General features: G+C 71.8%; 42 protein-coding genes. 10 read left to right on the plus strand and 32 right to left on the minus strand.

Going from position 1 to position 46,653, the window contains the following annotated elements; genetic code table 11:
* The first annotated feature begins 411 nt into the window (after positions 1-411).
* Entirely contained in the window at positions 412-1,188 is a 777-nt protein-coding gene (locus tag CA983_RS05395) for an SDR family oxidoreductase (protein WP_086599733.1), read from the plus strand.
* 14 nt (positions 1,189-1,202) lie between these two features.
* Here the strand turns inward: CA983_RS05395 and CA983_RS05400 are convergent, their stop codons facing one another.
* Positions 1,203-2,492: an ROK family transcriptional regulator gene (locus CA983_RS05400; protein WP_086599734.1), complete on the minus strand. Its 1,290-nt coding sequence runs from the start codon at positions 2,490-2,492 to the stop codon at positions 1,203-1,205.
* A 189-nt stretch (positions 2,493-2,681) separates the two neighbouring features.
* Between CA983_RS05400 and CA983_RS05405 the strand changes: the two genes are divergently transcribed.
* Both CA983_RS05405 and CA983_RS05410 read left to right on the plus strand, forming a co-directional pair.
* The gene (locus tag CA983_RS05405; RefSeq protein WP_086599735.1) at positions 2,682-3,887 is read left to right on the plus strand and encodes an MFS transporter; all 1,206 of its coding nucleotides are present in this window, start codon (positions 2,682-2,684) and stop codon (positions 3,885-3,887) included.
* A 102-nt stretch (positions 3,888-3,989) separates the two neighbouring features.
* Positions 3,990-5,369, plus strand: coding sequence for a uracil-xanthine permease family protein (locus CA983_RS05410; protein ID WP_086599736.1), 1,380 nt, complete (start codon positions 3,990-3,992; stop codon positions 5,367-5,369).
* Here CA983_RS05410 and CA983_RS05415 read toward each other — a convergent pair.
* A complete protein-coding gene (locus CA983_RS05415; protein ID WP_086599737.1) occupies positions 5,348-6,481 on the minus strand; it encodes a glycoside hydrolase family 6 protein in 1,134 nt (377 codons plus the stop codon). The genes CA983_RS05410 and CA983_RS05415 overlap by 22 nt on opposite strands.
* 175 nt (positions 6,482-6,656) lie before the next feature.
* On the opposite strand from CA983_RS05415, the gene CA983_RS05420 reads away from it, so the two are divergent.
* Complete coding sequence (locus tag CA983_RS05420; RefSeq protein ID WP_086599738.1) at positions 6,657-7,355, plus strand: DUF5995 family protein; 699 nt, start codon at positions 6,657-6,659, stop codon at positions 7,353-7,355.
* Positions 7,356-7,428: 73 nt separating this feature from the next.
* Positions 7,429-8,358: a hypothetical protein gene (locus CA983_RS05425; RefSeq protein WP_143645451.1), complete on the plus strand. Its 930-nt coding sequence runs from the start codon at positions 7,429-7,431 to the stop codon at positions 8,356-8,358.
* A gap of 33 nt (positions 8,359-8,391) precedes the next feature.
* Here CA983_RS05425 and CA983_RS05430 read toward each other — a convergent pair whose 3' ends face one another.
* Together CA983_RS05430 and CA983_RS05435 are read right to left on the minus strand one after the other, a co-directional pair.
* Positions 8,392-10,089, minus strand: a complete 1,698-nt coding sequence (locus CA983_RS05430) for a flavin monoamine oxidase family protein (RefSeq protein ID WP_086599740.1) — start codon at positions 10,087-10,089, stop codon at positions 8,392-8,394.
* A gap of 47 nt (positions 10,090-10,136) precedes the next feature.
* The gene (locus CA983_RS05435) at positions 10,137-10,925 is read right to left on the minus strand and encodes a carbon-nitrogen hydrolase family protein (protein ID WP_086599741.1); all 789 of its coding nucleotides are present in this window, start codon (positions 10,923-10,925) and stop codon (positions 10,137-10,139) included.
* A 307-nt stretch (positions 10,926-11,232) separates the two neighbouring features.
* Here CA983_RS05435 and CA983_RS05440 point away from each other — a divergent pair, with 307 nt between their 5' ends.
* Positions 11,233-11,766, plus strand: coding sequence for a Repetin (locus CA983_RS05440; protein ID WP_086599742.1), 534 nt, complete (start codon positions 11,233-11,235; stop codon positions 11,764-11,766).
* On the opposite strand, the gene CA983_RS05445 is transcribed toward CA983_RS05440, so the two are convergent.
* Entirely contained in the window at positions 11,735-12,931 is a 1,197-nt protein-coding gene (locus CA983_RS05445) for an MFS transporter (protein ID WP_086599743.1), read from the minus strand. The genes CA983_RS05440 and CA983_RS05445 overlap by 32 nt on opposite strands.
* Before the next feature lie 294 nt (positions 12,932-13,225).
* Between CA983_RS05445 and CA983_RS05450 the strand changes: the two genes are divergently transcribed.
* Positions 13,226-13,711 carry a hypothetical protein gene (locus tag CA983_RS05450; RefSeq protein WP_086599744.1) on the plus strand — a complete coding sequence of 162 codons (486 nt, stop codon included), beginning with the start codon at positions 13,226-13,228 and terminating at the stop codon, positions 13,709-13,711.
* Positions 13,712-13,872: 161 nt separating this feature from the next.
* On the opposite strand, the gene CA983_RS05455 is transcribed toward CA983_RS05450, so the two are convergent.
* The 7 genes from CA983_RS05455 to rpe form a co-directional block, all read right to left on the minus strand.
* On the minus strand, positions 13,873-14,325 hold the full coding sequence (locus tag CA983_RS05455) for an Lrp/AsnC family transcriptional regulator (protein ID WP_010046396.1): 453 nt from the start codon (positions 14,323-14,325) through the stop codon (positions 13,873-13,875).
* Positions 14,326-14,335: 10 nt separating this feature from the next.
* Positions 14,336-15,802: an amino acid permease gene (locus CA983_RS05460; protein ID WP_086599745.1), complete on the minus strand. Its 1,467-nt coding sequence runs from the start codon at positions 15,800-15,802 to the stop codon at positions 14,336-14,338.
* 167 nt (positions 15,803-15,969) lie between these two features.
* Positions 15,970-16,536: a GNAT family N-acetyltransferase gene (locus CA983_RS05465; protein WP_086599746.1), complete on the minus strand. Its 567-nt coding sequence runs from the start codon at positions 16,534-16,536 to the stop codon at positions 15,970-15,972.
* A 78-nt stretch (positions 16,537-16,614) separates the two neighbouring features.
* Entirely contained in the window at positions 16,615-18,057 is a 1,443-nt protein-coding gene (locus tag CA983_RS05470) for a GuaB1 family IMP dehydrogenase-related protein (protein ID WP_167407333.1), read from the minus strand.
* A 159-nt stretch (positions 18,058-18,216) separates the two neighbouring features.
* Positions 18,217-18,534, minus strand: a complete 318-nt coding sequence (locus CA983_RS05475; RefSeq protein ID WP_086599767.1) for a barstar family protein — start codon at positions 18,532-18,534, stop codon at positions 18,217-18,219.
* Positions 18,535-18,558: 24 nt separating this feature from the next.
* The gene (locus CA983_RS05480) at positions 18,559-19,602 is read right to left on the minus strand and encodes a sugar-binding transcriptional regulator (protein WP_086599748.1); all 1,044 of its coding nucleotides are present in this window, start codon (positions 19,600-19,602) and stop codon (positions 18,559-18,561) included.
* Positions 19,603-19,680: 78 nt separating this feature from the next.
* Complete coding sequence (gene rpe / locus CA983_RS05485) at positions 19,681-20,367, minus strand: ribulose-phosphate 3-epimerase (RefSeq protein ID WP_037769158.1); 687 nt, start codon at positions 20,365-20,367, stop codon at positions 19,681-19,683.
* Positions 20,368-20,381: 14 nt separating this feature from the next.
* Here rpe and CA983_RS05490 point away from each other — a divergent pair, with 14 nt between their 5' ends.
* Entirely contained in the window at positions 20,382-22,574 is a 2,193-nt protein-coding gene (locus tag CA983_RS05490; RefSeq protein WP_086599749.1) for an MMPL family transporter, read from the plus strand.
* On the opposite strand, the gene CA983_RS05495 is transcribed toward CA983_RS05490, so the two are convergent.
* Both CA983_RS05495 and fmt read right to left on the minus strand, forming a co-directional pair.
* A complete protein-coding gene (locus CA983_RS05495; RefSeq protein WP_086599750.1) occupies positions 22,555-23,982 on the minus strand; it encodes an RsmB/NOP family class I SAM-dependent RNA methyltransferase in 1,428 nt (475 codons plus the stop codon). The genes CA983_RS05490 and CA983_RS05495 overlap by 20 nt on opposite strands.
* Before the next feature lie 78 nt (positions 23,983-24,060).
* Complete coding sequence (gene fmt, locus CA983_RS05500; protein WP_086599751.1) at positions 24,061-24,993, minus strand: methionyl-tRNA formyltransferase; 933 nt, start codon at positions 24,991-24,993, stop codon at positions 24,061-24,063.
* Positions 24,994-25,311: 318 nt separating this feature from the next.
* Between fmt and CA983_RS05505 the strand changes: the two genes are divergently transcribed.
* Positions 25,312-25,857: a hypothetical protein gene (locus tag CA983_RS05505; RefSeq protein WP_086599752.1), complete on the plus strand. Its 546-nt coding sequence runs from the start codon at positions 25,312-25,314 to the stop codon at positions 25,855-25,857.
* A 146-nt stretch (positions 25,858-26,003) separates the two neighbouring features.
* On the opposite strand, the gene CA983_RS05510 is transcribed toward CA983_RS05505, so the two are convergent.
* The 14 genes from CA983_RS05510 to pyrR form a co-directional block, all read right to left on the minus strand.
* A complete protein-coding gene (locus tag CA983_RS05510) occupies positions 26,004-28,151 on the minus strand; it encodes a primosomal protein N' (RefSeq protein WP_086599753.1) in 2,148 nt (715 codons plus the stop codon).
* A gap of 171 nt (positions 28,152-28,322) precedes the next feature.
* Positions 28,323-29,531, minus strand: coding sequence for a methionine adenosyltransferase (gene metK, locus CA983_RS05515; protein WP_086599754.1), 1,209 nt, complete (start codon positions 29,529-29,531; stop codon positions 28,323-28,325).
* Positions 29,532-29,769: 238 nt separating this feature from the next.
* Entirely contained in the window at positions 29,770-30,972 is a 1,203-nt protein-coding gene (gene coaBC / locus CA983_RS05520) for a bifunctional phosphopantothenoylcysteine decarboxylase/phosphopantothenate--cysteine ligase CoaBC (RefSeq protein ID WP_107500201.1), read from the minus strand.
* Positions 30,973-31,086: 114 nt separating this feature from the next.
* Positions 31,087-31,359: a DNA-directed RNA polymerase subunit omega gene (gene rpoZ / locus CA983_RS05525; RefSeq protein WP_003988945.1), complete on the minus strand. Its 273-nt coding sequence runs from the start codon at positions 31,357-31,359 to the stop codon at positions 31,087-31,089.
* Between the two features lie 71 nt (positions 31,360-31,430).
* Entirely contained in the window at positions 31,431-32,024 is a 594-nt protein-coding gene (gene gmk, locus CA983_RS05530; RefSeq protein WP_086599756.1) for a guanylate kinase, read from the minus strand.
* Between the two features lie 58 nt (positions 32,025-32,082).
* Positions 32,083-32,406 (minus strand): integration host factor, encoded by a 324-nt coding sequence (locus CA983_RS05535; protein ID WP_003977346.1) that lies wholly within the window; start codon positions 32,404-32,406, stop codon positions 32,083-32,085.
* A 277-nt stretch (positions 32,407-32,683) separates the two neighbouring features.
* Positions 32,684-33,529, minus strand: a complete 846-nt coding sequence (gene pyrF, locus CA983_RS05540) for an orotidine-5'-phosphate decarboxylase (RefSeq protein WP_086599757.1) — start codon at positions 33,527-33,529, stop codon at positions 32,684-32,686.
* Positions 33,526-34,632 carry a quinone-dependent dihydroorotate dehydrogenase gene (locus CA983_RS05545; protein WP_086599758.1) on the minus strand — a complete coding sequence of 369 codons (1,107 nt, stop codon included), beginning with the start codon at positions 34,630-34,632 and terminating at the stop codon, positions 33,526-33,528. The genes pyrF and CA983_RS05545 overlap by 4 nt, the downstream gene beginning before the upstream one ends.
* Positions 34,633-34,703: 71 nt before the next feature.
* Positions 34,704-38,012: a carbamoyl-phosphate synthase large subunit gene (carB, locus tag CA983_RS05550; protein ID WP_086599759.1), complete on the minus strand. Its 3,309-nt coding sequence runs from the start codon at positions 38,010-38,012 to the stop codon at positions 34,704-34,706.
* Entirely contained in the window at positions 38,005-39,147 is a 1,143-nt protein-coding gene (carA, locus tag CA983_RS05555; protein ID WP_086599760.1) for a glutamine-hydrolyzing carbamoyl-phosphate synthase small subunit, read from the minus strand. The genes carB and carA overlap by 8 nt, the downstream gene beginning before the upstream one ends.
* On the minus strand, positions 39,144-39,713 hold the full coding sequence (locus CA983_RS05560; protein ID WP_086599761.1) for a PH-like domain-containing protein: 570 nt from the start codon (positions 39,711-39,713) through the stop codon (positions 39,144-39,146). Before CA983_RS05560 ends, carA begins: the two co-directional genes overlap by 4 nt.
* Positions 39,710-40,996 carry a dihydroorotase gene (locus CA983_RS05565; RefSeq protein ID WP_086599762.1) on the minus strand — a complete coding sequence of 429 codons (1,287 nt, stop codon included), beginning with the start codon at positions 40,994-40,996 and terminating at the stop codon, positions 39,710-39,712. The genes CA983_RS05560 and CA983_RS05565 overlap by 4 nt, the downstream gene beginning before the upstream one ends.
* A gap of 5 nt (positions 40,997-41,001) precedes the next feature.
* The gene (locus tag CA983_RS05570) at positions 41,002-41,979 is read right to left on the minus strand and encodes an aspartate carbamoyltransferase catalytic subunit (protein ID WP_086599763.1); all 978 of its coding nucleotides are present in this window, start codon (positions 41,977-41,979) and stop codon (positions 41,002-41,004) included.
* A 102-nt stretch (positions 41,980-42,081) separates the two neighbouring features.
* Positions 42,082-42,648, minus strand: a complete 567-nt coding sequence (gene pyrR, locus CA983_RS05575; protein WP_086599764.1) for a bifunctional pyr operon transcriptional regulator/uracil phosphoribosyltransferase PyrR — start codon at positions 42,646-42,648, stop codon at positions 42,082-42,084.
* A 266-nt stretch (positions 42,649-42,914) separates the two neighbouring features.
* On the opposite strand from pyrR, the gene bldD reads away from it, so the two are divergent.
* Positions 42,915-43,418 (plus strand): transcriptional regulator BldD, encoded by a 504-nt coding sequence (gene bldD / locus CA983_RS05580; RefSeq protein ID WP_018570201.1) that lies wholly within the window; start codon positions 42,915-42,917, stop codon positions 43,416-43,418.
* Between the two features lie 161 nt (positions 43,419-43,579).
* Here the strand turns inward: bldD and nusB are convergent, their stop codons facing one another.
* The 4 genes from nusB to CA983_RS05600 form a co-directional block, all read right to left on the minus strand.
* On the minus strand, positions 43,580-44,014 hold the full coding sequence (nusB, locus tag CA983_RS05585; RefSeq protein ID WP_086599765.1) for a transcription antitermination factor NusB: 435 nt from the start codon (positions 44,012-44,014) through the stop codon (positions 43,580-43,582).
* A 2-nt stretch (positions 44,015-44,016) separates the two neighbouring features.
* Positions 44,017-44,583: an elongation factor P gene (efp, locus tag CA983_RS05590; RefSeq protein ID WP_010046444.1), complete on the minus strand. Its 567-nt coding sequence runs from the start codon at positions 44,581-44,583 to the stop codon at positions 44,017-44,019.
* A 49-nt stretch (positions 44,584-44,632) separates the two neighbouring features.
* On the minus strand, positions 44,633-45,742 hold the full coding sequence (locus tag CA983_RS05595; RefSeq protein ID WP_086599766.1) for an aminopeptidase P family protein: 1,110 nt from the start codon (positions 45,740-45,742) through the stop codon (positions 44,633-44,635).
* A 244-nt stretch (positions 45,743-45,986) separates the two neighbouring features.
* On the minus strand, positions 45,987-46,653 hold a 667-nt coding region (locus tag CA983_RS05600), incomplete at its 5' end, for an AAA family ATPase (protein ID WP_244206653.1).

The following is a 46,653-nucleotide window of genomic DNA, read 5'->3' on the forward strand; positions in this document are numbered from 1 at the left end:
GCGCCGGTCGCGCCGGGCGCGGGTCGCAGGCCGCGGGGCGTGGTCGCGGGTCGCCGAGTGCAAATCGCCGGGCGCGGTCGCTGGGGTATGGGCCGTGGTTACCCCGGAAAGGCTGGCATTCGCGCGCGTCAGCTCGCCCGGCCGTAGGGCCGCCGGGTCGCGTCGCGGGATCGCCGGCGGGGCGCGGGATGCTGGGCGGGGGACGCCGGCGTGTCGGGTGTGAGGCGGGCCGCCGAGCACGGGACGCGAGGGCTAGGCGCGGATCGCCAAGCGCGGGACGCGGGGGCTAGGCGCGGACGGCGGACCGCGGATCGCCGGGCGCGTCTGTCACATCCGGCAGGGGCTGTTCGGTCTCAGTTGCAGAGGGGCGCTCCGTCCGGGAGCGTCCGGCGTCCGAAGGGGCTGAACAGCATGACCACGATCCTGGTGACCGGCGGCACCGGAACGCTCGGCCGGCTCGTCGCCGAGCGGCTGCGCGCGGACGGGCACGAGGTGCGGGTGCTCAGCCGGCACGCCCAGCCGTACGCGGTCGACCTGCGGGAGGGCGGTGCCGCGCTGGACGCGGCCGTCGCCGGTGTGGACACGATCGTGCACTGCGCGTCGTCGCCGAAGGGCGATGAGCAGGCCGCGGCGAACCTGGTCGGCGCGGCGCGCGGGGCCGGTGTGCGGCACCTCGTCTACATCTCCATCGTCGGTGTCGACCGGGTGCCGTTCCGCTACTACAAGAGCAAGCTCGCGGTGGAGAAGCTGGTCGAGGAGTCGGGACTCGACTGGACCGTGCTGCGGGCGACGCAGTTCCACGACCTGCTCGTCACGCTGCTCCAGGGGCTGTCGAAGCTGCCGGTCCTGTTCCTGCCGGCCGGTGTCCGGGACCAGCCGGTCGAGGTGGCCGAGGTCGCCGACCGGCTGGCCGGACTGGCGGTGGGGGCACCGGCGGGGCGGGTCGAGGACATGGGCGGGCCGGAGGTGCGGACGCTCGAGTCCCTGGCCCGCGCGTATCTGAAGGCGACCGGCCGGCGCCGGGGGGTCGTGAACGTGCCGCTGTGGGGCGCGGCGTACCGGGGTTTCCGGAGCGGTGGTCACCTGACGCCGCAGCGGGCGACCGGCACAGGCACGTTCGAGGAGTACCTGGCGCGGCGGTACAGGGGCGAGCAGGCGCGGGCGGGCAGCGGGCGGTCCCGGACGTGACACCCGGGTCCGGGCTACCACCGCTGTACGGGCCGCTCCCCCGGAGCGAAGAGTTCCTCCTGGGCGCGGTCGCGGGCCGTGAGGAGGGCGCCGCGTAGGACCGCGCTGCCGCCGAGTGCGGTCGTCCGTACCTCCGTGGGCAGCGGGGTCATCCGGGCGATGCGGTCCTGCACGCGGGCGGCGAGTTCGTCGCCGCCCGCTTGGCCGACCTCACCGCCGAGCACCACGCAACCGGGGTCCAGGATCGCGACGACCGCGGCGACACCGACGGCGAGACGATCGGCGAGGGCGTCGAGGAAACGGGCAGCGAGGAAACGGGCAGCGGGGACGGCCGTGGGGACCGCCGTGGGGGACTCGGACACCCCGGAACCCGTCTCCAACGCCCGCACGTCGCGCACCGCCGACCGCACCACACCGACCGCCGACCGTACGACCCCCACCGCCGGCGGTTCCTGCCCCGACTCCGCCGGAACCCCGCACCGCGCCGCGAGGTCCACGACCGCCGCCGACGCGGCCAGGGAGTGGAAGCCGCCCTCGCAGTCCGTCGAGGAGGGCAGCGCCGCCGTGCCCGGGACCGGGAGGAAGCCGATCTCGCCGGTGCCGCCGGAGGCACCGCGCCGCAGCTCGCCGTCGAGGACCACCGCCGCGCCCGTGCCGTGGCCCAGCCACAGCAGGACGAAGGTGTCCCGGTCCCGCGCCACCCCGTCGCGCTGCTCCGCCAGCGCCGCGAGGTTGGTCTCGTTCTCCACGCTGACCCGGGCCTCGGGCAGCCGCTCCTGGAGGGCTGCGACGAGCCGGCGGTGCCACTGCGGCAGCCCGGAGGAGTCGCGGAGTTCGCCGCTGGCCGGGTCGATCAGGCCGGGCGCCCCGATCCCGACGGTGTGCAGCCGGTCGGCGCCTGCCTCCTTCACCACGCGCTCGACCAGCGCGACCGCCTGCTCCACGGCGGGGCCCGTGCCCGTGTCGTCGGCGATGGGCGCCGACGCCTCGGCCAGCACCCGTCCCACCAGGTCGGCGACGGTCACGGCGACGCCCTCGGTGCGTATGTCCAGCGCGGCGAGGTGCGCCCGGTCGGCGACGATGCCGTACACCTTGGCGTTGGGTCCGCGCCGCTGCTCCCCCGCCTCGCCGACCACCGCGATCAGCCCGGCGGCGGTGAGGCGTTCGACGAGGTCGGCGACGGTCGGCCGGGACAGACCGGTCAGCTGCTTCAACTGCCCTGCCGTCAGCGGGCCCTCCTGCTGGAGCAGACGCAGGGCGAGCCGGTCGTTGATGGCCCGGGCGGTGCTCGGGGATGCGGGCATGCCGGGATCCTTCCAGATCTGTGGGGCCGCACGGCCGTGTACTCCGGCCAGCCGGTAATCCCCTTATCTATCAGGCAGGGTTCCTGATAGTTTACGCGCGCCCACACCCGCCGACACGCGCCGACGCACTCCCGTGGACGTGGACACGCGACGCGAGCGGGGAAGACCAGGAGAGGACGGGGCCGGAGAATGAGCAACGTGGTCTACGAACAGCGCGAGGTGAAACGGTCGCGGTACGCCGTGGCCGCCGTGTTCGCCGTGCACGGCGCCGTGACCGGCTCGTTCGCCACCCGCGTGCCGTGGATCCAGGACCACGCGGGCGTCAGCGCCGGACAGTTGGGGATCGCGCTCGCCTTCCCCGCGCTCGGCGCGTCCATCGCGATGCCGCTCGCCGGCAGCATCAGCCACCGCTTCGGTGCCCGCAACGCGCTGCGCGGACTGATCGCCCTGTGGACGCTCTCGCTGGTCCTGCCCTCCCTCGCGCCGAACCTGCTCACGCTCTGCCTGGCCCTGTTCACCTACGGCGCCACGGCGGGCATGGCGGACGTGGCGATGAACGCGCTGGGCGTCGAGGTCGAGAACCGCCTCAGCCGGTCGATCATGTCCGGGCTGCACGGCATGTGGAGCGCGGGCGCCCTGGTCGGCTCGGCGGCCGGCACGCTCGCCGCGCACCTCGGCTCGGACGCCCGGTTGCACCACGTCCTGGCCGCCGCGGTCCTCACCGTCGCCGGCGTGCTGTCCTGCCAGTGGGTGCTCGACCTCCAGCCCGCCGAGGACGAGGATCCGCCGCCGAGGTTCGCCCTGCCGCCCCGGTCGGCGCTGCTCATCGGCGCGATCGGGTTCTGCGCGGTGTTCGCCGAGGGCGCGAGCCTGGACTGGTCGGCGGTCTATCTGCGCGAACAGCTTCAGACCTCGGCCGGTCTCGCGGCGGCGTGCACGACGGGCTTCACCCTCACCATGGCCATCGCCCGGATCGCCGGCGACCGGATCGTGGACCGCTTCGGCGCCGTGCGGACCGTGCGCGCGAGCGGTGTGCTCGCCGTCCTCGGCGGGCTGCTGATCGTCGTGGCGGAGCAGCCGGCGGTGGCGATGGCCGGGTTCGCGCTGATGGGGCTGGGCATCGCCGTCGTCGTACCGCTGTGCTTCGCGGCGGCGGGCCGCAGCGGCGCCAACCCGAGCCTGGCCATCGCGGGCGTCGCGACCATCACGTACACCTCGGGCCTGATCGCGCCGAGCGCGATCGGCATGCTGGCGCAGGCGACCAGCCTGATGGTGTCGTTCGCTCTGGTGACGCTGCTGTCCGGCGGACTGGTGGCGTTCGCGCGCGTGCTGCGCCCAGGCGACCGGGCGAAGACCAGCCTGCCGGACGCGGCGGTCCCCGACCCGCGGCCCTGAACGGACGCCCGGCCGGCCCGGGCGGCCCCGGTCACCAGCGCTTCCGACGCACCTCGACAATGGTCCGGACACTCGCACGCACGACGAAAGCGAAACCGCACCATGGATCTCGGCGTCCGCTGGAAACTGCACGGCGACGGACGTACCCCGGCGCCCGGCGCCGTGGTCCGCCCCGACGAGCGGCTCTCCTGGCCCCGCACGGCCGGGCTGGGTGCCCAGCACGTGGTGGCCATGTTCGGGGCGTCCTTCGTGGCCCCGGTCCTGATGGGCCTGGACCCCAACCTCGCGATCATGATGTCGGGCGTCGCGACCGTCGTGTTCCTGCTCGCCACCCGTGGCCGCGTCCCGAGTTATCTGGGCTGCTCGCTGTCCTTCGTCGGCGTGGCGGCGGTCATCCGTGCCCAGGGCGGCAGCAGCGCCACCGTCACCGGTGCGGTCTTCGTCGTCGGCGCCGCGCTGTTCCTGGTGGGGCTCGCCGTGCGGCGGTTCGGGGCGCGGATCATCCACGCCGCGATGCCGCCGATCGTGACCGGCGCGGTGGTGATGCTGATCGGCTTCAACCTGGCGCCGGTGACGGCCTCGACGTACTGGCCGCAGGACCAGTGGACGGCCCTGCTCGTGATGCTGTTCACCGGGCTGGCGGTCGTCTGTCTGCGCGGCTTCTGGTCCCGGATCGCGATCTTCCTGGGGCTGGTCTTCGGGTACGGCGTCTCCTGGGTCTTCGACCTGGTCTTCGGCAAGATCCACTCGGTGGACGCCAGCGGCAAGCTCACCGACCACTGGCGGCTCGACCTCTCCGGCGTGGGCCAGGCCGACTGGATCGGGCTGCCGACCCTGCACGGCCCGTCGTTCGAGTGGTCGGCGATCCTGGTCGCCCTGCCGGTCGTCATCGCCCTGGTCGCGGAGAACGCCGGGCACGTCAAGGCGGTCGGCGAGATGACCGGCGACCCGCTGGACGACAAGCTCGGTACGGCGATCGCCGCGGACGGCGTGGGTTCGATGCTGTCCACCGCGGTCGGCGGCCCGCCCAACACCACGTACTCCGAGAACATCGGCGTGATGGCCGCGACCCGCGTCTACTCGACGGCCGCCTACTGGGCCGCCGCCGGCTTCGCCCTGCTCTTCGGCCTCTGCCCGAAGTTCGGCGCGGTCGTCGCGGCGATCCCGGGCGGGGTGCTCGGCGGCATCACCGTCATCCTGTACGGCATGATCGGCCTGCTCGGCGCCCAGATCTGGATCAACGCCGAGGTGGATCTGCGCAACCCGCTGAACCTGGTCCCGGCGGCGGCCGGCATCATCATCGGCGTCGGCAACGTCTCCATGCAGATCACGGACACCTTCTCGCTGAGCGGCATCGCGCTCGGCACGCTCGTCGTCATCACCGGCTACCACGCGCTGCGGGCCTTCGCCCCGCCCCACCTGAAGACGCAGCAGCCGCTGCTGGACGAGGGCACCAGCTCCTACGACGAGGCCAGGTCGTAGGCGTACGACGCCGTGAACGTCCCCGGCTTGCCCTTGCAGCCGTCCGACTCCCCCGGCAGCTTGATCCACAGGTAGGCGTCGATCCGGTCCTCGCCCGTGCTCAGGGTCGGTGCCCGGCCGAGCTTGCGGCCCGCCGGATCGCACCAGGTGCCGTCGGGCGGGGCACCGTTGCCGTTGCGGCTGGTGTCGATGACGGCGCCCAGGCTCGCCGGGCCGCCGAGCGCGTCCAGGACCCGCCGGTCGTAGGCCACCTCGTCGGCCGTGGTGTGGAAGTTGGAGACGTTGCTGAAGATCCCGTCGGAGGAGGCGGGCGAGGCGGCACCGGCCTGCCGCAGCCACGCCGCCTGATTGCCGGGCGCGTTCCAGCCCGAGTGCCCCGCGTCGAAGTACACGCGTGCCCGGGGGTTGGCGGCCTTCAGGACGCGTCCGGCCCGGGCCAGCGAGGCGAAGCGGTCCGCCCGCTCACCGGCGGACAGGCACTCGGCCTGGGCGACCGAGTCCGGCTCCAGGACGACGATGACCTCGCCGGAGCCCAGCCCGTCGGCGAACCGGTCGATCCATGCGTCGTACGCGTCCAGGTCGGGCGCCCCGCCCTGGGAGTGACCGCCGCAGTCCCGGCCGGGGATCGCGTAGGGCACGAGGACGGGCACCCGGCCCTGTGCGGCACCGCCCGAGGTCACCGCGGCGACCCGGGCGGTGAGCGTGTCCGGGGAGTGGTCGGCGAACCAGACGGCGGCCGGCTGGTCGGCGATGCGGGAGGCGATGACCGCGTGGCGGGGGTCGCCGGAGTTGGCCCGGACCCAGTCGAGCACCTGCGAGTCGGGGTGGCGGTAGAGCCGGGGGCTCACGGGGGTGGTCCGCTCCTGCTTCTTCCGGGTTCTCGACGGCGACGGCGTGGGGCTCGGCGTCCCGGGCGCGGAGGTGGCGGGAGTGGGAGAAGCGGACTCGGTGGCCGACGGGGACTCCGACGGCACCGCGGGCAGCGGCGCCAGGAGGGGCGACGCGGACGTCTCGGGGCGCCTGGCCTGGTCCGGGCCGCGCCGGTCGTCGAAGGCGGACAGCACCCCTGCGACCGCACCGGCCGCAACCACGACCGAGGCCGCCACGACCATCGCGCCACGCCGGACGGCGCGCCTGCGCTCGGCCCTGCGGGCGGCCAGGCGCTGGGCACGCGAGCCTGACACGGTGCCGGTCCCCCTCCCCCTGCGGCGGGCGGCGTTCCCCCGTTTCGGGGAAGCGCCGGGCCTGCCGGTACTTCCGCCAGCCTAGAGCTGGGACTCTGCCCGCATGCCGCGATGCGAACAAGTCCCCCCAGCCGTGGACACTCCGGTCGACGGAGTCATCTCCCGTATGCGCGCCCTCGACGCGACCCTGCACCCCCGGGACGGGGTGGCCGTCTTCAACCGCGTCTACCTGGCCGTGACGGAAGCGGTGGACCGGTACGTCGACATCGGGCGGTTCGCGGACCCGCACTCCGCGATCACGCTGGACGTACGGTTCGCGCAGCGGTACCTGGACGCCGTCGAGGCGGTGGCCGGCGAGCGGGTCCCGCCGGCCTGCTGGCGGCCGCTGTTCCAGTTCCGCCGCCATCCCGGGGTACGCCCGCTGCAGTTCGCGCTCGCGGGCATCAACGCGCACATCGGGCACGATCTCGCGCTGGCCGTCGTGGACACCTGCCGTACGCTCGACTGCGCACCCGCCGACCTGGAGGACGAGTTCGACGCGGTGGGCGATCTCCTCGTCTCGCTGGAGGAGCGCATCCGCGAAGATCTGATGCCGGGCCCCGACCTCCTCCAGATCGCCGACCCGCTGACCCATCTGCTCGGCGCGTGGAGCCTGGAGCGCGCCCGGGACGCCACCTGGACGGCGGCCCGGGCCCTGTGGGCGCTGCGCGGAATCCCCGACGTGGCCGAGGAGTTCACCGACCGCCTGGACACGGCGGTGGGTTTCGCGGGGCGCATGCTGCTCACACCGTTGCAGAGGTGATCCAACTCGGTTGCCCGGGCGTCGACTTCGGGCGTGGGCCTGGTGACAGGATCGTTCACTACGCTGTGCGCGCATGGTCGGATTACGCGCGTGGGCGACTCGTCGGCGGAGCTCGGTGCTCCTGGTCCTCGATGCCCTGGGCGGCGTTTCCTGGGTCGCGCTCGGGCTCCTGCTCGCCTTGGTCTGGGGAAGCTTCGTCGGGTTCGTCACGCGAAGCGAGGACGAGGACCGGCCCGATGGTGCTGCGGTGTCACCGGCGCCCCCGTCCGACCGGTCGTCCTATGTCGAGGAGATCGAGCGGGAGCGTCGCCGGCTCTTCGACGTCACGGTCGTCCACACGAACCCGCGAGCCCTGGGGCTCGTGGCGGATGCGCCGCCGCGCCGGTTCCGGGTCGAGATTCCGGGCGCCCGGATCCCGTCCGCCCCCGGCGAGTCCCGAACGGTCGTCAGCGCGGGTACGCAGATAGGCGTGAAGCTGCACTGCACCGGTGCCGGTGTGCGGTGCACGCCACTGTCGTCGGAACGACAGAACGTCCTGACCCGCAAGGACGTCGCTGTCTGGCTGTGGGAAGTGCAGGCCGAGCGTGCGGGCACGTTCAGCCTCGCGCTCACCATGACCTCCTACCTCCGCGACACCGACACGGTGCTGGTGGAGAAGCCGCCCCTGGTCTGGCTCGTGGACGCGGGGGCGCCGCCCGAGGACGACAACTGGCTCTCCTGGGCCAGAGACCTGTGGCGGCAGGTGACCGAGGCGATCACCGGCCTGGGCGGACTCGCCGTGTCCGTGAGCGCCATCGCCGCCGTGGTCGCGATGGTCGTCCGCCGCCGGCTTCCGGCCGGTGGCCCGGAGGACGAGGATGCCACCGAGTCCGTACGCGATGCCGCCCCGGGCCCGCGGCCACGACCGGTGCGACGGGTCCGGTCACGTCTCGGACAGGCCGGCGCGGCGAGGAACCTCCGGTACGCCAGGCGGATCAGGGCTCGCGCCGGGCCCAGGCCGTGACGGCCCGGCCCGTCGGAGGGCCCGGCGTCCCGGTCAGTCCTCCGGCAGTTCCACGGGCGCGATCTCGTCGTAGACGTCGCCCGGCCCCGGGTTGGCCGGGTCGGTCGTGCCGCCGAAGTGGTGCATGACGCCCCAGACCGCGTTGAGGGCGGTCTGGATCGCGCCCTCGGCCCAGCCGGCCGTCCAGGAGATGTCGTCGCCGGCGAGGAAGATGCCGCGCTTGTCCTCGGGCAGCCGGTCCTGCATGAAGTGCGTGAACAGGCGCCGCTGGTAGCGGTAGTGGCCGGGCAGGTTGGCCTTGAACGCGCCCATGAAGTAGGGCTCGTTCTCCCAGGAGACGGTCACCGGGTTGCCGATGATGTGCTTGCGGATGTCGACCTTGGGATAGATCTCGCCGAGCGACTTCAGCATGACCTCCATCCGCTCGTTCGCGGACAGCGGCAGCCACTTGAGGCTGTCGTCGCACCAGGTGTAGGAGAGGCAGATGACGGCGGGCTGGTCCGGGCCGTTGTCGAGGAGGTAGGTCCCGCGCGTCATACGGTCGGTGAGCGTCATCGACATGACGTCCCGCCCGGTCTCCTCGTCCTTGTCCAGCCAGAACGGGCGGTCGACCGGCACGAAGAGCTTGGAGCTCTCCATGTAGTGGGTGCGCTCGATGGCCGTCCAGTGGTCGATCGGGAAGAGCGAGTCGTCGCAGTCGATCTTCGACAGCAGCATCCAGGACTGTGCGGTGAAGATCGCCGCCGGGTAGGTGCGGATGTCGCCGCGCGCGTCGGTCACCGTGATGCGGTTGCCGGCGGTGCGGTGCAGGCGGGTGACGGCCGGGCGGGGCTCACGGTTCTCGTGGAGGCTCGCGAGCGAGGTCCCGTAGGCCCAGTGGACGATCTTCTCCGGCTCGCGCTCCCAGAGGCGGAGCGGCAGTTGCTGGGAGCCGCCGACGATGCCGCGGTGGTGGTCGTCGGCCTCGGTGTAGACGACGCGCAGGATCTCCAGGATGGAGTTCGGGAAGTCGGTGTCCCAGCCGCCCGTGCCGAAGCCGACCTGGCCGAAGATCTCGCGGTGCCGGAAGGACTTGAACGCCTCGGAATCGCAGAGGAAGCCGTAGAAGGTCTGGTTGTCGAGCTTCTCGACGAGCCGGGACCAGATCTCGCGGATGCGCGGCACGTCCCGCTCGCGCAGGGCGCGGTTCATGTCGGAGAAGTCGGCGCCCTCCTCCAGGCACCGGTTCCAGGCCTCGGCGACGTCCCGGTAGACCTGGGGCAGGTCGGCGATCGTCTCGGCGTAGTGCGACTCGCCCTTGAGGTCGACGACGGTCGACGGGGTCGCCTCCGCCAGGGGGTTGGGGAAGGGCCGCGTCTCAAGGCCGACCAGGTCGATGTAGTGCTGGAGGGCGGTGGAGGACGGCGGGAAGCGCATCGCGCCCATCTCGGCGGTGAGGGAGTCGTCGCACCCCTCGAAGCCCACCGTCCGCAGCCGCCCGCCGATCCGGTCGGCCTCGTACACGACCGGCTTGAGGCCCATCTTCATCAGCTCGTACGCGGCGACGATGCCGGACAGGCCGCCGCCGATGACCGCGACCTCCGTGCCGTGCTCGGTCGCGGGTATCTGACCGAGACCCGCCGGATGGGCGAGGAAGTCGTCGTACGCGTACGGGAAGTCCGGGCCGAACATGGTGATCGGCGGCTGCTGCGCGTCTGCGTGCTCGACGGCGTTGGGCACGGTGGACGTCATGGGGTACGGACTCCTTGCAGAAGAAACAGACAGGTGCCGGGGGGAGGTCAGACGAGCGGCCCGTACAGGCCCGGGCGCCGGTCCCGCAGATACGGGTTGGCCTCGCGGGACGCGGCGAGGAAGGCGGGGTCGACGTCGGCGAGGACGAGCTCCTCGGCGCGCCCGGCCCGGGTACGGGCGACCCCGTCGGGCCCGGCGAGCGTGGACAGCCCCACGAACTCGAACTCGCCCTCCCGGCCGACCCGGTTGACGTACGCGACGTACATCTGGTTCTCGAAGGCACGCACCGGGATCATCGACTCGGCGACGAACTGGAACGGGTGCATCTGCGCCGTCGGGACGACCAGCAGGTCGGTGCCGGCGAGGGCGTGGGCGCGGACGTTCTCCGGGAACTCGACGTCGTAGCAGATCAGGATCCCGACGCGCAGACCGTCGAACTCCGCCTGGACGACCGGCTGGTCCCCGGCCGTGAAGTGGTCGCGCTCGAAGCAGCCGAAGAGGTGGGTCTTGCGGTAGTTGGCGAGACGGGTGCCGTCGGCGGAGATCAGCTGGGCGGAGTTGAACACGGCCTCGCCGGCCCGCTCGGGGTAGCCGTAGGCGATCGCGAGGCCGTGCCTGGTCGCGGTCTCGGCGACGGCGTCCGCGCAGTCGCCGTCGGCGGGCTCGGCGAGCCGGCCGATGTCGTCGCCGATCGCGTACCCGGTCAGGAACATCTCCGGCGCGGCCAGCAGCGCGGCGCCCGCGGCGGCGGCCCGGCCCGCGGCCTCGTCGAGGACCTTGAGGTTCTCGACGGTGGAGCCGGGTCGGCCGGAGCTCTGGAGCAGGGCGGTGCGCATGCGTGTTCCTCACCGGTACGCGGGGGTTTCGGGGGGCCTGATAGACGGTACGGTCGGCGGCTCCGGCCGGACAAGGAGCAGCCGTTGCGCGTCCGTGAGCGGATCATTGCGTTCGCCGCCCGGTCCGCGGCGATTCGTTGCGGGGCCTTGAGTCGTACGTCCGGTCCGCCCGTGGGCGCAGGCCCGGGCGGGATTCCCCGCCGGGCGGCGGAGGCGGGTCCCGTCCCCGGCGCGATGTGACGCGGGCGCCGCGCCGGGACAGTGGTGAGCGTCCAGTTGACGTACGTCACCTGCGGAAAGGACCGCCATGAACCGCCGTACGAGGACCGCCTTACTCGGCTCCGCGCTGCTGCTCACCGTCGCCGCCGCGGCCGGCTCCGCCGGAGCCTCCGACGAGAGCAAGCGTGAGGCCGCCGCGCTCACCGGCAAGGCCAAGCTGTACCGCACGGCCGGGGACGACATCACCTTCTCCTTCGACGCGCACCTGGCCGCGAAGGACAAGGCCGACCCGATGAAGGCGACCGGCACCTTCGAGTGGAGCCACTACCTGAACGGCGAGGGCGCCTGGGCGAAGGCGAAGGTCGACTGCCTGGTCACCGGCGGCGAGGTCGCGGTCGTCTCCGGGGTCGTCACCGACACGGACCTGCCCGGCGCGAAGGGCACCCGGGTCGGCATCACCGTGCACGACCTCAGCCGCCACGACCGGCTCGGCTACAGCTGGGCGACGACCGAGGACCTCGGTCCGAAGGACCTGCCCAAGTGCGTGGGCTCCGCCCCCTTCGAGAAGGTCAGGAAGGGGACGGGCGGCTTCACGGTCGTGCCGTGGCGGCCCGACTTCTAGCCAGCGCCAGCGCTGTCACCAGATAGGGGATCGCCAGCACCGCGAAGACGGTGCTGTGCGCCATGTCCGTGCCGAGCAGCGCGTACACGCCGAACGTGGCGACCGTCGCCAGCTCGGTGCCCAGGCTCGCCACGGAGGTGAGCGTGGCGCGGCGGGACTCGTCGATACGGTGCTGGAGGCGGGCGTCGGCCAGCACCTCCGCCAGCTGGAACCCGGCGAAGGCGAGGCTCACGAGAGCGATGCCGGCCAGTGAGCGGGCCGCGGCTCCCACGGCCAGGGCGAGTGCGGCGCCCGCGAGCAGCGCGGCGAGACCGGCCGGGCCGAGGCGTTCGGCCGGTCCGGTCAGGAGGCTGCCGACGGTGACGCCCGCCCAGATCAGCATGATCATGTAGGGCACCGTCGCTTCGGCGACGCCGATGTCCCGGACCAGCAGCGGGGTGTACTCGTCGAGCGCGCCCCACACCGCTGCCACGGCCGGGATCAGCAGCAGGGCGCCGCGCACGGAACGGTCCCTGCGGACCTCGGCGAGCCCGGTCCGCAGGGTCGTCGCCCAGTTGTCGCCGGCGTCGTCCGGCCGCACCCGGTGCTCGGGGAACCGGGTCGCGGTGACGGCGGTCAGCACACAGGCCAGGAAGCTCGCGGCACCGACCGCCCCGTAGCCGCCCTGGGCGAAGACGGGCCCCGCGAGGCCGAGGGAGGCCACGGTGCCCACCAGCCGCGCGGCCCGTGCCCGGCCCATGATCCGGGCGTACCGGCCGGCGGCGCCGAGCCGGTCCAGCTCGTCGTACACCAGCGCCTCCAGCGCGCCGGAGCCGAGCGCCCCGCCCGCGCCCCACAGGACGAAGCCGGCCGCGAAGGCCCAGTACGACGGGACGACCACCCACAGCGCGAAGCCGGCGGCGGTGAGCAGGGGGCCGATCCACAGCAGCCTCCGGCGCGACATGGCGTCGGCCCAGGCGCCGGAGGGCACTTCCAGCACCACCGAGGTGATCGACCACAGGGCGAACAGGGAGGAGATCTGCCAGAGCGACATGCCGGTGTCGGCGAACAGCAGCGCGTACACCGGGTAGAGCAGGATGAAGTCGTCGAGGAACGCGTAGCCGTACAGCGTGGTCGTCAGCCGCCGGACGCCGGTGGCGGGCACGCGTGCGGGTGAGAGTGTCATGAGGCCTTCCCGTAAGGACCGATCGGATGCCGGAGGTACGGCGTCCGAGGCGGTCCTCGGGAGGCGCGGCTGGTGGATCAATGTCGCCAGGTCATGACACCGATGGTAGGCGGTCCGGAGCCCGGAGCACAGCGAGAATCCTCAGCGGGGCGTCCTCCGCCGGGAGGAGGGCGGGCGCCGCCCGTCGCCGCCGAGCGGCGATGGATGTCCACCCGCCGGAGGAGGCCGCCGTACGGCGGGCGCGCGAGACTGGCTGGGCAAGCCGGACCCGACCGGTCGGCGAAGGGGGTCTTCATGGACGCCGCCGCACTGCTCTCCCTGCCGTACGTCGACGAGCACACGACGGTCGTCGCGGCGGACGCCGAGGTCGTGTGGGGCGCGCTCGGTGAGGTTCTGGACCGCTCCTTCGGGGGTGGCCGGGCGGCCGCGTACGCACGCCTGGTCGGCTGCGCCGACCGCACGGCCTCCGGGCCCCGTCCCTTGGGAGAGGGCTCGACGATTCCCGGTTTCCGGGTGGCTTCCGCGGTTCCGGGCGCGGAGCTGGTCCTGATCGGGCGTCATCACTTCTCGACGTACGCCCTGCGCTTCCGCCTGGACGAGGCCGGACCGGCACGCACCCGGCTGCGTGCCGAGACCCGGGCGAGGTTCTCCGGCCCGGCCGGCGCCCTCTACGGTCGTCTCCTCATGACCACGGGCGGACACGCGCTCGGCGTTCGGCACCTGCTGACGGCGGTGCGCAGGGCCGGCGACACCGCCGGAACACGCCGGCGGGAACGCTAGGGGGCTTCTGATGGATCTCCGCGGAAGAAGGAGCGGCGTTCGGTGCGTGCTCTCGGCGTGCCGGGCGGAAGGCCTCGTAGCGGAGCTACTAGGCCTTGTGTCCGGTGCGGCGAGAGTGCGTGCCGAACGCCGCGACGCCGCGGAGATCCATCAGAAGCCCCCTAGGTCGGCGATCCCGACGAGAAGCGCCGCAGCAGCGGCGACAGCACGAGCACGGACTTGGTCCGCTCGACGAACGGCTCCCCGGCGATCCGCTCCAGGACCCGTTCGAAGTGCCGCATGTCGGAGGCGAAGACCTGGGCGATCGCGTCCGCGTCCCCGGTGACGGTGGACGCGGCCACGACCTCCTGGTAGCGCTCCAGGCCCCGCTGGATGGTCTCCGGTGAGGTGTTGCCCCGGCAGTAGATCTCGACGAACCCCTCGGTCTGCCAGCCGAGGGCGCCCGGGTCCACCCGTACGGTGAACCCGGTGATGGCTCCGGTGGCCCGCAGCCGGTCCACGCGCCGCTTCACGGCGGGCGCGGACAGGCCGACGATGTGGCCGATGTCGGCGTAGGAGCGGCGGGCGTCCTCGGCGAGGGCGTGCACGATGCGTTCGTCGAGATCGTTCAGCACAGTGGGTCGGTCACTTTTCGGATGGTGCGAGTCGGGAACGGCGATAGCCGTACACGAAGTAGAACACGAGCCCGGCGGCCATCCAGACACCGAAGACGACCCAGGTCACGGTCGGCAGGCTGCCCATCATCCAGACGCAGAAGGCGAAGCCCAGTGCGGGCAGGACCGGGGAGAGCGGCACCCGGAAGGTACGGGGCATGTCCGGCCGGGTCCGGCGCAGCACCACGACCGCCACGTTGACCAGCGCGAAGGCGAACAGGGTGCCGATGCTGGTGGCGTCGGCGAGCTGCCCGAGCGGGATCGCGGCGGCCAGCACACCGCAGAACAGGGAGACGATCAGGGTGTTGGCGCGGGGCGTGCCGGTCTTCGGGTGGACCCTGGCGAACACCTTCGGCACCAGGCCGTCGCGGGACATGGCGAACAGGATGCGGGTCTGGCCGTACAGCACGGTCAGGACGACGCTCGCGATGGCGATGACGGCGCAGAACGCCAGCAGCGTGCCCCAGAAGGTCTGCCCGGTGACCTCGCGCATGATCTGGGCGAGGGCGGCCTCGGAGTCGGTGAAGTTCTTCCAGGGCTTGGCGCCGACGGCGACGGCGGCGACGAGGACGTACAGCGCCGTGACGATGACCAGCGACAGCATGATCGCGCGCGGCAGGTCGCGCTGGGCGTTCTTGGCCTCCTCGCCGGCGGTGGAGGCGGCGTCGAAGCCGATGTAGGAGAAGAACAGCGTCGCGCCGGCGGCGCTGACGCCCGCCATGCCCAGCGGCATGAAGTTCTCGTAGTTGCCGGAGCGGAAGCCCTGGACGCCGATGGCGCAGAACATCACCAGCGCGGCGATCTTCACGATGACCATGACGGTGTTGGCGCGGGCGGACTCGCGGGCGCCGCCCAGCAGGAACGCCATCGCGAGCAGGACGACGATCAGCGCGGGCAGGTTGAACACTCCCCCGTCGCCGGGCGGGGCGGACAGGGCGGCCGGGATGGTGACGCCGACGGTCCCGTCGAGCAGTTCGTTGAGGTACTCGCCCCAGCCGACGGCGACGGCGGCGACCGACACGCCGTACTCCAGGACCAGGCACCAGCCGCAGATCCAGGCGATCAGCTCGCCCATCGTTGCGTACGCATACGAGTACGAGGAGCCGGCGACCGGGATGGTGCCCGCGAGCTCGGCGTAGGACAGGGCCGAGAACAGGGCGGTCAGGCCGGCTATGACGAAGGCGAGCGTGACGGCCGGGCCCGCCTTGGGGACGGCCTCGCCGAGCACGACGAAGATGCCGGTGCCGAGGGTGGCACCGATGCTGATCATGGTGAGCTGCCAGAGCCCGAGGGTGCGCCGGAGCGAGCCTCCCTCGCCCTGGCCACCCTCCGCGACCAGGTTCTCCACCGGCTTGCGACGCATGAGGCGCGCGCCGACGCCCGGGGACGGCGGGGCGGTCTGACTACTGCTGTGCGGGGGTGCGCCTTGGTCGAGCACGCGCTGACTCCTTCGTCACTGCCGGTCTCGGGTGGCAGGGACGGCAGCGCCCCGCCCGACAGCCGGGACCCACCGAGCGGGGTCCCCGCCACGCCACGTACGAGGCGACAGCCTACGAGCAGGGACGTTGCCCGTGTAATGCAGCAACCTTGCGCATGCCCGCAAGATCATTGCGTTCCTCGGGACTGACCGGAGGTTCGTTGCACAGCTGTGTTCGTCCGTTGCACAGGACTTGTCCGGGCCAGCTCTTTCACCAGAAACGTGAGCTCCTCGACACACTCGTGCGTGACGCCGTTCTGGTCCGCGTAGGACCAGCGACCGACGTAGGGGGTGAGCGGCCGGTAGCCGAGCCGGGCGTAGAGGGCGGCGGCGCGCGGGTTGTCGTCGGCGACGCCGAGGCCGATGGCCGTGCGGCCCCGCTCCCGGGCGCGTACCTCGGCGGCCCGGACCAGGGCGCTGCCGATGCCGCGCGAGCGCAGCGCCTCGGGCCACACGGCGAGCGCGTTGATCTCCGGGCAGCCGGGCCGTGCCGCCCGTACGGTCGCGTCGTCGCAGCCGCCCCAGCGCAGCTCCGTGTGCCCCACGGGCTGTCCGTCGAGCCAGGCGACGAGATACGTGCTCAGGCCCCGCTCCTGGCGCTCGAAGCGGCGCGCGTGGAACGAGGTGGCGCCCGGGGAGCCGATGTACTGGTCGAGCAGCGCCACATCGGCGGCCCGGCAGACGGTGATCTCCATGGCGTACGACGGTAGGGCGCCCGCACGCACCAGGCCCCCGATTTTCGTCGGGGGCCTGGGACGTGGGCGTGGGGACCGTCAGTTCCAGCTGGCGTGCAGCGGCTTGCCCTCGGCGTAGCCGGCGGCGCTCTGGATGCCGACGATGGCCTTCTCGGCGAACTCCTCCAGGGAGCCTGCGCCGGCGTACGTGCAGGAGGAGCGGACGCCCGCGATGATCGAGTCGATCAGGTCCTCGACGCCGGGGCGGGCCGGGTCGAGGAACATCCGGGACGTGGAGATGCCCTCCTCGAACAGCGCCTTGCGGGCCCGGTCGTACGCCGACTCCTCCGAGGTGCGGTTGCGCACGGCCCGCGCGGAGGCCATGCCGAAGGACTCCTTGTAGGCACGCCCCTGGGCGTCGTGCTGGAGGTCGCCCGGGGACTCGTAGGTGCCCGCGAACCAGGAGCCGACCATCACGTTGGACGCGCCGGCGGCGAGCGCCATGGCCACGTCGCGCGGGTGGCGGATGCCGCCGTCGGCCCACACGTGCTTGCCGTACTTCTTCGCCTCGGCGGCGCACTCCAGGACGGCGGAGAACTGCGGCCGGCCGACGCCGGTCATCATGCGCGTGGTGCACATGGCGCCGGGTCCGACGCCGACCTTGACGATGTCCGCGCCCGCCTCGATCAGGTCGCGCACGCCCGCGGCGGCCACCACGTTGCCCGCGACGATCGGCACCTGCGGATCGAGATCGCGCACCAGCTTCAGGGCGCTGATCATCGACTCCTGGTGGCCGTGCGCGGTGTCGATGACGAGCGTGTCCACGCCCGCGTCCAGCAGCTGCTTGGCCTTGCCGGCGACGTCGCCGTTGATGCCGACGGCGGCGGCGATGCGCAGCCGCCCCCGCGCGTCCGTGGCCGGCTTGTAGAGCGTGGCGCGCAGGGCGCCCTTGCGGGTGAGGATGCCGACGAGCCTGCCGTCCTCGCTGACCGCGGGGGCGTAGCGGCGGTTGGCGTGGTCGAGGGTGTCGAAGGCCTCGCCCGGGTCCATGTCCGCGTCGATGAGCAGCAGGTCCCGGGACATGACCTCGGCGAGCTGGGTGAAGCGGTCCACGCCGGACAGGTCGGATTCGGTGACCACGCCGACCGGCCGGTGGTCGTCGTCGACGACGACCCCGGCGTTGTGCGCGCGCTTGGGCAGCAGGGACAGCGCGTCCGCGACGGTCTGGTGGGGCGCCAGCATGATCGGGGTGTCCAGGACCAGGTGGCGGCTCTTGACCCAGGAGACGACGTCGGTGACGACGTCGATCGGGATGTCCTGCGGTATGACGACGAGGCCGCCGCGGCGGGCCACGGTCTCGGCCATGCGGCGCCCGGCGATGGCGGTCATGTTGGCGACGACGAGCGGGATGGTGGTGCCCGTGCCGTCCGGGGAGCTGAGGTCGACGGCCTGCCGCGAGCCCACCGAGGAGCGGCTCGGCACCATGAAGACGTCGTCGTACGTCAGGTCGTACCCGGGCTGGATGTCATTGAGGAAACGCACGTGCTGCACATCCCAGTCGATCAGAGGTGACCCCCCGACCGGCCGGCCAGGGGGAAAGAGCACGTACTTCATTGTCCCATGCCGGATGTGCGCACGTCCCCCAGCAGATCATCCAGGCTGGTCAGGGGCGCCTTAGGAGGATGCTCCAAGCCCGAGGGGTCACGACCCGAGGGTCACGAAGAGACCCGGGCCCCGGTCCGTCGCCTCGGCGAAGATCTCCTCCGCGACCTGCCACTCCTCGGGCCGCTTCCCGGCGTACTCCCGCCAGCCCCGGACGATGACCAGCAGCCCCCGCTCCGCGGATCCGTCTGGCCAGAGGGCGGGGTCGGCCAGGCAGTCGGCGAGGGCGTCCCAGTTGCGGCCGAACCACTCGGGCAGGGAGAGGTCACGGGCGCAGCGGTCCATGAGGCCCGCCTTGTCCGTGACCCCGTCGAGGTCCAGCACGACCACGATCCGGCCGGCCGGGTCGTCCGGCACCTCCCGCGCCTCCCTGGCCATACGTCAGACTCCGTCCGGGTCGGTCCTGTTGAGCGCGGGCTTCGGCGCCGGGCCCGCCGTCATCAGATAGTCCGCGGCCGACGTGTCCGTCACCAGGCTGGTGACGAGCCCGGACCGCAGCACCGCGTCGATCGCGGGTCCCTTGCGCTGTCCGCCGGCGATCGCGACGACCTCGGGGATACGGCGGAGCTGGTCGGCCTTGACCGTGATGCACCGCTCGCCCAGGTCCCGGCCGACCCTGCGGCCCTCGGCGTCGAAGAGGTGCGCGGACATCTCGGCGGCGACACCGAGGGAGGCGTAGTGCGCGCGCTCCTCCTCGGCGAGCATGTCGTGCACCGTGGAGATGCCCGGCTCCCAGGAGCCGATGGAGACGCAGGCGACGGTGACCTTGTCGAAGTGCTCGAAGGCCCGGGCGATCCCCGTCTGGTTGCGCAGAGCCGTGGCCGTGGCCGCGTCGGGCAGCAGCATCGGCGCGTAGATGGGGTGCGCGTCACCGCCGGACACCTGGGCGGCACGGCGTACCGCCTCGACGGAGCCGCGCTCGGCGGTTCCGGCGTCGTACACGCCCGTCAGCTGCACCACCGTGCACGGCGGCAGCCGGTCGAGCGCCGCCGCCATGTGGATGGTGGAGCGGCCCCAGGCCAGGCCCAGCACATCACCTTCGTTGACCAGCTCGGCGAGCAGGTCGGCGGCCACCTCTCCCAGGTTCTCGGGGTCGGGTGACTCCTCGGCCTCGGCCGGGGACTCCACCACGACGGCGTGCCTGAGGCCGTAGCGGGCGCGGAGCGCGTCCGAGCGCTCGGCGTCCAGCTCCGCAGGCACACGGATCTCGATACGTACGAGATCCCGTTCGAGGGCGGTCTCCAGGACCCGGGCCACCTTGAAGCGGCTGACGCCGAACTCCTCCGCGATCTGGATCTTGGACTTCCCCTCGAGGTAGAAGCGGCGGGCCATGGCCGCCGCCTGCACCAGCTCAGCGGGTCCCATCCGCATGGCTGACCGGCCCGCCGACATACCCGACACGGCGATCTCCTCACTGCTGTTCACACTCTGGATTCGCCGTTCATCCTTGCAGATCCGGCGCGGATGATCAGCCCTGATGAGAGCCGTTCACTTTGCTGTGGCTCAGTGGTCGCAGGCCCAGGAGGCCTTGGCCGTGGTCGCCTCCGCCTGCGTGCGTAGTGCACGTACCGCCTCTGCCGGGTCGTTCGCCCCGTAGACCGCCGATCCGGCCACGAAGACGTCGGCTCCGGCGTCCGCGCACCGCTCGATGGTGGAGGCGGAGACTCCGCCGTCGACCTGGAGCCAGAGCTCCAGACCGTGCTTGCTGATCAACTCGCGGGTGCGGCGAATCTTGGGAAGCATGATGTCGAGGAAGGCCTGTCCCCCGAAGCCCGGTTCGACCGTCATGATCAGCAGCATGTCGAGCTCGGGGAGCAGGTCCTCGTACGGCTCGATGGGGGTCGCGGGCTTCAGCGCCATGGAGGCGCGGGCGCCCTTGGCGCGGATCTCCCGGGCGAGCCGGACCGGTGCGGCGGCCGCCTCGACATGGAAGGTGACGGAACCGGCCCCCGCTTCGACGTACTGGGGCGCCCACCGATCGGGGGCCTCGATCATCAGATGGCAGTCCAGGGGAGTGTCCGTCGCACGCGCGAGCGACTCCACGACCGGCACACCGAGCGTGAGGTTCGGGACGAAATGGTTGTCCATGACGTCGACGTGGAGCCAGTCGGCTCCCTCCACGGCCTTCGCCTCGTCCGCGAGGCGGGCGAAGTCGGCGGAGAGGATGCTGGGGTTGATCTGCACGGCCATGTCCTAAGACTGCCATGCCCTCCGGGGGTTGTGGGCATCGGTCCCGGGTCGCAGTGGGGGTTGCCGTGAAACAGGGCGTCGCGCACCTCGTCTGCGGGCGGCGGGCCAAGTGGCTGGTGCTGGTGCTGTGGGTGGTGGTGCTGTTCGTCGCCGCGCCGTTCGCCATGAAGCTCACCGACGCGCAGGACAACGACGCGTCGTCCTGGCTGCCGGGGTCCGCGGAGTCGACGCAGGTGCTGGAGATCTCCGAGGACTTCCGGCCGGAGCAGATCCCGGCGATCGTGATCTACGCCCGGGACGGCGGGCTGACGGCCCAGGACCGGGCTCAGATCGCCGAGGACGTGCGGCAGCTCAAGGAGTTGCGTGACCACGGCATCCGGGGCGCGGAGACCCGGGGACCGGTCTTCGACCGGCCGGACGATCCGCGGGCGGCGCAGGTCTTCGTGCCGATCACGATGGACGAGGAGGGCTGGGAGCGGATCTCGCCCGCCGTCGACTCCATCCGTGACGACGTCGGCGAGGGCGGCGGCGGCCTGGCCGTGCATATCACGGGCCCGGGCGGCACGTCGGCGGACTTCGCGGAGGCCTTCGAGGGCATCGACTCGACGCTGCTGTTCTCGGCGATGACCGTCGTCATCGTCATGCTGCTCATCACGTACCGCAGCCTGACCCTGCTGCTGGTCCCCCTGGTCTCGGTGGTCTGCGCGCTGTTCGCCTCCCAGGCGCTGATCTACCTGCTGGCCGAGCACGCGGGCCTGACGGTCAACGGCCAGAGCGCCGGCATCCTCACGGTGCTGGTCTTCGGCGCGGGGACGGACTACGCCCTGTTGCTGGTCGCCCGCTACCGGGAGGAGCTGCGCCGGCACGAGGACCGGCACGAGGCGATGGCCCTGGCGCTGCACCGCGCGGGCCCCGCGGTGCTCGCCTCCGGCGCGACGGTCGTGCTGAGCATGCTGGTGCTGCTGGCCGCCGAGATGAACTCCACGCGCGGCCTGGGCCCGGTGGCCGCGATCGGCGTCGCGGTCGCCCTGCTGGCGATGATGAGCCTCTTCCCCGCCCTGCTGGTGATCTTCGGCCGGTGGATCTTCTGGCCGGTGATCCCGCACTACGGCACGCCCGACCCGACCGAGCGCGGCATCTGGGCGCGCATGGGCCGCCGTATCGCCCGCCGCCCGCGCATGACCTGGGCCGTCACGGCACTGGCTCTGGCGGTCTGTTCGCTGGGCCTGATCCAGCTGCGCGCGGAGGGCATCGGCAACGCGGACGCGTTCACCGGGAAACCGGACTCGATCACCGGCCAGGAGGTCTCGGCGCGCTACTTCCCGGCGGGCAGCGGCGATCCCCTGGTCATCATCAGCAACCAGGCGCAGGCCGAGCAGGTCGGCCGCGCGGTGGCGGCGACGCAGGGCGTGGTACCCCAGTCCCTCGGGCTGCCGCCCGGCACCAAACCGGCCTTCGAGGGCAAGGTCCTGTTCGAGGCCACCATGACCGCCCCGGCGGACAGCGAGGCCGCCAAGGAGACGGTGGAGCGGGTGCGGGGCACCGTGCACGCGGTGCCGGACGCCGACGCCCAGGTGGGCGGCGGTACGGCGGCCCTGCTCGACATGGACGAGGCGACCACGCACGACAACATGCTGATCATCCCGCTGGTGCTGGTGGTCGTCCTGCTGATCCTGTGCGTCCTGCTGCGCGCCCTGATCGCCCCGCTGCTGCTGGTCGGGACGGTGATCCTGTCGTTCGCGGCGGCCCTCGGCATCAGCGCGCTCGTGTTCCGGTACGTCTTCGACTACGCGGGCGAGGCGACGGACTTCCCGCTGTTCGTCTTCGTCTTCCTGGTCGCCCTGGGCATCGACTACAACATCTTCCTCACCACACGCATCCGCGAGGAGGCGGCCCGCCAGGGCACCAGAGCGGGCGTGGTCACCGGGCTCGCCACCACCGGAGCGGTCATCACCTCCGCCGGCCTGGTCCTGGCCGGCACCTTCGCCGCCCTCGGCACCCTCCCGATGGTCGCCTTCGCCGAGATCGGCTTCGCGGTCGCCCTCGGCGTCCTCATCGACACGTTCATCGTGCGCTCGGTGCTGGTGACGTCTCTGTTCCTGGACGTGGGCCCGAAGGTGTGGTGGCCGCACCGGCTGGCCAAGGAGGACGGCGGTGCGGCGGCCCGGGAGAGCGTCGGAGCGGGGGTCAGCCGGTCCGGCGAATGAGGGCCAGGTACATCGCGTCGGTCCCGTGCAGATGCGGCCACAGCTGCACATCGGGCCCCTCTCCCAGGTCCGGTACGCCGGGCAGCAGCGGACGGGCGTCGAGGAGTTCGGTGTCGGGGTGCTGCTTGAGCACGTCGGCGACCACGGCCCGGGTCTCGGCGAGGTGCGGCGAGCAGGTCGCGTAGCCGACGACACCGCCGACCCGCACCGACTCCAGGGCGGTGCGCAGCAGTCCGCGCTGCAACGGCGCGAACCCCTCCAGGTCCTCCGGCCGGCGCCGCCAGCGCGCCTCGGGGCGGCGCCGCAGGGCACCGAGCCCGGTGCACGGCACGTCGACCAGCACGCGGTCGAAACTGCCGGGCCGCCACGCCGGACGCGTCCCGTCGGCGGCGATCACCTGGTACGGCCCGGGGTTCCCCGCCAGCGCCCTGGCCACGAGCCCGGCGCGGTGGGTCTGCTTCTCGGAGGCGACGAGCAGCGCGCCCCGCTGGGCCGCGAGGGCACCGAGCAGCGCGGCCTTGCCGCCGGGCCCCGCACACCCGTCCAGCCACCGCCGGTCGGGCCCGTCCAGCGGCGCGCCCGCGAGGGCGAGCGCCACGAGCTGGCTGCCCTCGTCCTGCACGCCCGCACGCCCCTCCCGCACGGCCGCGACGGCGCCCGGCTCACCGCCCTCGGTCAGCCGCACGGCATACAGCGACCAGTGCCCCGGCAGGGCGGCGTCCTCTTCCAGCAGTTCCTCGGCGGTGGCCCGCCCGGGCCGCGCCACCAGGGTCACCTCGGGCCGCTCGTTGTCGGCGCGCAGCAGGTCCTCGATGCCGGCGCGACCGCCGCCGAGGGAGTCCCACAGCGCCGACACGACCCACCGCGGATGCGAGTGGACGACGGCGAGATGCTCCTCGGGATCCGCGTCGTAGGGCGGCGCGACCCGCTCCAGCCAGCCGTCCAGGTCGTGCTGCGCGACCTTCCGCAGCACGGCGTTGACGAACTTGGCCCGCCCGTCGCCGAGCACGACCCGCGCGAGCTCGACGGTGGCGGACACGGCCGCGTGCGTCGGGATCCGCGTCCCGAGGAGCTGATGCGCGCCGAGGCTCAGCACATCGAGCACCGGCGGGTCGACCTCCCGCAGCGGCCTGTCCACGCAGGCCGAGAGCACCGCGTCGTAGGTCCCCTGCCGTCGCAGCGTCCCGTACACCAGCTCGGTGGCGAGCGCCGCGTCGCGGGTGTCGAACGTCTCGGGCCCCTCCTTCTCCCGCGCCTTGCGCAACAGCGGCGGCAGAACGAGGTTGGCGTAGGCGTCCCGCTCGTCCACAGCCCTCAGTGCCTCGAAGGCGAGGATGCGGACGGGGTCCTTCTTGGGCCGACGGTAGGGCTTGCCGGACGTACGGGGCCGACGGGGCTGGTCGCTCACGAAAAGGTGCTCCGGGTGTGAGAAGAAGTGCGCCGTCCAGCCTACGCCGCCCCGGACGTGTCGCTGTGTCAGCCCCCGTCAGCCCCCGAGCCGCTCGCCCTCGGCGATCCGCACCCCGCGTGCCCAGTCCGCCGCCCGCATCGGCTTCTTGCCCTGGGCCTGCACCCAGACCAGCTCGACGGCGTACGAGCCGGTGCCGACGTACACGTTGTTCTTCCCGGCGGAGATCTGCCCCGGGGCGAGATCCGTCCGGTCCGGCACGGGGGTGACCTGGATGAGCTTGAGCCGCTCACCGCGGAACGTGGTCCAGGCGCCGGGAGCCGGAGTGCAGCCCCGCACCATCCGGTCGACGCGCAGCGCGGGAGCGGTCCAGTCGACGCGGGCGTCCTCGACGTTGACCTTCGGGGCCAGGCTGACGCCCTCGGCCGGCTGCGGTACGGCCTTCAGCCTGCCGTCCTCGATCCCGTCCATGGTCGCCGCGAGCAGCCCGGCCCCGGCGAAGGCCAGCCGCGTCAGCAGATCCCCGCTGGTGTCGGTGGGCCTGATCTCCTCGGTGACCGTCCCGTACACCGGCCCGGAGTCGAGCCCCTCCTCGATCAGGAAGGTGGAGGCCCCGGTGATCTCGTCCCCGGCCATGATGGCGTGCTGCACGGGCGCGGCACCGCGCCAGGCCGGCAGCAGGGAGAAGTGCAGATTGACCCAGCCGTGCGTGGGGACGTCCAGGGCGACACGGGGCAGCAGGGCGCCGTAGGCGACGACGGGACAGCAGTCCGGTCCGATCTCCCGCAGCCGCTCCAGGAACTCGGGGTCCTTCGGCTTCGCGGGCTTCAGCACCTCGATCCCGGCCTCCTCCGCCCGCTCGGCGACGGGCGACRCGACGAGCCTGCGCCCCCGCCCGGCCGGCGCGTCGGGCCGCGTGACGACAGCGGCCACCTCATGCCGCTCGGAGGCGAGAAGAGCGTCCAGAGCGGGAACGGCGACCTCGGGTGTACCGGCGAAGACGAGCTTCATGGGGTGGTGGGGGCCTCTCGGACGGGGATGAACGGCGGGCGGCACACAAGTCTATGAGCCCCGCCGTGGAAAGCCGCCGACGGCGCTCGCCCCCCACCGGAGGCCGGGCCACTCGACGGAGAGTCACGGGTGGTGCGCGGGTGGGAGACAAAGGCCGAAGGCCGAGGCGCACGCCCCGCGCAAACAGGCGCACGCACATTCCCCCACGCCCCCACACCGTGACCCGCGGAGCGAATCCGCGTTGGTCAAGACAGAGTTGACCACATCGGGCCGCGATCGCGGCCCATTCCTTTCAACGCCGGTTCGAGAGGCTTGTTCATGGCCGACCACGCAACCCACGACGCCCAGGCTCGGGCCAGCCTGCACTTGCTGGTGCGGGACATCGAGCGGGTCCGCCGGCAGGTGGACGCACTGCGCACACTCACCGCCCAGCTGGGCAACGTCTACCGCCCGCGCCGCTCCGGCCCCTCCACGGGCTTCGTCGTCTACGGACGCGCCCCCGCCCCGACGGTACGTCTCGCCCAGGAGCTGCGGGACAGTGTCGAGACCCTGGTGACGGCGGCCGTGGACTTCGACCGCTCACTCGGCTTCTCGTGGGACGCGGTGGGCTCCGCGCTCGGAGTCACCAAGCAGGCGGTCCACCGCCGTTACGGCGCCCGCCGTGCCACGGCCCAGCCGGCCGCGGCCGAGGCGGAGCGCACGCCGGAGCCGTCGGGCTCCCGCCCGGTCGGTGTGAACACCGGCCTCCCCACCGTCCCGACGGTCCCGGCGGCCCGCTCCATGCCCACCCAGCCGACGGCGGGCAGCCCTGCACTCCGCGACGAGGCCAGGCCGACGGCCTTCCCCGGCCCGCGCAACGGCTGAGCGACCCTCCTGCCCCTGCCCTCCCGGAGCACCTCCGGGAGGGCAGCGACGTATCCGGACGCTGCCGTCTCTCGGCCCTGCGACCGCGTCACTGTGCCGAGGGCAGCGTCTCCGCGGACACCGCCCCGCCGGACCCCGGCAGTGGCTCACCCGATGTCAGCCGGATCGATCCGCACCCAGACAGGCTCAGCACTTCCCCGAGCCATCCGCGCGGCCTGCGCGGCCTTCAGCGCGGCGGCCAGCGCCGCGCCCTTCCCCGGCGGCACCCGGATCAGCGCCCGCTCCCACTGCTCCCCGGGCGGCGGCGCCCCCGCCCGACGCGGTCGCCCCGCTGCGGGCACGGGCAACGGCACCGGCCCCAGTACCTCGGCCTCCGCCGGCAGTTCCGCCGCACGGAGAAACTCGGCCACGGCTTCCGGCTGCCCCGACACGGCCGCCATCCGCGACACCGGCGGAAACCCCAGCTCGGCCCGCTCGGCGAGTTCCCGCACCGCATGGCCGACGGGGTCCCACCGTACGAGCGCCTGGACGGGCCGCAGGGTCGGCTCGGCCACGACCACCACCGTGCCGCCGGCCGGCTGCGGCCGGACGAGCGACCCCGCCGCGATCCACCGCCGCAACGCGTCCTCCCCGGCGCGCAGATCGGGCCGCCCGAGCATGGCCCACCCGTCCAGCAGCAGCGCCGCCGCGTACCCGCCCTCGGCGACGGGCTCGGCCCCGGGCGTACTCACCACCAGCGCGGGCGCCCCCGGCACCGTGTCGAGCACATGTTCACGCCCCGAGGTCCGCACCGGAACGGCGGGGAAGGCCCGTCCGAGCTCCTCGGCGGTCCGCCGGGCGCCCACCACCGAGGCGCGCAGCCGGAAGGCACCGCACTCCGGGCAGTGCCAGCCGCTCTCCTCACGGCCGCACCACCCGCAGCACAACGCGCCGCCGTCCCGCGTCTCCAGCGGCCCGGAGCACTGCCGGCACCGGGCGGGCGCCCGGCAGTTGGCACACGCCATGCGCGGCACGTATCCCCGCCGGGGCACCTGCACCAGCACCGGACCGTGCCGCAGGCCGTCCCTGACGACCTGCCAGGCGAGGGTCGGCAGCCGGGCGGCCCGGGCGGCCTCGTCCCGCGCGAGGTCCCCGTCCCCGACGGTGCGGACGAGCGGAGCGGCGGCGCGCACCTGCTCACGCCCGGCGACCAGCGGGCGCGCCCAACCGCTCTCGACGAGCTGCGCGGCCTCCACCGTGCAGCCCCAGCTGCCCAGCAGGAAGCCGCACTTGTCCTGGGCGGCCCGCAGCAGCAGCACCTCACGAGCGTGGGGCTGCGGGGCGTGCTGCTCGCTGTGGCTGTCGTCCCCGTCGTCCCAGATGGCCACGAGCCCGAGGTCCTGGACGGGCGCGAACATCGCGGCCCGGGTCCCGATCACGGCCCGTACGGAACCCCGCCGGACCGCGAGCCACTGCGCGTACCGCTTCTCGGGCCCCGCGTCGGCGGTGAGCACCGCGTGCCGCCCCTCCCCCAGCAGGGCGGTCAGGGCGGCGTCGACCCGCGCGACCGCCCGCCCGTCGGGCAGGACGGCGAGGGCCCCGCGACCGGAGGCCAGCGCCGCCGCGACGGACCGGGCCAACTCCTCGCTCCACTCCGGGCCGGGCAGCGCGTTCCACACGGCCCGTGGCGCACCGCCGGAGGCCAGCGATTCCAGGAAGGCCGCTCCCCGCTCGTACCGCTGCCAGGAGCCCGCCTCGGGCGCCGGGGGCGGCGGCAGCGGCGCGGGCGAGGGGCGCTGCTCGGCCCGGGCGTTGCGCGGCGGCACGGCGAGTTGCAGGACGTCGGCGAGGCTGCCCGCGTACCGGTCGGCGACCGCCCGGGCCAGGCCCAGCAGTTCCTCGCTCAGCACGCGCTCGGGCGACACGACCTGGGCGAGGGCGGCCAGCGGCCCGGAGTAGTCGGACTCGGGCAGCCGCTCGACGAGGAACCCGTCGATCAGGCCGCCGCCCTCGCGCCGCCCTTCCCGCACCCGGTGCCGCCCGGCCCCGAAGCGCACCCGCACCCGCACGCCCGGCTGGGCCTGCTCGTCCAGCTCCTCGGGCACGGCGTAGTCGAAGTACCGGTCGAGATGGAGCACGCCCTTGTCGACGAGCACCCGCGCGACGGGCAGGTCCTTGGCGAGCGCGGCCCCCCGCCAGGTCCGCGGCTTGGCCCGGGGCGTCTTCGCCTTCCGCACACTCTCCCGGATGAGCGCGAGCTGCTCGGGCGGCGCACCCTCCGCGCCGCCGCCCGCCTGTTCGTTCTCGCTGCTCACGCTTGCATTCTTACCAAACGCCACTGACATCCGGCGGCACCCGAGTACCCGTCCTGCCCGGACACCGGACGGACACCGGACGCACGACGAGGCCCGGCGCCCCGAAGGGTGCCGGGCCTCGCGAGGTACCGCGACGGCGTCGGGCCTGCGGCCCGGCCGTCCTGCGGGGACTTACAGCCCCACGGCCTTGCGCAGCGCGTCCACGCGGTCCGTCCGCTCCCAGGTGAACTCGGGAAGCTCGCGGCCGAAGTGGCCGTACGCCGCCGTCTGGGAGTAGATCGGGCGGAGCAGGTCGAGGTCGCGGATGATGGCGGCCGGACGGAGGTCGAAGACCTCGTCGATCGCCTTCTCGATCTTCTCCGTGTCGACCTTGGCGGTGCCGAAGGTCTCGACGAACAGACCGACCGGCTCGGCCTTGCCGATGGCGTACGCCACCTGGACCTCGCAGCGGGTGGCGAGACCCGCGGCGACCACGTTCTTGGCGACCCAGCGCATCGCGTACGCCGCGGAGCGGTCGACCTTGGACGGGTCCTTGCCGGAGAAGGCACCGCCGCCGTGGCGGGCCATGCCGCCGTAGGTGTCGATGATGATCTTGCGGCCGGTCAGGCCGGCGTCACCCATCGGGCCGCCGATCTCGAAGCGGCCGGTGGGGTTGACCAGGAGCCGGTAGTTCTCCGTGTCGAGCTTGATGCCCTCGTCGAGCAGTGCCTTGAGCTCCGGGTCGACGACGAACTCCTTGATGTCCGGAGCCAGGAGCGAGTCCAGGTCGATGTCGGAGGCGTGCTGCGAGGAGACCACGACGGTGTCCAGGCGGACCGCCTTGTCGCCGTCGTACTCGATGGTGACCTGCGTCTTGCCGTCCGGGCGCAGGTAGGGGATGGTGCCGTTCTTGCGCACGTCGGACAGGCGCTTCGACAGGCGGTGCGCCAGGAAGATCGGCAGCGGCATCAGCGTCGGCGTCTCGTCCGTCGCGTAGCCGAACATCAGGCCCTGGTCGCCCGCGCCCTGCTTGTCGAGCTCGTCCTCGTCGCCCTCGACACGGGACTCGTAAGCCGTGTCCACGCCCTGGGCGATGTCCGGGGACTGCGCGCCGATCGACACCGAGACACCGCAGGAGGCGCCGTCGAAGCCCTTCTTCGAGGAGTCGTAGCCGATTTCGAGGATCTTGCTCCGGACCAGCGTCGCGATGTCCGCGTACGTCTTGGTCGTGACCTCGCCGGCCACGTGCACCAGGCCGGTCGTGATCAGGGTTTCGACGGCGACCCGAGAGGTCGGGTCCTCGCGGAGCAGCGCGTCGAGAATGGTGTCGCTGATCTGGTCAGCGATCTTGTCGGGGTGACCCTCGGTCACGGACTCCGAGGTGAACAGGCGACGGGACACAACGCTCCCTGGGGTTGCAGCGGCTGCTGGCTGATCATTTGGCGGACGGCGGGGGCTGCACCCGGCGCCGTCCGTGGAACAGCTTATCGGTCACGCTTGGGCCACGGACTCCCTGTCTCGACACTCGGAAGCGCTGTGACCTGCGGCACGGGCATTCTGCCCAATGCCGTGCTGCGTTGGCCAGAGGCGCCACGCCCCGATCGGCCGGGTTTCACGGGGGCGCAGAGGGACTGAAACATCAGCGAAGGCGCTCGGCCACCAGGTCCCAGACGGTTTCGGCCAGGGCTTCCTTGGGGCCGTGCGGCACCGCGGTCTCGCTGCCGTCGGCGCCGAGGACGACGGCCTCGTTCTCCTCGGAACCGAAGGTTCTGCTCTCCCCGACCTCGTTCACCACCAGCAGATCACAGCCCTTGCGCTTCAGTTTCGCGCGGCCGTTGGCGAGCACGTCGTCGGTCTCCGCCGCGAAGCCGACGATCACCTGTCCCGGGCGTACGCGGTCGGCGGAGATCGCCGCGAGGATGTCCGGATTCCGCACCAGGGTGATCGGCTCGGGCTCCTGGTCGTCCTTCTTCTTGATCTTCCCGGCCGCGTACACCGCCGGGCGGAAGTCCGCCACCGCCGCCGCCATGACCACCGCGTCCGCGTCGGCGGAGGCCTTCAGCACCGCCTCGCGCAGCTGCACGGCGGTGCCGACGGGGACGACGTCCACGCCGGCCGGGTCGGGCAGGGCGCTGTTGGCCGCGACCAGCGTGACGCGGGCGCCGCGGGCGGCCGCGGTGCGGGCGAGGGCGTAGCCCTGCTTGCCGGAGGAGCGGTTGCCGAGGAACCGGACGGGGTCCAGGGGCTCGCGGGTGCCGCCGGCGCTGACCACGACATGCCGGCCCTTCAGGTCCGGCTCGGTCACGCCCCGGGCCAGCACTCGGCGGCAGACCTCGAAGATCTCTCCCGGATCGGGCAGCCGGCCCTTGCCGGTGTCGACTCCGGTGAGACGGCCCACGGCCGGCTCGATGACGAGGGCGCCGCGGCGGCGCAGCGTCGCCACGTTCTCCTGGGTGGCCGGGTGCTCCCACATCTCCGTGTGCATGGCGGGGGCGAAGACGACCGGGCAGCGGGCGGTGAGCAGCGTGTTGGTGAGGAGGTCGTCGGCGAGGCCGTGGGCCGCCTTGGCGAGCATGTCGGCGGTGGCGGGGGCGACGACGACCAGGTCGGCGTGCTGTCCGATGCGGACGTGCGGGACCTCCTGCACGTCGTCCCACACCTCGGTGGAGACCGGGTTCCCGGAGAGCGCGGACCAGGTGGCGGCGCCGACGAAGTGCAGCGCGGAGGCGGTGGGCACCACGCGCACGTCATGGCCCGACTCCGTCAGCCGCCGCAGCAGCTCACAGGCCTTGTACGCGGCGATGCCGCCGCTGACCCCCAGAACGACCTTCGGCTTGTCCACGTCTCTCCCCGGACCTCGGCAACCGGCACAACGTACGACTCCATGACACACCACAGGCCCGGCAGTCGGCCTGCCGGGCCTGTGGAAAAGTCAGCGTCAAGCTGCAAATACTACTTACTGCGCCGGGCCCTCGACGGCCTCGGACGTCAGCAGCCCCGCGTTGATCTCGCGAAGGGCGATCGAGAGCGGCTTCTCGTGGACGTGGGTGTCGACGAGAGGACCGACGTACTCGAGGAGACCCTCGCCGAGCTGCGAGTAGTACGCGTTGATCTGGCGGGCCCGCTTGGCCGCGTAGATCACGAGGCTGTACTTCGAGTCGGTGGCCTCGAGGAGCTCGTCGATCGGCGGGTTGATGATGCCCTCGGGCGCGGAGATGGAAGAGGACACGCTCTACCTTCCGATGGATGGGAAAGATTCTGTCGGGGTGATCAGCGAGACCCGGAAACGATCAGCGATGGTCACACGACGCCTACCAAGGCTAGCAGCTCGCGAGCCACGTCCTCGACGGAGGTGTTGACGAGGGTCGTATCGAACTCCGGCTCGGCGGCCAGCTCGGTCTTCGCCGCCTGGAGCCGGCGCTCGATCACCTCGGGCGGTTCGGTGCCCCGCCCGGTGAGTCTGCGCACCAGCTCCTCCCAGGAGGGGGGAGCCAGGAACACCAGCTGGGCCTCGGGCATCGACTCCCGGACCAGACGGGCGCCCTGGAGGTCGATCTCGAGGAGTACGGGCTCGCCCTTCTCCAGGCGCTCCTGCACGGCCGCACGCGGCGTGCCGTAGCGGTTGCCGGCGAACTCGGCCCACTCCAGCAGTTCGCCGTTGGCGATCAGCTTGTCCATCTCGTCGTCGGTGACGAAGAAGTAGTGGACTCCGTGCTTCTCGCCGGGGCGGGGCTTGCGGGTCGTCGCCGACACCGAGAGCCAGACCTCGGGGTGTTCCTTGCGCATATGGGCGACGACCGTGCTCTTGCCGACCCCGGAGGGGCCGGAGAGCACGGTCAGCCGCGGACGTACGTCCGGGGGTACGGGGGTCGTCCCCCGGGGTGTTGCAGCCATGCAGCGATTATCCAGCAATCCCGGAGTGCCCGGGACTCGCTTCCCCGGAGTGCCCGGTTCAGGAGCCGGTGCTGCCGAACTCGCGCTCCAGGGAGGCGATCTGGTTGGAACCGAGGCCGCGCACACGACGGCTCTCGGAGATACCGAGTCGCTCCATGATCTGCTTGGCGCGGACCTTGCCCACGCCCGGGAGCGACTCGAGGAGGGCGGAGACCTTCATCTTGCCGATGACGTCGTTCTCCTGGCCCTGCTTGATGACCTCGTGAAGGGAGGCGCCGGAGTGCTTGAGTCGATTCTTGACCTCGGCCCGCTCCCGGCGAGCCGCGGCGGCCTTTTCGAGCGCGGCTGCGCGCTGTTCAGGGGTAAGGGGCGGAAGAGCCACGCCTACGTCACCTCGGATGTCGAACTGTCGGATACGGACCGGTGAGGAACCTAGTCGCCCCACACCTGGGGAGCTACGAGCAACACGCTTGCCCGTTCACTCTCGTCGGAGACTAGCGGGCAAGTCCGCCAGAGTCAGCGAGAACAGCGGAAAAGTCCTGGTCAGCCTTCATCTGAAGGGATATTTAGGACATACTGCCCCGGATTTGAGGATGTATTCAGACTCAAGCGCGCCCCGGACCACTCATCGGAGGAGTCCGGGAGAGGTCAGGAGGACGTCAGGAGGAGGTCACGGTGTGACGGATCTCCTCCGCGAAGCGCTCCGCGGCATCACGCAGCGTGACCGCGTCGGGACCGTGGCGTAGCACTCCCCGGCTGACGTTCGGCACGACATTGCGCACCGCCCTCCCGAAGACCCGGGGAAGATCGGCCGGCGTGGCCCCCTGGGCACCGATGCCGGGCGCGAGGAGCGGGCCGTTGATGTCCAGGTCGTACGACGACAGGTCACCGAGGGTCGCGCCGACGACCGCGCCGAAGGACCCCAGGGGCTCCTCCCCCGCGTTCTCGGCGGACAGGTGCGCGAGCATGGTCGCTCCGATGTTCCGGCCGTCCGACCGCACGGCGTGCTGGACCTCGCCGCCCTCCGGGTTGGAGGTCAGCGCCAGCACGAACAGCCCGGCGCCGCTCTCCCGTGCCAGCGCGACGGCCGGGCTCAGCGAGCCGTAGCCGAGGTAGGGCGAGACGGTCAGCGCGTCGGAGAACAGCGGCGCGTCCTTGTGCAGGAAGGACTCGGCGTACGCGGCCATGGTCGAGCCGATGTCGCCGCGCTTGGCGTCCATCACGACCAGTGCGCCCGCGGCCCGCGCCTCGGCCACCGACTTCTCCAGGACGGCGACGCCGCGCGAGCCGAACCGCTCGAAGAACGCGCTCTGCGGCTTGAGCACGGCGACCCGGTCGGCCAGGGCCTCGACGACCGTGCGGCTGAACCGCTCCAGGCCCGCCACGTCATCGTTCAGGCCCCACTCGGCGAGCAGGGAGGCGTGCGGGTCGATGCCGACGCAGAGCGGGCCGCGCTCGTCCATGGCGCGGCGCAGGCGGGCGCCGAAGGGTTCGAGACCACTCATGCCGTCTTCCTCACGTCGGCGCCCACCGCGTCGGCGAGCGTGGCGTACGGGCTGGTGCGCAGGCGCGCGGCGAGCCCCTTGTGGAGGTCGCGAGCGTAAAACGGCCCCTCGTAGATGAAGGCGCTGTATCCCTGGACCAGCGTGGCACCGGCCAGGATGCGCTGCCAGGCGTCCTCGGCGTTCTCGACGCCCCCGACCCCCACCAGGGTGATCCGGTCGCCCACGCGCGCGTAGAGGCGACGCAGGACCTCCAGGGAGCGTGCCTTCAGGGGCGCCCCGGACAGGCCGCCGGTCTCCTTCACCAGGGAGGGGTCGGACTTCAGACCGAGTCCCTCGCGCGCGATGGTGGTGTTCGTGGCGATGATCCCGTCCAGGCCGAGTTCCACGGCCAGGTCGGCGACGGCGTCGACGTCCTCGTCGGCGAGGTCCGGCGCGATCTTGACCAGGAGCGGGACGCGCCGCGCGGACACCGCGCGGTCGGCGGCCTCGCGCACGGCGCTCAGCAGGGGCCGCAGCGCCTGGGTGGCCTGGAGGTTGCGCAGACCGGGCGTGTTCGGGGAGGAGACGTTGACCACGAGGTAGTCGGCGTAGGGCGCCAGCCGCTCGGCAGACTTCACGTAGTCCGCGACGGCCTCCTCCTCGGGTACGACCTTGGTCTTGCCGATGTTGACGCCGACGACGGTCCTGAAGACGGGCGTCCGGGAGGCCAGGCGGGCGGCGACGCGGAGCGAGCCGTCGTTGTTGAAGCCCATGCGGTTGATCAGCGCCCGGTCCTTGACCAGCCGGAACAGCCGCTGCTTGGGATTGCCGGGCTGGGGCTCACCGGTGACCGTGCCGATCTCGACGTGGTCGAAGCCGAGCATCGCCATGCCGTCGATGCCGACGGCGTTCTTGTCGAAGCCCGCGGCGAGCCCGAAGGGGCCGTGCATGCGCAGCCCGAAGGCCTCCGTGCGCAGCTCCTTGTGGCGGGGCGCGAGGGCGGCCGCGAGGAAGGTGCGCAGCACGGGCACGCGGGCGGCCAGGCGGATCCAGCGGAAGGCGAGGTGGTGGGCCTGCTCCGGGTCCATCCGCTTGAAGAGCAGACTGAAGAAGATCTTGTACATGATGTCCTCACGAAGACATGGGCGTCCTCACGAAGAGGGGGACACCGTTTCCGGTGTCCCCCTCGGGGCTGCTAGTCGCGGGCCGCGGTCAGGTGTTCCGCGTGTTCCTGGAGCGATCGGACGCTCACCTCGCCGCGGTTGAGGGCGTCGATGCCCTGGACCGCCGCCGCGAGCGCCTGGACCGTCGTCAGGCAGGGCACGGAGCGTGCCACGGCCGCCGTACGGATGTCGTAGCCGTCGAGGCGGCCGCCGGTGCCGTACGGGGTGTTGACGATGAGGTCGACCTCGCCGTCGTGGATGAGCTGGACGATGGTCTTCTCGCCGTTCGGGCCGGTGCCCTCGGACTGCTTGCGCACGATCGTGGCGTTGATGCCGTTGCGCTTGAGGACCTCGGCCGTGCCGGACGTGGCGAGCAGTTCGAAGCCGTGGGCGACCAGCTCGCGGGCCGGGAAGATCATCGAGCGCTTGTCGCGGTTGGCGACCGAGATGAAGGCGCGGCCCTTGGTGGGCAGCGGGCCGTAGGCGCCCGCCTGCGACTTGGCGTACGCCGTGCCGAAGACGGAGTCGATGCCCATGACCTCGCCGGTGGAGCGCATCTCCGGGCCGAGGACCGTGTCGACGCCGCGGCCGTGGATGTCGCGGAAGCGCGACCACGGCATGACGGCCTCCTTGACGGAGATCGGCGCGTCGAACGGCAGCTCGCCGCCGTCGCCACTGGCAGGCAGCAGGCCCTCGGCGCGCAGCTCGGCGATCGTGGCGCCCAGCGAGATGCGGGCGGCGGCCTTGGCCAGCGGCACGGCGGTCGCCTTCGAGGTGAAGGGGACGGTCCGGGAGGCGCGCGGGTTGGCCTCCAGGACGTAGAGGATGTCGCCCGCGAGCGCGAACTGGATGTTGATCAGGCCGCGCACGCCGACGCCCTTCGCGATGCCCTCCGTGGAGGCACGCAGGCGCTTGATGTCGAAGCCGCCGAGCGTGATCGGGGGCAGGGCGCACGCCGAGTCGCCGGAGTGGATGCCGGCCTCCTCGATGTGCTCCATGACGCCGCCGAGGTAGAGCTCCTCGCCGTCGTAGAGGGCGTCGACGTCGATCTCGATCGCGTCGTCGAGGAACCGGTCGACCAGGACCGGCCGCGAGGGGCTGATCTCGGTCGACTCCGCGATGTAGGACTCCAGCCGGGTCTCGTCGTAGACGATCTCCATGCCGCGCCCGCCCAGGACGTACGAGGGACGCACCAGGACCGGGTAGCCGATCTCGTCGGCGATGGCCTTGGCGCCGGCGAAGGTGGTGGCGGTGCCGTGCTTGGGAGCCGGAAGGCCCGCCTCGGCGAGGACGCGGCCGAAGGCGCCCCGGTCCTCGGCGGCGTGGATGGCCTCCGGGGAGGTGCCGACGATCGGCACGCCGTTGTCCTTCAGCGCCTGCGACAGGCCCAGCGGGGTCTGGCCGCCGAGCTGGACGATGACGCCCGCGACCGGTCCGGCCTGCCGCTCGGCGTGCACGATCTCCAGCACGTCCTCGAGCGTCAGCGGCTCGAAGTACAGGCGGTCGGAGGTGTCGTAGTCCGTGGAGACGGTCTCCGGGTTGCAGTTGACCATCACGGTCTCGTAGCCCGCGTCGCTCAGCGCGAAGGAGGCGTGGACGCAGGAGTAGTCGAACTCGATGCCCTGGCCGATGCGGTTCGGGCCGGAGCCCAGGATGATGACGGCCGGCTTCTCGCGGGAGGCGACCTCGGTCTCCTCGTCGTAGGACGAGTAGAAGTACGGCGTCTTCGCGGCGAACTCGGCGGCGCAGGTGTCGACCGTCTTGTAGACCGGGCGGATGCCCAGCGCGTGCCGGACCTCGCGGACGACGTCCTCGCGCAGGCCGCGGATCTCGCCGATCTGCTGGTCGGAGAAGCCGTGCCGCTTGGCCTCGGCGAGCAGATCGGGGGTCAGCTCGGGGGCCTCGGCCAGCTCGTCCGCGATCTCCTTGATCAGGAAGAGCTGGTCGACGAACCAGGGGTCGATCTTCGTGTACGCGAAGACCTCCTCGGGCGTGGCGCCCGCGCGGATGGCCTGCATGACGGTGTTGATCCGGCCGTCGGTGGGACGGACCGCCTGCTCCAGGAGCCGGGACTTGTCGCCGGGCTCGCCGACGAACGTGAACTGGCTGCCCTTCTTCTCCAGCGAGCGCAGGGCCTTCTGGAAGGCCTCGGTGAAGTTGCGGCCGATGGCCATGGCCTCGCCGACCGACTTCATCGTGGTGGTGAGGGTGGAGTCCGCGCTCGGGAACTTCTCGAAGGCGAAGCGGGGGGCCTTCACGACCACGTAGTCGAGCGTCGGCTCGAAGGAGGCGGGGGTCTCCTGCGTGATGTCGTTCGGGATCTCGTCCAGCGTGTAGCCGACGGCGAGCTTGGCGGCGATCTTGGCGATCGGGAAGCCGGTCGCCTTGGAGGCGAGCGCCGAGGAGCGGGACACGCGCGGGTTCATCTCGATGACGATGACCCGGCCGTCCTCGGGGTTCACGGCGAACTGGATGTTGCAGCCGCCGGTGTCGACACCGACCTCGCGGATGACGGCGATGCCGATGTCGCGAAGGGTCTGGTACTCGCGGTCGGTCAGCGTCATCGCGGGGGCGACGGTGATGGAGTCGCCGGTGTGCACGCCCATGGGGTCGAAGTTCTCGATGGAGCAGACGACCACGACGTTGTCGTGCTTGTCGCGCATCAGCTCCAGCTCGTACTCCTTCCAGCCGAGGATGGACTCCTCCAGGAGCACCTCGGTGGTCGGCGAGAGGGTGAGGCCCTGACCGGCGATGCGGCGCAGCTCCTCCTCGTCGTGCGCGAAGCCGGAGCCGGCGCCGCCCATGGTGAAGGAGGGGCGGACGACGACGGGGTAGCCGCCGAGTTCCTCGACGCCCTTGAGGACGTCGTCCATGGAGTGGCAGATGTAGGACCGCGCGGACTCGCCGTGGCCGATCTTCTTGCGGACCTCCTCCACGACCTCCTTGAACTGGTCGCGGTCCTCGCCCTTGTGGATCGCCTCGACGTTGGCGCCGATCAGCTCGACGCCGTACTTGTCCAGGACGCCGTTCTCGTGCAGCGAGATCGCGGTGTTGAGGGCCGTCTGGCCGCCCAGGGTGGGCAGCAGCGCGTCCGGGCGCTCCTTGGCGATGATCTTCTCGACGAACTCGGGGGTGATCGGCTCGACGTACGTGGCGTCGGCGATCTCCGGGTCGGTCATGATCGTCGCCGGGTTGGAGTTCACCAGGACGACCCTGAGGCCCTCGGCCTTCAGGACGCGGCACGCCTGGGTGCCGGAGTAGTCGAACTCGGCGGCCTGGCCGATGACGATCGGGCCGGAGCCGATGACCAGGACGGACTGGATATCGGTGCGCTTAGGCACGCTGGCCCTCCATCAGGGATACGAAGCGGTCGAACAGGTAGGCGGCGTCGTGCGGGCCGGCTGCCGCTTCGGGGTGGTACTGGACGCTGAAGGCGGGGCGGTCGAGGAGCTGGAGCCCCTCCACCACGTTGTCGTTCAGGCAGACGTGGGACACCTCGGCGCGGCCGAACGGGGTCTCGGAGACCTGGTCGAGCGGGGCGTCGACGGCGAAGCCGTGGTTGTGCGCGGTGACCTCGACCTTGCCGGTCGTACGGTCCTGCACCGGCTGGTTGATGCCGCGGTGGCCGTACTTCAGCTTGTAGGTGCCGAAGCCGAGCGCGCGGCCCAGGATCTGGTTGCCGAAGCAGATGCCGAACAGCGGGGTGCCGCGCTCCAGGACGCCCTGCATGACGGAGACGGGGTGGTCGGCGGTGGCCGGGTCGCCCGGGCCGTTGGAGAAGAACACGCCGTCCGGGTTCACCGCGTAGACGTCCTCGACGGTCGCGGTCGCCGGGAGCACGTGCACCTCGATGCCGCGCTCGGCCATGCGGTGCGGGGTCATGCCCTTGATGCCGAGGTCGACGGCGGCGACGGTGAACTTCTTCTCTCCGATCGCGGGGACGACGTACGGCTCGGTGGTGGCGACCTCGGCGGAGAGGTTCGCGCCCTTCATCTGCGGGGCGTCCTGGACGCGGGCCAGCAGCGCGGCGTCGTCCTTGATCGTGTCACCGCTGAAGATGCCGACGCGCATCGCGCCGCGCTCGCGCAGGTGGCGGGTGAGGGCGCGGGTGTCGATGCCGGAGATGCCGACGACGCCCTGCGCGGCCAGTTCCTCGTCCAGCGAGCGCCTGGAGCGCCAGTTGGACGGCACGCGCGCGGGGTCGCGCACGACGTAGCCGGAGACCCAGATCCTCTTGGACTCCATGTCCTCGTCGTTGACGCCGGTGTTGCCGACGTGCGGTGCGGTCATCACCACGACCTGGCGGTGGTACGACGGGTCGGTGAGGGTCTCCTGGTAGCCGGTCATGCCGGTGGAGAACACCGCTTCGCCGAAGGTCTCCCCCACGGCCCCGTAAGCACGGCCGCGGAAGACCCGGCCGTCCTCCAGGACGAGTACGGCGGGAGTTTTGGCGGCTCCCCTGGTGGAGGTGGTCATCGTTCGGCGCCTTCCCTGCTGTTCGTTTCGATCATGGAGTTGATGGCCTCGACCCACTCGTTGTGTTCGGCCGCGTGGTCGGAGCGGAAGCCGGAGTCGATCAGCTTGTCGCCGTGCTCCCAGGTGACGACGAGCAGGCCACCCTCGGTGAGCACCTTGCCGGCGATTCCCTTGTCGAGCCGGGCCTCGCGGAGCTGTGCGGCCGGGACGAAGAAGTCGCTCGCCCCGGGGCGTACGACGTCCAGTCCCGCGTCCGTGAGAGTCAGCTCGGCGCGGCTGCGGGTGCCCAGGCCGTGCGCGACGATGCGGTCCAGCCACTGTCCGGCGGTGGTGGAGCCGTGGTAGCGGCCGCTCATGGTCAGGAGCGCCTGGCCCGTCTCCTCCGGGGTCGTGGGCAGCTCGGGCAGGTCGCCCTGGAGCGTGCCGCGCCACTTCCAGCCCTCGCGCATCAGCCAGTAGACGAGCGCGACGAACAGGGTGAGGCCGACGACCCAGCCGATGCGGGCGGCCCAGTCGGTCACTTGCGCCGATTCCTTCTCGGCGGCCAGCAGGAGTACAGGTGTCACGTGAGCTTCCCGTCGACGAGCGTGGCCTTGCCCCGCAGCCACGTGTGCGTCACACGGCCCGGCAGCTCACGACCCTCGTAGGGGGTGTTGCGGCTGCGCGAGGCGAAGCCCGCGGGGTCCACAGGGCCACGGTATGCCGTGTCGACGAGGGTGAGGTTGGCGGGCTCACCTGCCGAGACGGGACGGCCGTGCCCCTTGGCCTGTCCGATCTGCGCGGGCTTGAAGGACATACGGTCGGCGACGCCGGCCCAGTCCAGCAGGCCCGTGTCGACCATGGTCTCCTGCACCACTGACAACGCGGTCTCCAGGCCGACCATGCCCATGGCGGCCGCGGCCCACTCGCAGTCCTTGTCCTCGTGCGGGTGCGGGGCGTGGTCGGTGGCGACGATGTCGATCGTGCCGTCGGCGAGCGCCTCACGCAGCGCCATCACATCGCGCTCGGTGCGCAGCGGCGGGTTCACCTTGAAGACGGGGTTGTACGTGCGGACCAGCTCGTCGGTGAGGAGCAGGTGGTGCGGGGTGACCTCGGCGGTGACGGCGATGCCGCGGGACTTGGCCCAGCGGACGATCTCGACGGACCCGGCGGTCGACAGGTGGCAGATGTGGACGCGGGAGCCGACGTGGTCGGCGAGCAGGACATCCCTGGCGATGATCGATTCTTCGGCCACCGCGGGCCAGCCCCCGAGCCCCAGCTGGGCGGAGACGACGCCCTCGTTCATCTCGGCGCCCTCCGTCAGCCTCGGCTCCTGCGCGTGCTGCGCGACGACACCGCCGAAGGCCTTCACGTACTCCAGGGCCCGGCGCATGATCACGGCGTCGTGGACGCACTTGCCGTCGTCGGAGAAGACGGTGACCCCGGCGGCCGACTCGTGCATGGCGCCCAGCTCGGCGAGCTTGCGGCCCTCCAGGCCGACGGTGACGGCACCGATCGGCTGGACGTCGCAGTAGCCGTGCTCCTTGCCGAGCCGCCAGACCTGCTCGACGACACCGGCGGTGTCGGCGACGGGGAAGGTGTTGGCCATGGCGAACACGGTGGTGTAGCCGCCGGAGGCCGCAGCCCGCGTACCGGTGAGGACGGTCTCGGAGTCCTCGCGGCCGGGCTCGCGCAGATGCGTGTGCAGGTCGACCAGGCCCGGCAGCAGCACCTTGCCCTCGGCCTCCACGACCTCGGCGCCCTCGGCGGACAGCCCGGCCCCCACCTCGGCGATCGTCCCGCCGTCGATCAGCACGTCCTGCGGCTCGCCGCCGAGCACCTTCGCACCACGGATCAGGATCTTGCTCATCTGTCTTACTTCTCCTCGGTACGGGTCTGGGTGACGGCGGGTTCGTTTCCGCCCAGCAGCAGGTACAGGACGGCCATCCGGATGGAGACTCCGTTCGCGACCTGCTCGACGACGGTGCAGCGGTCGGAGTCGGCGACCTCGGCGGTGATCTCCATGCCGCGGACCATCGGGCCGGGGTGCATCACGACGGCGTGCTCGGGCATCCGCGCCATGCGGTCGCCGTCGAGGCCGTAGCGCCGGGAGTACTCGCGCTCGGTCGGGAAGAAGGCGGCGTTCATGCGCTCGCGCTGGACGCGCAGCATCATCACCGCGTCGGACTTGGGCAGCGTGCTGTCGAGGTCGTACGACACCTCGCAGGGCCAGCTCTCGATGCCGACGGGCATCAGGGTCGGCGGGGCGACGAGGGTGACCTCGGCGCCGAGGGTGTGCAGCAGGTCGACGTTGGAGCGGGCGACCCTGCTGTGCAGGACGTCGCCGACGATGGTGATGCGCTTGCCTTCGAGATCCTGGCCGATCCCGGCGTCCGGGCCGATCAGGCGGCGGCGCATGGTGAAGGCGTCCAGCAGGGCCTGGGTGGGGTGCTGGTGGGTGCCGTCGCCGGCGTTGACGACGGCCGCGTCGATCCAGCCGGAGTTCGCCAGCCGGTACGGGGCGCCCGAGGCGCCGTGCCGGATGACCACGGCGTCGACGCCCATGGCCTCCAGGGTCTGGGCGGTGTCCTTCAGGGACTCGCCCTTGGACACGCTCGAACCCTTGGCGGAGAAGTTGATGACGTCCGCGGACAGCCGCTTCTCGGCGGCCTCGAAGGAGATCCGGGTCCGGGTGGAGTCCTCGAAGAACAGGTTGACGATCGTGCGGCCGCGCAGGGTCGGCAGCTTCTTGATCGGCCGGTCGGCGACCCGGGCCATCTCCTCGGCGGTGTCGAGGATCAGGACGGCGTCGTCGCGGGTGAGGTCGGCGGCCGAGATGAGATGACGCTGCATCTGTCAGGCTCCGTAAGGCAGTTCAAACGGGAGATTCGGGGCAGACGGGCGCGCGAGAGCGCGCACTGAGCCGGCGCACGACAGCGGCGTACGCCTGAAGCGCTACTGGGCGGCCGGCTTGGCGCCGAGCAGCACGGTGTCGCGACCGTCCTCCTCGGCGAGCTGGACCTTGACCGTCTCCCGCAACGACGTGGGGAGGTTCTTGCCGACGTAGTCGGCGCGGATGGGCAGTTCGCGGTGACCGCGGTCGACGAGGACCGCGAGCTGCACCGCGCGGGGGCGCCCGATGTCGTTCAGGGCGTCGAGGGCGGCGCGGATGGTGCGGCCGGAGAAGAGGACGTCGTCGACGAGGACGACCAGCCTGCCGTCGATGCCGTCACCGGGGATCTCCGTGCGGGCCAGCGCACGCGGCGGGTGCATGCGCAGGTCGTCGCGGTACATGGTGATGTCGAGCGAGCCGCACGGAACCTTGCGCTCGGTGATCTGCTCGAGCTTGTCGGCGATCCGCCGGGCGAGGAAGACGCCCCGGGTCGGAATGCCGAGGAGGACCACGTCGTCGGCGCCTTTCGCGCGTTCGACGATCTCGTGGGCGATACGGGTCAGTACCCGTGCGATGTCGGGCCCTTCGAGCACGGGCCGGGCATCGGACTGCGAGTCGTGCGTGTCCATACGAAACGGACCTCCTTCTCCGCCTCACGGGACGGACCTTAAAGGACGTCGGGATTGCGCCATCCACGGTAGCAGGCCCCCGCTGTCGCCCGGACGGCCCCCTCGGATCACCCACTCGGCCTAACAGAGTGCCGATACCACGGAAGAGTCGGTGCGGACCATTCGGCTTGACGCGGCAGAGTAACGCTGCGTAACCTCACAGTGAGTTACCAGCCGCGCGGCCTGGCACCCACGCCAGACGCGTCGACACAGTGCCGGGGAGCTATATGTCCAGCGAATACGCCAAACAGCTCGGGGCCAAGCTCCGGGCGATCCGCACCCAGCAGGGCCTTTCCCTCCACGGTGTCGAGGAGAAGTCCCAGGGACGCTGGAAGGCGGTCGTGGTCGGTTCGTACGAGCGCGGCGACCGCGCCGTGACCGTGCAGCGCCTTGCCGAGCTGGCGGATTTCTACGGCGTTCCGGTACAGGAGCTGCTCCCGGGCACCACCCCGGGCGGCGCCGCCGAGCCGCCGCCGAAGCTGGTCCTGGACCTGGAGCGGCTGGCCACGGTGCCGGCCGAGAAGGCGGGCCCTCTTCAGCGCTATGCGGCCACGATCCAGTCGCAGCGCGGTGACTACAACGGCAAGGTGCTCTCGATCCGCCAGGACGACCTGCGCACACTCGCCGTCATCTACGACCAGTCGCCCTCGGTCCTCACCGAGCAGCTGATCAGCTGGGGCGTCCTGGACGCGGACGCGCGCCGGGCTGTGGCGAGCCACGAGGAGGCCTGACCGCTTCGGGGGGACAGCAGAAACGTGCCGCCGGGGTGGCCGAAACCGTATGGTTTCGGCCACCCCGGCGGCGTTCTGAGGGCCTGGCAGCCCTCGACGGTACGGGAACGCCGGAGGGCCCGCGGCAGTCACGCTGCGGGCCCTCCGGCGTTCCGTCTGTCTCAGACCTCGTCGCGGCGGAGCGAGGGCTTGAGCTCCTTGAGCCGTCCGAGCAGGCCGTTCACGAACGAGGGCGACTCGTCCGTGGAGAATTCCTTCGCCATCTGCACCATCTCGTCGAGGACGACGGCGTCCGGGGTCTCGTCGACCCAGATCAGCTCATAGGCACCGAGCCGCAGGATGTTGCGGTCGACGACCGGCATCCTGTCGAGCGTCCAGCCGACCGAGTACTGGGCGAGCAGCTCGTCGATGCGCTTCGCGTGCTGCGCGTAGCCCTCGACCAGCTCCATCGTGTACTCGCTCACCGGCGGCTGCCGGGTGTCGGCCCGGGAGAGCCGGACCCAGTCGGCGAGGACGGTCAGGACCTCGGCGCCGCGCTGGTCGCCCTCGAAGAGGATCTGGAAGGCGCGCTTGCGGGCCGTGTTGCGGGCAGCCACGGTTAGCTGTTCACCCGGCCGAGGTAGTCGCTGGTGCGGGTGTCGACCTTGATCTTCTCACCGGTGGTGATGAAGAGCGGGACCTGGATCTGGTGACCGGTCTCCAGCGTGGCGGGCTTGGTGCCGCCCGTGGAGCGGTCGCCCTGGACGCCCGGCTCGGTCTCCTGGACGGTCAGCTCGACGGCGGCGGGCAGCTCGACGAAGAGCACCTCGCCCTCGTGCTGGGCGACCGTGGCCGTGAAGCCCTCGACGAGGAAGTTGGCGGCGTCGCCGACGGCCTTGCGGTCGACCATGAGCTGGTCGTAGGTCTCCATGTCCATGAAGACGAAGTACTCGCCGTCCATGTAGGAGAACTGCATGTCGCGCTTGTCGACGGTGGCCGTTTCGACCTTGACGCCGGCGTTGAAGGTCTTGTCGACGACCTTGCCGGAGAGCACGTTCTTGAGCTTGGTGCGCACGAAGGCCGGGCCCTTGCCGGGCTTGACGTGCTGGAACTCGACGACGGACCAGAGCTGGCCGCCTTCGAGCTTGAGCACCATGCCGTTCTTGAGGTCGTTCGTGGAAGCCACGGTTGCGGAATCTCCTGGACTGACGTACGACCCCGGGGCACGCACCTGCCTACAGGGCGAGCAGCTCCTTGGTCGTGATGGTGAGTAGCTCGGGTCCGCCATCCGCCTCGGGGCGGACGACGAGCGTGTCATCGATCCGGACACCGCCCCGTCCCGGGAGGTGGACCCCAGGTTCGACGGTGACCGGCACGCAAGCGTCCAGTTTACCCATGGCCGCGGGACTCAATTGAGGGTCCTCGTCGATTTCGAGCCCCACCCCGTGTCCGGTCAGGGCCGTGAGGCCCTCCGTGTACCCCGCGGAGTCGAGCACCTGGCGGGCTGCGCGGTCGACGTCCCGGCAGGCGGCGCCGGGTACCAGGCTCTCACGTCCGGCCCGCTGCGCCGCGAAGACCAGGTCGTACAGCTCGATCTGCCAGTCCGCGGGAGCGGTGCCGATGACGAACGTGCGGCCGATCTCGCAGCGGTAGCCGCGGTACGTCGCGCCGAGGCAGACGGAGAGGAAGTCACCTTCCTCGACGCGACGGTCGGTGGGCCGGTGCCCGGGCCGTCCGGCGTTCGGCCCCGTGGCGACGGAGGTGGGGAAGGCCGGGCCGTCCGCTCCGTGATCCACGAGGCGCCTTTCGAGCTCCAGGGCGAGATGGCGCTCGGTCCGCCCGACGAGGATGGACTCCAGCAGTTCGCCGAGGGCCTGGTCGGTGATCTCGGCGCCGATGCGGAGACAGGAGATCTCCTCCTCGTCCTTGACGACCCTGAGCTGCTCGACCGCGCCGCCGAGGCTGGCCAGGCGCAGCCCGGGGGCGACCGAGCCGAGGGCGCGGTGCCGGGCCACGGTGAGGTGGTGCTCCTCCACGGCGAGGGAGTCGGCACCCTGGCCCGCCGCGAGACCGGCGGCCGCGACGGCCGGGTCGCCCCCGCCGACACCGGGCAGGGTCTGTACGCGCAGGGCCTCGTCGGGACGCTCCTGCGTGGGGCGGTCGGCCGTCGGGCCGGCGCACACGAGGAGGTCCTCGGTCTTGCCCAGCAAGAGAACGGCGCCGTGCGGGGCGGCGCCCGCGAGATAGCGCACATTGGCGGGGCGGGAGACCAGCGCCGCCGCGCTGCCGCCCGCGTTGCAGTATTCCCTCAGACGCGTCCGGCGGGCCGCGTACACCTCTGACATGACCCGAGCCTACGAGCGACGGGGGGATGCCGCCGGTCGGGAGGGCCGAGTGGGGGTCGTCTGCGACGGATGGGCGGTTCGCCTGCGCGCCGGTGGCCTTGGCTGCGGGCAATCGTGCCGCTAAGGGCGGCACCCGTCCCAAAGAAGCGGCACCCCGCTCCGCCGGGCTGCGCAACGCCCCGGCCTCAGCACCAACGCCCCAGCGCACTGAAAACGCCGGGTTACCGCACCGCCCCCACGCCGACTACCACTGCGGCGGACTCGCAATCGACCTGGCCAGCACATCGTCCAGCACCCGCGCCGTCTCCGGCACATCCATCTGCGAGTTGTCGATGATCGGCAGACCGGACCCGTACCACCCGGCCATCCGCCCATGGATCCGGGCGACCTCCTCGTCCGTCAGCCGCCGATTGCCCGTGCGCTCCGCGTTGCGTTCGAGGACGATGTCCAGCCCGGGAAGGAGGACGACCGGCAGCAGGCCCGGCCCGACGTGCCGCTTCCAGCCGCCGAGGCCGACGACGGGCCGGTCGGGAAAGACCGCGTCGTCGAGGATGCAGGAGATGCCGTTGGCCAGGAAGTTCCGCGCGGCGAATCCGCAGGTGCGGCGGGCGAGGCGGTACTGCGCCTCGGAGTGGTCGTTCCACCCGGACTGGGGGTCGGCGAAGCCCGAGCGGACCCACTCGCGTACGTCGTCGAGGCTGATGTGGGCCGTCGGGACCCGGCGATGGTCCGCCCAGTACTTGGCGACGCTGGTCTTCCCGGCGCCCGCGGGCCCGATGAGCAGCACGGCGAGCGTCGTACCGGCCGGGTCGGGGACCGCCGCCGCGGGCGGCGCGCTGGGCATGGCGACCGGACCGCCGGGCGGCAGCGGCACATGGCCGGTGGTGTCCGGCGCCGGAGGAGCCGAGGCC

This window comes from Streptomyces swartbergensis (genome assembly GCF_002148965.1).
Lineage (GTDB): Bacteria > Actinomycetota > Actinomycetes > Streptomycetales > Streptomycetaceae > Streptomyces > Streptomyces swartbergensis.

What these genes read in the sequence shown, in the direction of transcription:
- CA983_RS05435 (WP_086599741.1), bottom strand. Translation starts at nt 10,925, where the DNA reads ATGCGCACCGCCCTGCTCCAGAGCTCCGGCCGACCCGGCTCCACCGTC.
- CA983_RS05450 (WP_086599744.1), top strand. Translation starts at nt 13,226, where the DNA reads ATGGACGCCGCCGCACTGCTCTCCCTGCCGTACGTCGACGAGCACACG.
- CA983_RS05595 (WP_086599766.1), bottom strand. Translation starts at nt 45,742, where the DNA reads ATGTCAGAGGTGTACGCGGCCCGCCGGACGCGTCTGAGGGAATACTGC.
- CA983_RS05430 (WP_086599740.1), bottom strand. Translation starts at nt 10,089, where the DNA reads ATGACGTCCACCGTGCCCAACGCCGTCGAGCACGCAGACGCGCAGCAG.
- gmk (WP_086599756.1), bottom strand. Translation starts at nt 32,024, where the DNA reads ATGGCTGCAACACCCCGGGGGACGACCCCCGTACCCCCGGACGTACGT.
- rpe (WP_037769158.1), bottom strand. Translation starts at nt 20,367, where the DNA reads ATGGCCGTGCAGATCAACCCCAGCATCCTCTCCGCCGACTTCGCCCGC.
- CA983_RS05440 (WP_086599742.1), top strand. Translation starts at nt 11,233, where the DNA reads ATGAACCGCCGTACGAGGACCGCCTTACTCGGCTCCGCGCTGCTGCTC.
- CA983_RS05420 (WP_086599738.1), top strand. Translation starts at nt 6,657, where the DNA reads ATGCCGCGATGCGAACAAGTCCCCCCAGCCGTGGACACTCCGGTCGAC.
- CA983_RS05490 (WP_086599749.1), top strand. Translation starts at nt 20,382, where the DNA reads ATGCCCTCCGGGGGTTGTGGGCATCGGTCCCGGGTCGCAGTGGGGGTT.
- CA983_RS05565 (WP_086599762.1), bottom strand. Translation starts at nt 40,996, where the DNA reads ATGAGCAAGATCCTGATCCGTGGTGCGAAGGTGCTCGGCGGCGAGCCG.
- carA (WP_086599760.1), bottom strand. Translation starts at nt 39,147, where the DNA reads ATGACCACCTCCACCAGGGGAGCCGCCAAAACTCCCGCCGTACTCGTC.
- CA983_RS05410 (WP_086599736.1), top strand. Translation starts at nt 3,990, where the DNA reads ATGGATCTCGGCGTCCGCTGGAAACTGCACGGCGACGGACGTACCCCG.
- CA983_RS05570 (WP_086599763.1), bottom strand. Translation starts at nt 41,979, where the DNA reads ATGCAGCGTCATCTCATCTCGGCCGCCGACCTCACCCGCGACGACGCC.
- CA983_RS05425 (WP_143645451.1), top strand. Translation starts at nt 7,429, where the DNA reads ATGGTCGGATTACGCGCGTGGGCGACTCGTCGGCGGAGCTCGGTGCTC.
- CA983_RS05395 (WP_086599733.1), top strand. Translation starts at nt 412, where the DNA reads ATGACCACGATCCTGGTGACCGGCGGCACCGGAACGCTCGGCCGGCTC.
- pyrF (WP_086599757.1), bottom strand. Translation starts at nt 33,529, where the DNA reads ATGAGTGGTCTCGAACCCTTCGGCGCCCGCCTGCGCCGCGCCATGGAC.
- bldD (WP_018570201.1), top strand. Translation starts at nt 42,915, where the DNA reads ATGTCCAGCGAATACGCCAAACAGCTCGGGGCCAAGCTCCGGGCGATC.
- CA983_RS05465 (WP_086599746.1), bottom strand. Translation starts at nt 16,536, where the DNA reads ATGGAGATCACCGTCTGCCGGGCCGCCGATGTGGCGCTGCTCGACCAG.
- CA983_RS05400 (WP_086599734.1), bottom strand. Translation starts at nt 2,492, where the DNA reads ATGCCCGCATCCCCGAGCACCGCCCGGGCCATCAACGACCGGCTCGCC.
- CA983_RS05405 (WP_086599735.1), top strand. Translation starts at nt 2,682, where the DNA reads ATGAGCAACGTGGTCTACGAACAGCGCGAGGTGAAACGGTCGCGGTAC.
- CA983_RS05505 (WP_086599752.1), top strand. Translation starts at nt 25,312, where the DNA reads ATGGCCGACCACGCAACCCACGACGCCCAGGCTCGGGCCAGCCTGCAC.
- CA983_RS05445 (WP_086599743.1), bottom strand. Translation starts at nt 12,931, where the DNA reads ATGACACTCTCACCCGCACGCGTGCCCGCCACCGGCGTCCGGCGGCTG.
- CA983_RS05545 (WP_086599758.1), bottom strand. Translation starts at nt 34,632, where the DNA reads ATGTACAAGATCTTCTTCAGTCTGCTCTTCAAGCGGATGGACCCGGAG.
- pyrR (WP_086599764.1), bottom strand. Translation starts at nt 42,648, where the DNA reads ATGGACACGCACGACTCGCAGTCCGATGCCCGGCCCGTGCTCGAAGGG.
- CA983_RS05415 (WP_086599737.1), bottom strand. Translation starts at nt 6,481, where the DNA reads ATGGTCGTGGCGGCCTCGGTCGTGGTTGCGGCCGGTGCGGTCGCAGGG.